28 protein-coding genes are annotated in these 48,400 nt (G+C 62.7%); 7 read left to right on the forward strand and 21 right to left on the reverse strand.

Translation table 11 applies throughout. The annotated features are described in order from the left end of the window. The first annotated feature begins 202 nt into the window (after window positions 1-202). Genes D6T64_RS05120 through nrdH form a run of 3 tightly spaced genes read left to right on the forward strand, consistent with a single transcriptional unit; the run spans window position 203 to window position 1,558 of the window. Window positions 203-871, forward strand: a complete 669-nt coding sequence (locus D6T64_RS05120; protein WP_158594811.1) for a ParA family protein — start codon at window positions 203-205, stop codon at window positions 869-871. Beyond that, a complete protein-coding gene (locus D6T64_RS22850; protein ID WP_199719069.1) occupies window positions 871-1,278 on the forward strand; it encodes a hypothetical protein in 408 nt (135 codons plus the stop codon). The genes D6T64_RS05120 and D6T64_RS22850 overlap by 1 nt, the downstream gene beginning before the upstream one ends. Window positions 1,279-1,288: 10 nt before the next feature. Beyond that, complete coding sequence (gene nrdH / locus D6T64_RS05130; RefSeq protein ID WP_119972641.1) at window positions 1,289-1,558, forward strand: glutaredoxin-like protein NrdH; 270 nt, start codon at window positions 1,289-1,291, stop codon at window positions 1,556-1,558. 406 nt (window positions 1,559-1,964) lie between these two features. Here nrdH and D6T64_RS22200 read toward each other — a convergent pair whose 3' ends face one another. The 15 genes from D6T64_RS22200 to D6T64_RS05205 form a co-directional block, all read right to left on the reverse strand. Beyond that, window positions 1,965-2,699, reverse strand: a complete 735-nt coding sequence (locus D6T64_RS22200; RefSeq protein WP_147364476.1) for a hypothetical protein — start codon at window positions 2,697-2,699, stop codon at window positions 1,965-1,967. Between the two features lie 1,283 nt (window positions 2,700-3,982). Beyond that, window positions 3,983-6,028: an ATP-dependent nuclease gene (locus D6T64_RS05140; RefSeq protein WP_119972649.1), complete on the reverse strand. Its 2,046-nt coding sequence runs from the start codon at window positions 6,026-6,028 to the stop codon at window positions 3,983-3,985. Between the two features lie 114 nt (window positions 6,029-6,142). After that, a complete protein-coding gene (locus tag D6T64_RS05145) occupies window positions 6,143-6,853 on the reverse strand; it encodes a 4'-phosphopantetheinyl transferase family protein (protein WP_158594813.1) in 711 nt (236 codons plus the stop codon). A 79-nt stretch (window positions 6,854-6,932) separates the two neighbouring features. After that, window positions 6,933-8,168, reverse strand: a complete 1,236-nt coding sequence (locus tag D6T64_RS05150; RefSeq protein ID WP_119972718.1) for a beta-ketoacyl-[acyl-carrier-protein] synthase family protein — start codon at window positions 8,166-8,168, stop codon at window positions 6,933-6,935. Window positions 8,169-8,188: 20 nt separating this feature from the next. Further along, the gene (locus tag D6T64_RS05155; protein ID WP_119972655.1) at window positions 8,189-8,425 is read right to left on the reverse strand and encodes an acyl carrier protein; all 237 of its coding nucleotides are present in this window, start codon (window positions 8,423-8,425) and stop codon (window positions 8,189-8,191) included. Window positions 8,426-8,539: 114 nt separating this feature from the next. After that, a complete protein-coding gene (locus tag D6T64_RS05160; protein WP_119972658.1) occupies window positions 8,540-9,337 on the reverse strand; it encodes an ABC transporter ATP-binding protein in 798 nt (265 codons plus the stop codon). 47 nt (window positions 9,338-9,384) lie between these two features. Continuing rightward, window positions 9,385-11,766 (reverse strand): ABC transporter permease, encoded by a 2,382-nt coding sequence (locus tag D6T64_RS05165; protein ID WP_119972661.1) that lies wholly within the window; start codon window positions 11,764-11,766, stop codon window positions 9,385-9,387. Window positions 11,767-11,781: 15 nt separating this feature from the next. Continuing rightward, window positions 11,782-12,270 (reverse strand): DUF6790 family protein, encoded by a 489-nt coding sequence (locus D6T64_RS05170; protein ID WP_119972664.1) that lies wholly within the window; start codon window positions 12,268-12,270, stop codon window positions 11,782-11,784. A gap of 3 nt (window positions 12,271-12,273) precedes the next feature. Then, window positions 12,274-13,683 carry an MFS transporter gene (locus tag D6T64_RS05175; protein ID WP_119972668.1) on the reverse strand — a complete coding sequence of 470 codons (1,410 nt, stop codon included), beginning with the start codon at window positions 13,681-13,683 and terminating at the stop codon, window positions 12,274-12,276. A 5-nt stretch (window positions 13,684-13,688) separates the two neighbouring features. Further along, window positions 13,689-14,468, reverse strand: a complete 780-nt coding sequence (locus D6T64_RS05180) for a thioesterase II family protein (protein WP_119972671.1) — start codon at window positions 14,466-14,468, stop codon at window positions 13,689-13,691. Continuing rightward, window positions 14,465-15,502 (reverse strand): hypothetical protein, encoded by a 1,038-nt coding sequence (locus D6T64_RS22855; protein WP_199719071.1) that lies wholly within the window; start codon window positions 15,500-15,502, stop codon window positions 14,465-14,467. The genes D6T64_RS05180 and D6T64_RS22855 overlap by 4 nt, the downstream gene beginning before the upstream one ends. A gap of 21 nt (window positions 15,503-15,523) precedes the next feature. Continuing rightward, on the reverse strand, window positions 15,524-16,753 hold the full coding sequence (locus tag D6T64_RS05190) for an aspartate aminotransferase family protein (RefSeq protein WP_233550837.1): 1,230 nt from the start codon (window positions 16,751-16,753) through the stop codon (window positions 15,524-15,526). 95 nt (window positions 16,754-16,848) lie between these two features. After that, on the reverse strand, window positions 16,849-17,178 hold the full coding sequence (locus D6T64_RS05195) for an acyl carrier protein (RefSeq protein ID WP_119972677.1): 330 nt from the start codon (window positions 17,176-17,178) through the stop codon (window positions 16,849-16,851). 12 nt (window positions 17,179-17,190) lie between these two features. After that, the gene (locus D6T64_RS05200; RefSeq protein ID WP_119972679.1) at window positions 17,191-19,128 is read right to left on the reverse strand and encodes a polyketide synthase; all 1,938 of its coding nucleotides are present in this window, start codon (window positions 19,126-19,128) and stop codon (window positions 17,191-17,193) included. Then, window positions 19,125-35,618, reverse strand: a complete 16,494-nt coding sequence (locus D6T64_RS05205) for a non-ribosomal peptide synthetase/type I polyketide synthase (RefSeq protein ID WP_119972682.1) — start codon at window positions 35,616-35,618, stop codon at window positions 19,125-19,127. Before D6T64_RS05205 ends, D6T64_RS05200 begins: the two co-directional genes overlap by 4 nt. 305 nt (window positions 35,619-35,923) lie before the next feature. Between D6T64_RS05205 and D6T64_RS05210 the strand changes: the two genes are divergently transcribed. Further along, the gene (locus D6T64_RS05210) at window positions 35,924-36,217 is read left to right on the forward strand and encodes a hypothetical protein (protein WP_147364478.1); all 294 of its coding nucleotides are present in this window, start codon (window positions 35,924-35,926) and stop codon (window positions 36,215-36,217) included. 391 nt (window positions 36,218-36,608) lie between these two features. On the opposite strand, the gene D6T64_RS05215 is transcribed toward D6T64_RS05210, so the two are convergent. Then, complete coding sequence (locus D6T64_RS05215; RefSeq protein ID WP_147364479.1) at window positions 36,609-38,525, reverse strand: hypothetical protein; 1,917 nt, start codon at window positions 38,523-38,525, stop codon at window positions 36,609-36,611. A 304-nt stretch (window positions 38,526-38,829) separates the two neighbouring features. Here D6T64_RS05215 and D6T64_RS05220 point away from each other — a divergent pair, with 304 nt between their 5' ends. After that, entirely contained in the window at window positions 38,830-39,135 is a 306-nt protein-coding gene (locus D6T64_RS05220; protein WP_147364480.1) for a hypothetical protein, read from the forward strand. Between the two features lie 67 nt (window positions 39,136-39,202). On the opposite strand, the gene D6T64_RS05225 is transcribed toward D6T64_RS05220, so the two are convergent. Together D6T64_RS05225 and D6T64_RS05230 are read right to left on the reverse strand one after the other, a co-directional pair. Further along, window positions 39,203-39,928, reverse strand: a complete 726-nt coding sequence (locus D6T64_RS05225; protein WP_147364481.1) for a hypothetical protein — start codon at window positions 39,926-39,928, stop codon at window positions 39,203-39,205. Between the two features lie 327 nt (window positions 39,929-40,255). Further along, entirely contained in the window at window positions 40,256-40,543 is a 288-nt protein-coding gene (locus D6T64_RS05230; protein ID WP_119972697.1) for an HU family DNA-binding protein, read from the reverse strand. Between the two features lie 342 nt (window positions 40,544-40,885). On the opposite strand from D6T64_RS05230, the gene D6T64_RS05235 reads away from it, so the two are divergent. Further along, on the forward strand, window positions 40,886-41,758 hold the full coding sequence (locus D6T64_RS05235) for a DNA/RNA non-specific endonuclease (protein WP_119972700.1): 873 nt from the start codon (window positions 40,886-40,888) through the stop codon (window positions 41,756-41,758). A gap of 113 nt (window positions 41,759-41,871) precedes the next feature. Here D6T64_RS05235 and D6T64_RS05240 read toward each other — a convergent pair whose 3' ends face one another. From D6T64_RS05240 to D6T64_RS05250, 3 genes are all read right to left on the reverse strand, one after another. After that, window positions 41,872-42,621 (reverse strand): ATP-binding protein, encoded by a 750-nt coding sequence (locus D6T64_RS05240; protein WP_119972703.1) that lies wholly within the window; start codon window positions 42,619-42,621, stop codon window positions 41,872-41,874. After that, window positions 42,618-44,168, reverse strand: coding sequence for an IS21 family transposase (gene istA / locus D6T64_RS05245; protein ID WP_119972706.1), 1,551 nt, complete (start codon window positions 44,166-44,168; stop codon window positions 42,618-42,620). The genes D6T64_RS05240 and istA overlap by 4 nt, the downstream gene beginning before the upstream one ends. 187 nt (window positions 44,169-44,355) lie before the next feature. Beyond that, window positions 44,356-44,916, reverse strand: a complete 561-nt coding sequence (locus D6T64_RS05250; RefSeq protein WP_119972710.1) for a recombinase family protein — start codon at window positions 44,914-44,916, stop codon at window positions 44,356-44,358. A 493-nt stretch (window positions 44,917-45,409) separates the two neighbouring features. Here D6T64_RS05250 and D6T64_RS05255 point away from each other — a divergent pair. Next, window positions 45,410-48,400 (forward strand): type ISP restriction/modification enzyme (locus D6T64_RS05255; protein ID WP_199719072.1); only part of this gene is annotated, 2,991 nt, incomplete at its 3' end.

Consider the following 48,400-nt stretch of genomic DNA (forward strand, 5'->3'; position numbering starts at 1 on the left):
TGGAACAACCCCCGCCAACCCAAAGCCGGAAAACTCCGCCCCCTGCGCCGACCCGGAAACTCTTAGCGTGTTATTTATTCCGTTTCGTGAGCTGACCCCCCATACCGCATAGGCTAAGTTTGTAGCTCCGAACTTGTAACTACGAATTAGGAGTTACGAACTCCGAATTACGAACTCGGCCCACAATCTGAAAGGTCATCACATGCGAATAGTCGCAGTAGCTCAGCAGAAGGGCGGGGACGGTAAGTCCACCGTGACAATCAACTTGGCAGCATCCTTGGCCGCATCCGGTTCACGTGTCCTAGTTGTGGACGTTGACCCGCAGCAGTCAAGCGCCTGGTGGTTCGACCACGGCCCCGAATTCGAGTTCGACCTAGCCGCCGATACAGAGGTGGGAAACCTGGCCCGGCTGCGTGAGCTGCCGTATGACGTGATCCTGGTGGATACGCCCGGTTCGCTGCACGACCTCCCTGTGCTGGATGCCGTTCTCGACGTGGCCGATTTCGTCATCCTCCCGTGCAAAGCCACGGCATTGTCGATTAAGCCCCTCACGCGAACGCTAAACGAACACGTCATAGCCCGTGGCGTGCCGTATCGGGTCCTGGCGAACCGCGTTAAGCCGCGGAGCATTGATGCAACGGGGGGTTTCAAAGACGCACGTGGCCTGTATGACCTGCTCGACGGCGCGGGATACCTGCACTTCCGCTCATTCCTGCGCGAGTACCAGGTATATGAAGACGCCACCGGAGAAGGCGTCTCGATCCTCCACTATGGCGGCCGCGACGCGACCAAGGCTCAAGCCGACCTCGCCGCGGTAACAACCGAATTGCTCACGGTTTGGGCGCACGAGACGACAGAGGCGGTTCACTAATGGCACGTAGGGATCTCGGTTCCATGCTGGGTGGCGACATTGCTGTAGCCGGCCCACCTGCTCCCCAGGTCGAAAAGCCCGCGCCGACCGCACCGACGGCAGACGTAGCGCCAACCGCGGCACGCGTGAGCGCCCCGGCTGCACAGCCCGAGGCAGAGCCCCAAGACGTTCGCAGCGTCCCGCGCTGGCTCACCTATGAGCGCAAAGAAACCCGCATCCGACCCGACCAGCTCGAATGGGTCGAAGCGCAGCGCAAGGAACTCAACCAACGCCGACAGGGCGCCGGTGAGCGACTGACAGACAACACCCTCATACGAGTAGCCCTCGACCTGCTCAAACAGCACCAGGGAGAGCTGCACGGCGTCACGGAGGACCAGCTGCGCAAATCACTCGGGCTCACCGACTAACGGCCCAACCATGATGACCGTCTACAGCAAGCCGAATTGCGTGCAGTGCACCGCTACCTATCGCGCGCTCGACGGGACGGGTATTGAGTACCAGGTCATAGACCTCACCAGCAGCGCGGCCGCGTTGGAGTATGTGATGGAAGAACTCGGGTATAGCCAAGCCCCGGTAGTTGTCGTGGACGAACACGACCACTGGTCAGGCTTCCGCCCCGACAAGATCGCCCAGCACGTGAGTGCTCAAGTGTGGAGTGTGCCCCAGATCACGAGAAGTGTCGCGTGAGCTGGGGGCGACGCGGGATGGAAAATCTCAGACTGGACTTTACTCGCGCAAGCGAGGTACTTTACTCGCGGTCCCGGCCTATCCAACCCTGAATAGCTCGAGCGGCACGTGTCACCGCCGGCCGGCGGTGCTGCGCTAAATGGCCCGGTAAACCGTGGCCCGGCCGACCGTGAGTAGTTCCGCGAATTCACTGATCGAGCGAGTACCGGACACGGCAATTCCACCAGGTACTTTTGCAGCGCGGGGGAGAGCTTGGGCTGAACCACCTGGCGGCCGAGTTTGCCGACGCTGTGTCGCAGAGGAACGGCGGATTCAAGTGGTCGTCGCAACGATTGGTTGAATTCGCCAAACGCTTGCGGAACGCTTCTGCGGCTGTGCCAATTCGGCGCTGTTCCGCTACGACTCGCTACTCCTTAGAACGCGTCCACGGACTCACGCTTACCAGCTGGACGTTGACGACGCTGGGGCCAGCGAGGAGAGTACCCGCAGCGTCCTGGTGGAGAATACTGTCGGACGAATCGACGCCGTTGAATTGTTGGACGCCGACTCGCCCAGAGTTTGTGGTGGAGAAGACGACCGGTTGTTCAGCGCCTGCATACAGGTAGGCGTTGAACCCGCCGGTTTCGGGCAGCGCCGGGAGCTCCGAAATGGGTGACACCGTGATAGACCAATCACCCGCACCTGGCCCGACCCTGATCGACGCCGCGGGATCACTCAGGGGATCCACGCCATAAGCCACGCTGGCGGAATCGCCCGGAAAATCGGCCCAGCCCTGAGACTGTCGGGTGCCGTCCTCGCCAATGATCTGAGCGCCGGAGCGCTCGTTGTCCCAGTGGTTAGGACCCCAAGAGATGGTGTAAAAACCAGACTTCGCGTCGTCAGGCAGGAGGACGTCACCGGCACCATTGCCGCTGGCGGTGAATGCCTTAAAGGCGCCAAAGGTTTCATCTGCCCAGGCCTGCGCAAATTCTCGCGAACTGGGTTCGTCTGTTTGGACAGGATCCGAAGAGGCTGAGGATTCGACAGGATCTGGAGAGGCTGAGGCTGATGAATCGGGTTCGATCGGCTGGTTCGCTTGGCACCCAGACAAAGCCACCATCGCTGCGGCTGCCAATGCAAGTGTGATCGGCATGCGTTTCATAGAATCCCCCTGGGGTACTTTCCTGCGCTCACCAACTTTGAGGTGGCGCCACCGGGGCTGCAAGATCGCAACCCCAGCGCTGAACCGAGCTTTTCACTGCACAAGTCCCAGGCAAAATTCGACAGCTGGCGTGGTGTGTGCACGGGGTGACGGCAGGTCTTGGCGAGGACTTGAGATTCTCAGCACCGCGCAAACCTACGCGACGATGCGCCAGCCATTGTGTCGTTGATGCCAAAATCATCCAGTTCATCCGCGCGGCCGTGTACAGCTCAAAGGAATTTAGGCGGTCCCGGACTCTGTTGAATTTCAGTCCTGTGATCGTTCCGTAAGCGGAACCCCTTGCGGGACGTTTCCTGTCGACTATGAGCGGGCAGTTGGTGGCCATCGCGGGCGTTTATATCGGCCGCCCACGCCCTGCCCGCTGACGGCCAAACGAAACGCACCCTTCAGCCGGCGGCTGCCCGCCGAATTCCGGGTCTGCGCCTGTCTCACTCGGTATCGGGTGCCGACTCGTCGGGGTTGCCGGTCCGCCGTCGGACCGATGCCAGCAATCGTCCCACATTTGCCCCAAGTGACCTGTGGCGGCAAGGAACAGCGCCAGATCCGGACGGGGGAGTTCAAAGGGATCCGCGTTCCCACAAGGATACAAACAGGGCGGGGAATCGGCCCGAGTAAACGTATCGGCCGGCGTCCAATTCGGGAACGAACTCCGACGAAGTGCCTGCCCACTGACGGCCATCGAATGTTGGCCGTATATGGGCTCGCCCGTGGCCGGGTATGAGCCGTTCTTCATGGCCGCTAACAATCGTTCACCACGCCGAGGTTCTCAGCCTCAAAGGCGCCAGCTATCGACTCAAAAGCCACCAGCCTGTCGCTGATACGGCATAGTAGAAACACAGATAGTGGTCCTGTTTTCAGACGGGGCGGTTTCAAGTGGCACTATTGGCCCTGTTTTGGCCCGACGTTAACACTTCGCCCGGAACGGACGAGACTCCCCCATCCGTTTGCCGATCTGATTGAGCGAGCCCGCGACACTCTCGACAGGGTCGTCCTCGAGCCCGATCTTGCTGAGCCAATCGCCGAATACGTGCTCACGGGTCAGGGCACCTGTGTTGCCGCAGAAAGCGCAGGCACGTCCGCCGGTCATTCCGAGGACTCCGAAGTATTCTGTGACACCAGACGCGAGCGGGACGACGAGCCGTGCCCGCGAGACGCCGCCGAACCGTGCGATCGCTCCAACCGCTGAGCACTGTCGGCAGCTCGCGGGCTCCCGAGATGAAGAATCATCCCTGACGAAAGTCCGCGATCGCTTGAATTGCGATACGGAGAGTATTGGGCAAGTCACCGAGATCGGCGTCTAAGACGGCCGTGCGATAGGTAAGGAGGTCTTTGCGTCGAAGAGCGCCACCGTTGGCCGTGAGCGCAGTCTGAAAGCTTCCCCACCCGGCAAGCTCATGTTCAATGTCGTCTTCCCAGACGATGTAGCCGTCAGCCACGACACTCGGAGCTTTGAACACATACGGCGTAGTGCCGTTCCTCGCGGGCGAGGCTCTGAGCCAGGACGTGACACCTTCGGTGGCCTTTTGATGGCTTGCGTGGGCACCGGCCTGCTTGATGGGATCGTTCGGGTATTTTCGGGCAGCCCCGAGTGCGTCACCGTCCGCGACGACATAGGCGGGAATCTCGAGCGCTGCGAACATAGCGTAGGGAATGCGGAGACCGCTTTTACCAGCCATATCGAGCACTGAGATTCCCCTCGAATCCAGTGACAGCCCCAGCTTTTCTGCGAGCGCCTCAATTACTGATTTGTCGGTATCTCCTTCGACGAGAACGACTGCGTCTCCAAAGAAACCTTCGGAGAACGACGTCGGAAGGCGCTTCTCAACGATCTTTGCGACTTGGTCCACGCTTCCGCTGATTGCCGTGGCGACCTCAAGGGCTGTGGTGTTTGCCACGGTCGACTTCCCAGCTACCAACGCAAGTCGACGGAGAGAGGCAAACTGCTCCGGCCGCACGAAGTAGGGGCTGTGGGTGGCGATCAGAACTTGAGCTTCCGGCTGGCTGCTGAGCTCAGTCAAGATTCGCGCGAACGTTCGCGCTCTGATGGGATGTTGATAGATTTCGGGTTCTTCGATGCAGATAATCAGAGCGGGCAGGCCTGCAAGTTCGTTGGTGAGCCGCGCAGCAGTTTCATCTTCGCTCTCACCATCGAGTGGTTTAAGTGTGCCTACTGCATGCGCCGCGTCAGGTACCAAGGACTGGAACATGGCGATCATGACCGCTCGCTGTACGCCGTGTCCCTGTCGAGATACGTCATTGACGATCCCGTCGACGACTACGTTTGTGGACACCGTGGCGTCGTTCTTCGGGTTCCATTCCGGGACAGTCGGTTTGAACTCGACTCGCGCATTCGGAATGAAACTGGAAAGCCGGGAATTGATCCGATCGGCCTGCAGCGCGGTCGCCGTTTCCACGCTTTCGCGGACAACTCGATTCAGCTCGCCGACCTCATCCGCGTAACGTACGAGCCAGTCCGCCCGGGCCACGGCTCCCGCCGTCGACATCAGAGTCCCGATTAATTCACTTAGGGCAGAGTCCTTCGATAGCCCGCCGACATCCTGGGCGATCGACGTAGATGCAGGAACCAGCACCAGTCGGACACAGTCACGGATGACGTTTGGGCCGTTGATGCCGAACATGTGGTTGGCATCTGCAGAATCGACCGCTATCAGCCGAGAGGTGTTTTCCGAGCGCCCTTCCCATGCCGCGAGCTGACCCACAACATCTTCCTTGGAAGGAGATTTGCCGAGATCCGGTAGCTCCGATAAATCGACACGAAGCTCGACATACTTCTTGCGAAAATCACCGACCAGTTTCATCGCCCGCAGCTCCGCGAATCCTGGTCCCTGAAGAGCGTTTCCGACTACCTTCGTCTTCGCCTCGCCCGGTATCCAAGATCGACTGAACACTGCGGCGTTTCCGCGGCCATATTCCCCGAGCCGCTCGCGATCGCGCAGGGTGAGTCCTCCGAAAGTCACCGTGACCTCAACGACTGTCCCCGCGTCGAGCGGGTTCCCCTCTTTGTGATCGCATACGTCCGAGAGATCGAGCTCGTGCCCACGGAAGAACCAGTCGAGTGCGTACAGGATCGATGACTTGCCCGAACCGTTGGCACCGACGAGGGCCGTATAGGAGTCAATTGATAGATCTATCTTCTTCAAACTCCGATAGTTCCGGACAGACACATGTGTGATCTTCATTCTTCCCCCAAAGCTAACGACTTGCCTGAGTATGACAGGGCGTGGACGCGAGCGCCCTCCAGCTGTCATCCGCTTCGAAAATCATCCCGACCGATGGAACGCATAGTGGTGACGATTTCGCAGATCGCCGCCGAGAGTATCCGATCGCATGCGAAGGTGACGGTCACCGAAGGCAGTCGAGGGTCAGAGGCCCGCAGCTTGAAGAGGCACAGGCAGGAGAACTCGCTCACGCCAAACGACAGAACTCATCATCTCGTTCACCGGCTTGATCGGCTCGATCAAACGCACCCGGCAGCACCCGAGGAACCCATCGTTCACTGCACCGTCAACGCTGACGCTAATCACCGCGTCGATCCCGTCTACCGCGAAAGACACGAGACCCGACTCCGTGAGGGCATCGATTGACTGCAGCGGCGCACGCAATCCGACACCCGATTGCTTCACCACTGCCTCCTTACGGCTCCACAACCAAGCCAGGTCGCCGAGACGCCTGAAGCGTTCGCGCAGCGCAAGTTCCGCGGGTGCCGCGATGCGTTCGAAGAGTGCGTCGTCGAAGGACACACGCGATTGCACATCAACACCAATCGGAACGGACGCGACGGCACAGACGCACGCCCGAGCGTCATGCGAGAGGTTGAACTCGAAGCCGGCGGCACCAACAAAACGTGGCTTGCCGTTCGCGGCGCGCTCGACGTGCGGCATCGGCCCTGCCCCGTGCCGCTCCTGCCAGAGCCACTGCAGCAGAGCGAACGTCAAGGCGCTCGCGTGCCGGTCGTGCTCGACGTAATACGCGTCGCAGCGCTCGCGCCGGTCTGCGGGCAGTCCGGCGCGCAGGCGCAGGAAGGTGGCGGCGTCGATGAGATCTGTGCGCGCAACCACAAGTTCGACGGGCATCACCATACTGAACCCCGACGAAGCAACGACCGTCGTCGCCGCACCGTGCGGCGCGTCTTCGAACGGACGGAACACCGCCTCAGGCCCCAGCTCTGTCGATGACGAGCGCCACGTTGTGGCCGCCGAATCCGAGCGAGAGCGATACCGCCCGGGTGATCGCCGCCTGTCGCACCGAACCACGGACGACGTCAACGCGCATCCCCTCGCTGAGTTCGATCGTGCCCGCGGTCGCCGGTACCGCACCGGCCGTGAGAGCGAGCGTGCAGGCAATCACTTCGGTCACACCAGCGGCACCGAGCAGGTGACCGGTCATCGATTTCGTCGAGGTCACGAGCGTCTCTTCGCCGAGCACTCGTTCGATGACTGCGGCCTCGATCCGGTCGTTCAAAATGGTTCCGGTTCCATGCGCGTTGACGTGCAGGGGCGCGTCACCAGTGGGCCCATTCGCGGCATCGGCTTCGGCGAGCGAATCGGTAATAGCTCGGGCGATCGCCTCACCGTTTTCGGCAGGCGCGGTGATATGCGAAGCATCACTGGTAATGCCGTAACCACTGACGATGCCGTAGATGCGGGCACCGCGAGCCCGAGCGTGCGACTCACGTTCGAGCACGATGGCCGCCCCACCCTCCCCCATGACGAAGCCGCTGCGCTCTCTGTCGAACGGAATGCTTGCGCGATCAGGATCGCTGGAGGTGCTCAGCGCCCTGAGGGACTGAAATCCGGACATCATCAGCCGCTGAGTGACGGCTTCAGCGCCGCCGCAGACCACCGCGTCTGCGTACCCGTGGCGGATGGCGCGCAGGCCGGCGCCGATACTCACAGCACTTGACGCGCAGGCGGCGTTGTGCGACACTGAGGCACCTCGAGCGCCGACGTCGATCGAGACGAGCCCGGCGATCATATTCGGGATCCACTTCGGTATGAGCATAGGCGACACCTTGCGTGGGCCACGATCCCGGAGCACGTCGTATTCACCAAGCGCCGTCTCGACGCCGCCGAGCCCGCTACACATGTTGACGCCGAGCCGGTAGGGATCGATCTCGCCGGCAAGGCCAGCCTGCGCGAAGGCCTCGCGAGCCGCAATCATGCCGAAGACGCTGTGCGGATCGAGGCGGCGGAGCTCTTGTGGCGCGAAGTGTTCCTCCACGGCGAGACCGCACACTGGGGCGTAGACCTTTACGGACATGCCTTCGGTGTCGAAGTGGTCGATCGGCACAATGCCGTGCCGTCCGGCGAAGAGGCTCGCCTCGAATTGGGCGAGTGTGGTGCCGATCGGGCTGACGACGCCCATACCGGTGATGACTACGCGTTCCATGGTGTGCAGAGAGGGGAACACTATGCAGACACGGCGTCGGCGGCGTCTTGCACCGCGTCGAAGAGGTCCTGGACGGTCCGGACTTCTCCGGTCACCTCAACGTCGCCGCCACCAGTCCGGTCCTCGAGCTTCATGAGGAACTCGAAGATGCCGACTGAATCGACGCCGATCTGCGCGAGACCGTCCGTCATGCTGATCTGGGCGGCCGGCTTCGAGGTGAATTCAGCTATTGCCTCGGTGAATTCCGCTGCATTCATGATGGACTCCTTGGTGTTCGGGTTGTGGTGGTGTTCGGGTTGTGGTGGATCGGCGTTTCGATTGCGGTTGACCGGGGCCGAGGCGTGCCGGGTCGCGTCGCGGCGGCACGACCCCTAGAAGTCGTGGTCGCGCAGCCAGGAGAGGAGCTCGTCCTCACGCCGGGAGGTGTCGGCCAGCTGCCAGGCGCCCAGGTCCCGCTCATCGACGAGGAGGCCGTCACGCAGGTAGACGACGCGGTCGGCGCGGGCAGCGCACGCGGGGTCATGGGTGACCATCATGATCGTGGTGCCGTCGCGATGCACGCCGGTGAGCGCGTCCATCACCTCGAGGGTCATGCTGCTGTTCAGAGCCCCGGTGGGCTCGTCGGCGAAGAGCACTGCGGGCTTGGTGGCTAGAGCCCGGCAGATCGACGCGCGTTGCAGCTGGCCGCCCGACACCTGGGTGATGCCGTGGTGGGCGACGTGCGAAATTCCGAATCGCTCGAGAAGCGCGTCGACGCGGGCTTCGACTTCGGCGCGGCCTTTGGGCTGTGCCTTGAGCGCGGGCAGCAGGATGTTGTCGCGCAGATTGAAGTTGGACAAGAAGTACGCCTGCTGGAAGATGAAGCCCATCTTCGTGAGCCGGGTGTGACTCATGTCGCGGTCGCTCAGTTCGGTGAGGTCGAGGTCGCCGAGGCGCACGGCGCCCGCGGTCGGCCGGTCCATACCGCTGATGCAGTACAGCAGCGTCGATTTTCCGGAGCCCGAGGCGCCCATGACGGCGAGGAATTCGCCCTGGCGGACGGTGAGATCGATGCCGTTGAGCACCCGGGTGGGCGGCTCTGTCGAGTAGTAGGACTTCTCGAGGGCGGTCGTGACCAGCGCGGTCCTGACGAGTACGGGAGCAGTCGAAGGGGCTTCGGAGAGCGTCATGGGTGATCCGTTCGGGGATTCGTGATTCGTGGGACGGGGTGTCTGGATCATGCGCGCAGCCACGCGCTCGTGTCGCCGCGACGCAGCCGCGACGCCACGGTGACGGCACTGATCGTGCCGACGACGATGAGCAGCAGCGGGTAGGCCACGTAGACGAGCAGCGGGTTCGGGATGAACGCCAGGCTCGAGATGCCGAGACCGGCGAGAGAGATCGCTGCGCCCACGAGAGCCTCGCCGAGGGTCGCGGCGACGGCGACGCCGAGTAGGGTGCCGATCACGACGGCGAGGATCGCCTTGAACCGCAGCTGCGCCGCGAGCTCCGAGCCGGAGAATCCAAGCGCGGAGAGGATGCCGGAGCGGCGCTTCTCGCGGGCGAGACGCAGGGTGAGGTTGAGGGTCGTGATGAGCGCGGCGACCCCGATCGCGAACACGACGGCGAGCACCGCCGCGTTGAAGAAAGCAATGGTGACGTAGCTGAGGGTCTGCGAGACGTACTCCCCCATCGGTACGACGGTCGCGGCCGAGAACCGGTCGCCGTAGTCGGAGGCGATCACGGTGGGGTCCTGCCCGGCGGTGGTGGTGGCGTAGTAGAGGTAGCCGGTGACGACGCCGGTCGCGCCGCCCGCCATCTTGGCGGTCTGGCCGCCGCTGGTGATATCCTGATAGACACCATTCACCGTCAGTGTCACCTCGCTGCCGTCACGGCGGACCGTGAACGCGTCGTCGACGTCGACACCGAATCGGTCGGCGTTGAGCACCGACAGCGCGATCTCACCGGCGGCGGGTGGCCCGCCTCGCAGGTACTGGATCGTGTCCCCCGAGTAGTCCCCGACCTCGACGCGCATCGACTCCCACCCCTCGTCCCCGCGCGTCTCCACGAGCTCGTTCGCAAACCTGCGCACCTGGACGAGACGGGAGTCGGCGGCGAGTGCCGCATCCGCGTCCTCCCGCACCTGCTCCAAATCGTCAGAGAATTGCAGGTCGATGCGCAGGTCGCTCTCGGGCGCACCCATGTAGGTGACGAACTTCGGGCTCTGGAACGTGGTGAGCAGGTTCGTCGGCAACGTGATCAGGACCACGGCGAGCAGGAAGACAAGCGGCAGCAGCACCCACTGGCCGGCCTCGGTTCGGAGGTCGACGAGCGAGATCCGGCGGCCCAGGTCGCCGCCGCCGTACGAGGCGAACGCTGAGCGGCGCACCCGGCGGGCGAGCCGCTTCGCGCGTCGGGCGGTCTGTCGCTCGTCGAGGGTCGAGCCGTGCACGAGGGCGCTGACGACCTCGACGCGATTTATGAGGCGCAGCACGTGGCGGCAGATTGCGATGACGATAAAGAACACCGTGGTGAGCGCGGCGATCGGGGCCAAAAAGGTCAGCGCTGTGACAGGGGCGGTGGCGTAGCTCGTCTGCATGCCGCTGGTGAGCGCTTGCGACGCGACGATCGCGAGCCCGCCGCCGATGATGCAGGCGATGAGCGTCATCGCGCTGTACTTCGATAGGTACAGACCGGAGATGGTCGAGTCCGGCAGGCCGATCGCTTTCATCGCGCCGATCTGATGAACCTCGTCCTGCAACGTGCCGCGGATGACGAAGCGGACGTTGAGGAGGGCGATGGAGATGAGCAGGAGGCTCACGAACATCAACGCGATAGCGACCAGGCCGTCGCTGATGGCGTTGATGATGCGGATCATGTCTCCGGTGACGGCCTGCCCGTTCTTCGGCAACGACTGATCCGACTCGTAGACGGCCTGGAAATCGTTCGCCTGTGCCGGGTCTGCGAGCCGGTACTCGACGATGATCTCGGGACTGCCGCCGCTTGTGAGCAGTCGCTCGAAATCGGCGTCGGAGACGAGGAACCGCGTCGCGGAGGACAGCGACGAGGCCATTTGCGAATCACGCACGAAGCCCGCTATGACGAACTCCTCGATGCCGACATCGGTGCGGATACGCAGTTCGTCACCGGTTTGCAGCCCGAAGCGCTGCTGGTAGGCGACCGGCACGAAGGTCTCGCCGTCGGCCGGCTGCGCGATGGCGCTGTCGGCGTCGAGGAGGAAGTCGAACTCGGTGTTCTGCGTGACGAAGAGGTTGTCGATGAGGCTCTCCGACAGGGTGCCGGACTCCGTCGTGCCCGGGCGGGCCCAGGCGATCGCGGCGCTGTCATAACCGACCATGTCCTCGATGAGCCAGGAGTCGATCTCCGGATGCTCGGTGGCGAAGGCATCCAGCGCCGCTTCGTCGTACGCACCCTTATGCATCTGCAAGAAGTGCGGCGGCTTGGCCTGATCGAACAAGGCGTTCACCGAGCCGAGCGTGCGCTCCATCACCATCGCACCACTCGCCATGAGGAAGGCACTGAGGGCGAGGACCACGAGCAGGGAGATGTTGACGCCGCGGTTCTTGCGCAGGTCGTTGAGCGTGTATTTGAAGTACATGTGCTGCGGTGCCTCCTACGACAAGACCCAGATACCGGGGATTTGGAGCGACATCCAGGTGAGTACCAAGTGGTACACGATGTCGAGGATGATGTTGAACAGTTCGACGCCGGCGACGTTCCGCGTCACCTTGCGCGCGCGCAGGATCTCCTGCGTGTGGGTCCACAATCCGCTGAGACCGTAGATGTAGAGGGTAACGAGGACCCCCACCCAGAAATTACCCTGGAACCAGATGGCCAGGACGCCCATGACGCCGAGGCCGAGCTGAGCGAAACCGTACTTCACTTGAAACGGTCCGCTCGGCCAGCCAAGCCTCGCGGCGGTGCGTTCTGGATAGAGGACATTGATGATGAATCCGAGCACAGCGATAAGGCCATGCGAGACGGCGAATTGATGCAGCAACAACACCCGCATCCATTCGACAAAGTCAGCCTGGAACCCGCCGATCGCGAGTTGGATAAGCGCAGTGACGATGCCTGCGCCGATGATTCCTACGATCCACATAGGTCAAGTCCGTTTCTGTGCGGAACGCGCGATGAGCGTGGCCTGCATCTCGCGCACACTCTTCATGAGAGGAAGCAGCAGCGCGATAACGGCGAGCAGCACGCCGACGATCATCAGCATGAGGCCGATGCCACGGGATTCGCCCGTGCCAATGAGGGCCCCGACGGTGTCGGCGAGGGCGCCGCCCTTGACGAGCAGGGGGTTGAAAACTAGGTCGGCGAGTGGACCTGAGACGCCGTAGGCGACGACGTAGCCGAATTGGGAGACAAGACCCATCAGTCCCCACACCCGCCCCTGGATCTCATTCGGGACCGATGCCCGCACGAGTACCTCGACGCTCGTGTTCAGCGGCGGCAAAGTCATGAAGAAGAGAAACGCGAAGACGCCGATAAGCGGCACCTCCGGCGTCGTCCCCATCAAAAACACGGTGACGCCGGCAGCGGCGAGCGCCAATGACAGGTAAGCACGGTGATTCGTACCCATGTTGAACACGCCGATGTGAAGGCTAGCTACCACCATGCCGATGGCAGCCAACGAACGAACGGCACCTAGTATCTTTTCATCCGACAGATCGAGCAGCATCGGCGTGAGCAGTGTCTGCAGGAAGCCCATGCAGAAGGTAATGAGGGTGATCAGCAGCATGAGCAGCAGCAAACCGCGGTTCTGAACAAAGTACGCGAAGCCGAAGCGCAGATCGGCCCAGAAGCCGCGTTCGGCGACAGGAGTGCGGCTCGGAATGGCGCGCCAGACGAGCAGCATGCTCACAATCGTGAACGCCATGGTGCTGATGTCGATCAGAACAACGAGTTGGACGCCGAACGAGGCTACGAGGATTCCCGCGATCGCCGGCGAGATCAAGTACTGCGAAGCGCTCGCCAGTTGTACGAGGCCACTCGCCCGGGCGTACTGTTTCGGGGTGAGGAGATCGGTGATTGTGGCGCGATATGCCGGGTCCATCACCGACGTAAACACCGAACTGAACGCCACGGCGACACAGATGAGCGCAACGTTATCCGTCCCAGTGTGGAAGAGACCGAGGAGCGCCACGAGGCCCACCGCCGAGGCGGTGTCGCCGAAGATCATCAGCAGGCGCCGGTCGAAGCGATCTGCCAGCACTCCGCCTAGTGGTGCGAGCAGGATGCCGGGCAGGAACGCCGCCACTGTGACAAGTGCGACCGAGGTACTGAGGCCCGTCTGCTGGTAGACGTGGACGCCGAGACCGAACGCGGTGAGCCCGTTGCCGACGCGAGCCACGAGTTGTGCTGCCCAGATCATGAGAAAAATCCGGAAGTTGTTTACCTCCGCGGCACTCTCCGACGGCTCGATTACCTCCCCGTGCTGCTCGAGCTGGTCTGTCGAGTCAAGGTCGGCGCGGGGTGCGCGTGTTTCGGAGTGGGAGTGTTCACGAGGCATTACTTCTACCTCCGCAGCGCATTGACCGGCGCCGGGGTGTGCGCGTCGCGCACATCGGCGAGGATCCGATCGAGCGGCTCGAGCGCGTGCCTCACGTACATGTGCCCCTCGCCGGCGAGTACGTGTGTGCGCAGCGGCAGCGCCAGGTGGCGCTGCCAAGCGTCGGCGGTGCCACTCGGGGTATATGGGTCGAGCTCACCAAGGATGAGGCGGGTGCGTACCTTTAGAGGTTCGACGGGTAGAGCACGGGCATCATCGAGCACGCTGCAGTCCGAACGGAAGGCGGGAAGGAACAGTCCGTGCAGCGATGGTTCCGCCGCGATCGACTCGGGGATCGCTTCGATATCGATCAGGCGCGCGAGCAACTCGGAGTCGTTTGAATGCGACCAGCGCTGGGCCGGCAGATTACTAGGCGCGGACACCGCCGAGAGCACGAGGTCAGCGGGCACGAGCTCGGGAGCGAGGCGACCCGAGCGGGCGAGCGCGCTGATCACGTGGTACGCAACGATGCCGCCCATGCTGTGGCCGAAGAAAATCGCGCCCGGCCGCAGCAGCCCCACGAACTCGTCGATGTAGCGGTCGACGAGTTCTGTGAGGCGATCTATCGGAGCCTCCCTGGACGGGCCATGTCCGGGAGGGTTAATGGTCCATACGTCCCAGCCGTCGCGAAGGCCGTGCACCAGTGGATTGAAGGAGGCGCCGAATCCGCCGAGGAAGGGAAAGAGGAGGAGCTGGCGGCCGGCAGCGTCGGGGCGCAGGTGCCAGAGAACGGTGTTACTGGTCATACAATCCCCTCGCGAACCGATTCGTCGGGTTCTGGCTCCGCTGACCTGGACACGGATGACACCGGTGAGACTCCCGTGAGCACGCCGGTTCGGGCGGCGTGCTCACGACTGCGGTCGCCCTTGCCTGCGATCGGGGCGCGCTTCGCGACCGTGTACTCGTGCTCCAGGTACTCCGGAAAGGAGAATGGGGCGTCGAGCTGACCACCCGACTGGCGCTTCAGGACGAACCGAAGCAGCATGACGAGTGCACTGAACAGGCCGAGCTGTACGAGCTGGGTGGGAGTGTTGAAATAGTAGAGGTCGAGCCAGCTGCCCGAAGCTGACACCCAGAATGGCAATAGGAAGAAGAGCACGTTCCCCTTGCCCTTGCTGATGAGCATGCTCATACCGATCGACAGCACACTGAGCTGGGCGACATAGATTGGCCACGCGGTCGCCAGCTCAAACGATGAGAACAAGTTGCCGGGGGCGACGAACACGCCGATACCGACGCCGGTCGCGATGCCCGACCAGATGTGGCTCTTGGTCACCCTGTGCATGAACGGCAGGAAGAAGCCGTACCAGCCGACCGTGATGGCGAGCATCCCGATCTCCATGATGAACATCGACAAGAACGTGAGCACCATGTCGACCGGCGCGAGCGGCTCAGGTGGCATTGGAATGCCGAAGAGCATTCCGACGTAGCGCACCGCGAAGATGTAGGCGACCATAATCGCCATGAGCGCCGCAAGCCACCGAAGGTCGGTGCGCCGGGGTACGAGAGTGCGGAAGAAGTTCGTGATGCCGCGCCAACCGTCGTAGAGAGCGAAGATGAGCAGAGCTGCGATCGCCGGGCTGTGCAGGATGATGATGACGACAGGGTTCGTCAGTTTGAGCTCACCGACGACGCTGACCGCGAGGTCGTAGTTGGCGAGGAAGAAGATGGCGAGTGCCCACACCGACCCGATGGAGAGCGCGAGAAAGAGGATCAGATACTTCGTGTATGGCGTGCCGCGATGATTCACCGCGGGAGTGGTCGTTGACGAATTTCTCATGGTCATCGTTTCTGTCGTCGTTCAGTAGATTTCATCGATCAGCTGCTTCGCCTCGGTGAGGGCCGCGCCCACACGGCTCTCGAAGAAGTCGAGATCACCGTCGGTGAGCTGCACGTTCGGATAAATGCGGGAGACACTCGAGATGAGGACGCCGTGTCGTTGCAGCGAGGTGGCGACGATGATGTCCTTACTCATCACCTCGAAGCCGTAGTCGCCGGGGGTACTGAGCGGTGTGTCGTTGCAATGGAAGGACGAGACGCCGGCCGGGCCCTGTACGACTAGCGGGAGTCCGACTCTCGTAGCCTCGCGCACGAGCGTGTCTTGCAGCTCGCTGATGCGGCGCTGCATCTGCAGCGTCGCCGACTCGTCGTCCCGCGAGAGAATATCGAAGGTCGCTTTCACTGCAGCTGTCCCGAGCGGATAACCGTTGTAGGTGCCGGCGTGGATAACCGTCTTGTCCTCAAGTAGGCGCATGATCTGGCGGGAACCGACCAGGGCCGATACGGGCACACCCCCACCGCCGATCGCCTTGCCGAAAGTGGCGAGATCGGGGGTGACGCCGAGACGCTTCTGGGCACCGCCGACGCCGAGGCGCATGCCGGTGATCATCTCGTCGAAGATGAGGACGACGCCGTGCTGCGTACTCAGCTCGCGCAACCGTTCGAGATAGCCCGGGGCGGCGTCAATCGAGCCTGCGTTCACCGCGACCGGCTCGGTGAGTACGCAGGCGAGGGTGTCGCCGTACTCCGCGAAGAACTCTTCCAGGCGTTCGAAATCGTTCCACGGGATCATGAACGATTGCTCGGCCATGATGTCGTTCGCACGGCCCGCAGTGCCTTTGTAATCGCCGCGGAAGTCGACTGGCGCAGGAATCCGCCGGTCAAGAACGCGACCGCCCATAACATTGTCGGCATTACCGTGGTAGTGGTTCTCGAACCGCAGGAATCGGTTTCGGCCGGTATAAGCGCGTGCCAGGCGCAGCGCAGTTTGCAATATCTCGGTGCCGGAGAGCCCAAAGCGGATCATCTCGGCGCTGGGGATGTGAGCGTTCATGCTCTCAAGAGCGTCGGCGTCAAAATCGCAGTGACTCACGCACAATACCCGCCGCATCGCCTCATTGAGAGCGTCGAGGTACTCCTCGTTCGCGTGTCCGAGGATCATCGCGCCGAAGCGGGCGTAGAGGTCGAGGTACTCCTTGCCGTCCATATCGACGAGGCGGCTTCCTTTGCCGTTCACGAAGTGCAGTGGCACCTCCTCCCATGGTATGTTGAAGTTATAGTGCACTCCGCCCGGCAGGATCTTCTTGACCCGGTCGTGGTAGGCGAGATTCGCCGATTGCGGGATTGTCATTTCAGAGGGCCTCTCCGATGGTTGTCGGTCTGGTCAGGTCCTTCGATGAGCCGAGGTACGGCTGCGAATGCGTAGGAAGTTTCGAGATCCTCGGCTTCCTCCGCCAGGTGCTCGGCGATGTCGTCGATGGTTTTGAACTCGAAGATCACGACGGGATTGATGTCCATCTCGATGCGCTTGCGGAGCCGATTGACCACTTTCAACGCCTGCACCGATGAAATGCCCAGGCGCATGAAGCTGGCCTGGTCGTCGATCTGGTCAGCCGGCATCGCGAGCTCGCTTGCAATCTCCTCGGCGAGAATCTGCTTGATCTCGTTCTTGTCCATTGCGATTTCCTTTCACGAATCGAGCCAGTAGGGCTCGCGTTCGAACGGGTAGGGAGGAAGTTCGTGGATCGTCCCGATTGAGTCGGGGAATACCCGCGTCCACGCGACGCGGGCGCCGTGCAGGTGCAGCTCGGCGGCGATCTCAAGGTCGGTGCGCGCGAGGTCGAGCTGCAGCGCGCGGGGCTCGTGGTCTAGGGACTCCACGCCCGCTTGCGCGGTGCGCGGAACGATGGCGAGCTCGCCAGGCTCAGTCTCCGCATCCGTCACCCGGACGCGACACGCGAGCAACGATCGGATGCGGTCCTCGAGCGCCGCCGACTCGGGCTCCCCCGGGGTCGGCAGTCGGAGGAGTGCGCGTTTCACCGGTCGTTCGACAAAGGCGATGCGCACCTCGGAGGGCGTGCTGCCGTCGGGTGCGAACGTCGCCACAGCACGCCAGGGGTGCGGGGAGCGGAAGCGGGCAAGGGTCATGGCGACGTTATACGGATCCGCGCCATCGACGATGGCGGCCTGGGCGTCGGCGAGGAGCCGATCAAGTGCTCGCGTGGTCTTCGCCGACACACAGAGCACGGGGGCTTCGAGCACGGTACCGGTACGGCACTCTTCACCTTCCTCGATGACGAAGTGCACATTGGTGCCCCCGAGACCAAGTGACGTGATTGCGCCCAGGCGCGGTTCGCCGTCACGGCGCCGCCAGGGGGTGCGCTCGGTAATGACCTCGAACGGGGTACTGTCGAGTTCGAGAAGCGGGTTGGCGATTTCGAAGTGCGGGTTCGGCACCATAGTGCCGTGCTGCATGCTGAGGAGCAGCTTAGCGAGACCAGCGCCGCCGGCGGCGCTGAGCAGGTGACCAATGTTCGACTTCACCGAGCCGATACCAACCTTCGTGTCGCCGAAATCAGCCTTGCGATACACCTGACCGAGAGCGTTGAGCTCGATCGGGTCACCGATGCGGGTGCCGGTGCCATGGGTCTCGATATAGCCGATAAGCGTGTGGTCGATGACGGGGCGAGCATCGGTGCCGACTGTCGACGGCTGCGTATAGCAATCGCGGATTACAGCGGCTTGCCCACGCGGATTCGGAGCCATGATATTCAGCGACGAGCCGTCGTTGTTGATCTCATAACCGCGGATTCTTCCGAGGATACGACGGTTTTTCTGGCGGGCGAGGTCAGCGCGCTCAAGAACGACGACAACGGCACCCTCGCCTATCAACGTGCCGTCGGCACGCTCGTCGAATACGCGCGTGAAAGGGTGCTTCGTGGTGATGCCACCGCAGTTGCAGAGCGCGTTCGTGAACGCCGAACTCAACAAATTCACTCCCGCAACGACAGCGCCATCGCAGCGCTGGTGACGGATCGAGTCGGCGGCGAGCGCCATCGCGGTGAGGAAGGACGAGCAAGCAGTGTCGACAGCCATCACCGGGCCGGTCAGGTCGTACTGGTGGGAGATGCGCGCCGCGAGCGCTCCGTTCATCGAGTTCATGATCGTGCGAGGGTGCACCGAGTGCTCGCCGCTGGTTGCGAGTCGCTGGCACACGAGCGGATAGTAGGCGTTCGTCGACATGGCCGAGAACACTGAGTACCGGCGCGCCTTGGTCTCGTTCACGTCGAGCATGCCCGCGTTGCCGAGTGCGTCGTGCGCGACCTCCATAGTGATGCGGTGCTGCGGATCCATGGTGACCGCCTCAGCGGCGTCGATACCGAAGAACTCGGCGTCGAACAACTCGATGCCGTCCACCTCGCCGATGGTGTCGCGCCACTCCGGGGCAAACGCGAGTTCACGCCGACGGTCGCTGACAGGGGCGGTACAGTCGACGCCCTGGGACAGGACACTCCAGAACTCATCGGGCGTATTCGCACCGGGCAGGCGCAGCGCCAAGCCGGTGATGACGATGTCCCAATCAAGCGCCGCCGCGGACTCGGCGTCGGCCTCCGTCGGTGTCGTCATTGGGCACTCACCGCCTCGTCGTGACTCCCGCCGCCGTGGATCTCGAGGTACACGTCGTCGTCGTCGTACCAGGCGTTCACCTGTGCGAACGCGATCGAGGCAGAAGAGGGGCCTGAGCCGGCGGCCTCGGGCAGGTCTTCCGGCGCGATAAACCCCTGGAAATTCAGGAGCACGAGTCGGAGCGGGCTGCCATTGTCGCCGTAGGCGGTCCGGAGCTCGCCAATAAGGCCTGTGTCTGCCCCATCAGCGCCCTCATCGGCGGTCCAGTTCGCGAGCGAGTGGATGTAGTGCACGCCCCGGTCGAGGGCGCTTGTGAGCCGGTTCGATACCGCTACGTAGTCAACACCACCACCGAGCAATACCGGCACGGCGTCGAGGAACTCACCCACGCAGCCGCCGTAGTCATCGCCACGCCAGCGTCGACAGTTGTTCACAAATCCGACTGCGACAGGGCCGGTACCGTCACCGGCGGCCAGCTCGGTGTGCACGGCGGCAAGCGCGGTCTCGAGCGGGTTTGCTCCGGCGTAAGGGATGCGGCGACGGAAACCGGCGGTCTCGGGTGCGGTCCGCAGCCGCTCTATTACATCGCGGTTCAAGTCCAGCCAGCCTCGGTAGTCGAACTCGTCGAGCTCGGTGCGCCAATCACGGGTTGGTTCGATTTGCTCGAGGAAGCCGCTGAACTGTGGGGCCTCCGGCAGGGTCTCGCCGCGCAGGAGCTGACGCACTTCGTCGCGGAGGATGGCCGAGCTGGAGCCGTCGAAGATGCTGTGGTGGAAGGCCCACACGAGCCGGAAGCTGTCGGCGCCATCGCGCAGCACGGCGCACCGCCACATCAGGCCCTCTCCGAAAGTCTCGCCCTGCATCGCATACGCAAGCCTGTCGGTGCACTGTTCGATCTGGGCTTTGTCGACGCGACGCAGATCCTGCGCTACGAGCAACGTGGCGATGCTCTGAACGGCATCAGCGGCCAGCACTTCGAGACGGTCGCCATGCATTCTCGCTCGAAACACCTCGTGGCGCCCGACGACGACCGCGATGACGTCGAGCAGAGTGTCGAGGTCGACGCCCGTCACTCGCTGCAGGAATCCGCCGGTGTCCGTATTGCTTGCTTGATGCAGGCGCGCTACCGAGCCTGCGTGGAACGAGTAGGCAGGCTCACCGAGTGCGAGCGCGCGGGCTGCGCCGTCACTGTCGGCACGGGCTCGTTCGACGATGAGGTCGAGTTGCGCAGCGGGCACCACTCTCCGGGGCAGCTCGGGTGCGAGCGAGCCTGAGACGGCGGTCTGCGGCTGGGGTGAGATCGCCGCGGAGAGCGCAAGGGCGTTCGGGTAGCGATATAGGTCGCTCACCTGCAGTTCCAGGCCAGCTGCCCGCAGTTGTTGGACAGCGGCAATCGCCTGAATCGACTGTGCGCCGGCACGGAAGAAGTCGTCAGCGGCTCCGAGAGAGGTGCCGGGGAGGACATCACGCAGGACACCGAGGATTTGCTCCGGAGTGGCAACTCCGATGAGCGGTGTGGGCCCAGCCGTCACCTCAGCCTTGACGCGGGCTGAGAGGCCTGCGCGGTCGATCTTGCCGTGGCGGGTGAGCGGCAGCTCGGGCAGGCGCACGAGAGCCTGAGGCACGAGATGGCGAGGCAGCCGGGCCAACAGAGCAGACCGTAGTCCGGAATCAGCCGGGGCCGACCCACCGCAGTAGAAGGCGGTGAGCCGGCTATTGCTGCCTTCGAGCGAATGCACTACGACCGCCTCAGTGACTCCCGCGACAGCCTTCAGCGCGATCTCAATCTCCGATAGCTCGATGCGGTGGCCGGCGTGCTTAATCTGCCGGTCGATTCGCCGTAGGTACACGATGTTGTCCTGATCGTCGAGCAAGACCAGGTCACCGGTCCGGTAGAGCCGCTCGCCTGTGCAGCACTCCGAGGCGACGGTCGCGGCTGCGACGAATCTTTCCAGAGTCAGGTCTGGGCGATGGTGGTATCCCAGCGACACACTCGGTCCGGCCACGCAGAGCTCGCCCGGCACCCCGCGGGGCACGTCGGTGCCATCCGCATGCAGGATGAACAGCTCTCGGTTGCCGGCGGGACGACCGATCGGTATCCGCTCGAAGCGAGGTTCCTCGTCGATTCGGAAGAACGTCGTGGTGCAGGACGCCTCGGTCGGGCCATAGAGGTTGTAGAGCTTGCCAGGCCCGAGCACGTCAAAGGCCCGCTGGGCGGCCCAGGGATGCATCGCCTCCCCACCGACGTAAACGGCGCTCATACCGGCGATCGCCTGCGGGTCCTCGGTCATCAAGAGATGGAACACTGCAGTGATGAGGACGCCCGCGTCGATGTGCTCGGCACGGATGAACTCCCCCATCAAGCGCATGTCCATGTTCATGTTCTGGCTGCCCATGACGACGGTGGCGCCAGCGAGCAGGGCGCTGTACACATCCAGCAGTGACGGGTCGAAGGTATTGCCAGTGAGGTGGCTGATCCTCATCCCGGGCCGGTAGTCTGTGTATCCGTTGTCGGCGCAGGTGCTCAGCATCCCGCGGTGGGTGACGATCGTTCCCTTCGGCGCTCCGGTGGTGCCGGATGTGTAGATGATGATAAGCGGGCTGTCGGGGCCGAGTCCCCTCGGCGACTCGTACATACCCTCGAGTCCGGCAGGAGCGGTAACGGTGACCCCGTCAGGCCACTCGTGAATGGCCGGGTCGTCCACGAGCACGAGTACCGCTTCGCTATCACTGAGCGTTTGTAGCATGCGCTCCGCCGGAGCGGCAGCATCTAACGGGACCTCGATGGCGCCGCACCTCATGAGCGCCAGCCTGGCGAACAGCTGCCACGGGCCGCGTTCGAGCAGCACCATCACGACGGCGCCGCGATTGACACCGGCAGCTTGCATGCCACCAGCGAGCATTCTGGTGAGACGTTCGACCTCCGCGTAGCTCCACTCCTGCCCGCGCCAGCGCAGGGCGGGCAAATCGGCGTGCTCAACGAACGACTCCTGCATTCGGTCCACGAGCGTCGCGTCGATAGCCGGGCCCAGTGTGGTCAGCACAGCGCGGCGGCGTTCCCGCTCATCGGTCGCCTCGAGCCGCAGGCTCACCATCGGATCGTCCGGGTGGCCCACCATGGCGAGCAACAGCTCGTCGATCTGGCTCGCCAAGCGCGATATCGTGGTGTCGTCGAACATCTCCGTGCGGTACTCGAGGTCGATCGAGAAGTCGCCGGAGCGCTCTGCGACGCTCAGCGACAGGGCGTATCGGCTCTTCAGTTCGCCAGGGGCCAGCGGTTCGAGGCGGGCGCCGTCAAGCTCCAACTCCTCCGTGCCGACGCTCACGAAATTCAGGAGTACATCGAATAGCGGATTTTTCTCACCGCCTGCGGGCAGCTCGAGCGCTGCGAGCACTGATTCGAAGGGAGCGTGCTGGTGGGTAAGGGCGGCAAGTGAGGTGTCACGGGCCGCAGCGACCGCCTCTCGAGGAGTCTGGGTCGAGTCGCTGGCGAGCCGCAAGGGAACCGTGTTGACGAAGATTCCGACGGTGGAACTCGTGGCCGGGGTGCGACCCGACATCGCGGCACCGATGACGAACTCGGACTGGCCGCTCCACAAACCGAGGACCCGGGCAAATGCCGCGACGAACACGGCGTACGGGGTGGCGCTGCTCGCGCGGGCCAGCTCGACGACGGCTGACTTTGCGACGCGGCATTCAAGGTGGTGCCGTGCGCCGGCGAAGGTAGCGTTGTCGGGAACGGTGCGGTCACCCGGCAGCTGCAGCGATGGCAAATCGTCGGCTAGCTGCGCAGTGAAGTACGCGACGTCGTCGGCGAAATCACCGGCGTGCTCGCGTTCGAGCACATCGGCCGCGTAGATGGTGTACGGCGCACCGAGAGCGGGCAGCGGGCGACCACTAAACGCAAGGGCGAGCTCTTCGGCGAGCACAGCGAGCGAGTGCTGGTCTCCGGCAATGTGATGCAAATCGAGTCGGAGATAGTGCAGCTGCGTGTCCACGCGCAACACCTCGGCGCGCAGCAGCGGGGCATTGCCGAGATCGAACGACTCGGGCTCACCGGCAAGGCGCGTCTCTGCGTCCTCCCGAGTCACGTCGGTCACCGTGACGACATCGGGCACACTGTCGTGGAGGCGCTGCACAAGCTCGCCGCGGTTGAGTTCGAAGCTCGTGCGCAACTGCTCGTGGCGCTCGACGAGAACGCCCAGCGCCATCCGGAATCGCTCGACGTCGAAGTCGCCGATCACGCGGTAGCTGAGAGCCAGGTTGTAGGCGGAGGTGTTCTGCTGCAGCAGGCAGGCCGCGTAAATGCGGCGCTGGGCCGGGGAAGCGGGAGTGCTGCGGCTGCCGTCACGGTGTGTCGGGGTACCGATGGCCCGGAACACAGGGTTGGACCCAGCGGCGCGGACGTACGTGCGGTCGGTCTTGCCGAGAGCCGCTGCCAATAGACCGGCGAAGCTCGTGTCGGCGAAAACCTCGCCGACGTTCAATAGGACTCCGGAGACCGCCTCGAGTCGCGAGCAGAAGTGTACTGCGGAAAGCGAGTCCCCTCCGCTCAGCAGGAAATCGGCATTGGCTTCGGGCGTGTCGCCGAGGACCTCAGCCCAAACCGCCCGCAGACAATCAACGATGTCGAGTTCGCCATTCGACGCTGCACTCTTGTGGGCCTCCGGCGATATTAATGCCGAATCCAACTGCGCGGCTTCGTATGGCGCGGATGCGAAGAGATCGTCGAGACGGATGTCAGCCAGGATGGCTCGCTGCTCGAAGGCATAGCCGGGCAGCGAAACGCGTCGTCCCGAAGCGGTGAATCGGGCTCGAGGCACGTCCGCGCCACGCACCCACGCCGAAGCGAGCAGCAAGCGAACGGCGCCGGCGTCGATTGCCCGATTGATGGGCGTCGTGGCGGTACCTCCGGTAGACGGAGCATCCGCGTCGGCGACGTCACCACGCGCGTCGAAGAAGTCGCCCGAACGCAGAACGGCCAGTGAATTCATCGGGCTCAGCTCGCCACGCAGCCGCGCGGCGGCAACACGCAGCAGCCGGTCCTGACCGGCAGGTGCGCGCATGCCAGCCATTCCCACGAGGCGCAGAAGGACGACACGGACTGTCAGCTGCGCGATCCGGTCTAGCGCGGCACCCGCGTCGCCGAGCCCAGGCTGCAACGCGGCGCCGCTCAGCGCAGCCTCCAACGCGGCGCGCAGCTGTTCGTCGAACGGCTGGAGTTCTGCCGCGAGGGCGGCTCGTATTTCGATATCGAGGTCCTCGGCCGCGCCATCCGCTGCCGCAAAGAGATGTGGCGCGACGCTGAGCCTGGTCGTGTCGGCGGCGTCGACAACTAGCGGGAGGTCGTCGGCATCCAACCAGACGAGCGGCACGCCCTCGTCAGCGACGGCTATGGCACGTACGTCGAACTCGGCGCGGCCGCGGGCGAGGGTGTGCGACACGTCGGAGAGCCGACATCCTTGCGGCAGGGATTCGACGAAGTCGTCGAGAGTGGCACGCATGCGATCGAGGGAAGAGCTAGTTCGAGCCGACAGGGGCAAGACGCTGGGTCCTGGCTGCCTGGAGTCGTCAGCCCAAGCAGTCTCATCGGCAGTGACGGCAACTGGCCCGGCCTCAAGGATCACGTGCACGTTGGTGCCGCCGATACCGAAGGAGCTGACTGCGGCGGCGAGCACACCACCCGCCGGCACGACACGCTCGGTGGGCACGGAGAATGCCGCGTCCTTATCGAACTGCTCGCTGAGAGCGGTGAAGTTCGCCATTGGTGGTACGGCGCCGGCGCTCAGCACGCCGACGGCGCTGATGAACCCGGCGACCCCGGCGGCAGCGTCGAGATGACCAATGTTTGCCTTCGCGGCGCCGAGGGCGGGGCGTGTCGCACCTCGACCGTAGACCGCTAAGAGTGCGGCTACCTCGACCGGATCGCCGAGCTTCGTGCCGGTTCCGTGGGTCTCGACGTAGCCGATGTCAGCAGGGTCAATACCGGCATCGGCGACAGCTGCGCGAATCACCTGCGTCTGTCCGCCAACACTCGGTGCCGTGTACCCGACCTTGTTCCGGCCGTCATTATTCATCGCCGTGCCGGCGATAACAGCACGGATTGGGTCGCCATCGGTCAGCGCCTGACGCAGCGGTTTGAGCAACACGACCCCGCACCCCTGGCCGGGAACTGTGCCGTTCGCATCCTCAGAGAACGGTCGGCACACACCGTCCTCGCTGAAAATCATCCCCTCGTGCCACTGATAGCCCTCGTTGCGCGGGAAGTTCAGCGCCACACCCCCGGCTAGGGCCATATCAGCCTCGCCGCGGCGCAGGCACTGCACGGCCTCATGGATCGCGACGAGCGAGGTCGAGCAGGCGGTCTGCACTGTGACGGCGGGGCCGGTGAGGTTGAGCTTGTAGGCAACACGGGTGGCGAGGAAGTCTTTTTCGTTCATCGTCAGAGCCTCGAAAACCCCGACGGCATCGTGGTGCCTACCAAGAAGCCCCGCCATCCAGGCGAAGTTTGTGCCGCTGCCGGCGAACAACCCGATGCGTCCGTCGCAATCGGCGGGAGAGTAGCCGCCGTCCTCAAGCGCGCGCCAGGCAATCTCGTGCAGAAGCCGCGCCTGCGGATCCATGGACTCTGCGTCGCGGGCTGAGTAGCCGAAAAAGTCGGCATCGAAAGTGCCGGCCGCGACATGACCGCGGGCGTTCACGTAGTGGCGGTGATCGATTGTCTTCGGGTCGATACCGGCGGCGAGCATCTCATCGCGAGTGAATCGGGTGATGCTCACGACACCGTCGAAACGGTTCTGTAGAAACTCGTCGACGCTGCCAGCGCCGGGAAAGACACCGGCCATTCCGATGACGGCGATGCGGTGGTCGTGACTGTTCGGGTTGGTACGACCGTCGGCGGAGGACCTTGTGGCGGGCGCTGGATCGGCCCATTCCGCCGTCCAGTCACCGAGGCCGTCGAGATCAACGAGGCTGATCGTCTCGGCGCCGACAGCGGCATCCGCGGCACCCGAACCTATGACCGGCTGCGCCGCACCTGCACGGGCGAGCTCAGCGGCAAGCCCAGCCGGCGTCGGGAACTCGAACAGCTTCACAAGCGGGATGTCGAGGTTGAGCGCCGCGGAGAGGCGATTGTTGACGAGCATCAGCTTGTACGAGTTGCCGCCGACCTCGAAGAAGTTGTCGTCGGGCTGAGCGGGACGTTCGAGCACATCTTGCCAGGCGTCGAGAATGACCCGCAGCGCGACCTCAAGCGTTGGCGCAGACGTCGCCCGGACGGTGTCCGCAGGCACTTCCGCACGAGCCTGCCGCGCTGCAGGGCCCGCACCGAGTTCGGCGAGAATCGCGTGCAGTGCTTTGCGGTCGACCTTCGTGTTCGCCAGCGTCGGCAATTCGCGCATCCGCTCGATGCGGGTCGGCACCATAGAAGCGGGAAGCGACTGGGAGAGCGTAAGGGCGAGCCCGGTCGGCAGATCGGCATCGCTCGAGGTGACGCAGCACAGCACCAGTTCATCGCGCACGATGTCGGCCACGGCATACTGGACGCCGTCGACTCGCATGGCGACCTTCTCGATTTCGCCAAGCTCGATGCGGTTGCCGTGGTGCTTCACCTGGTGGTCGAGGCGTCCGCGCAGCACGATCTGCCCGTCGGCGCAGCGCAGCCCCGAGTCACCAGTTCGGTAGGCGCGCACGCCCGGCAACTCGTGCAGTTCGATGAACGAATGTGCCTGTTGTTCAGGGCTATTCGTGTAGCCGGCGGCCAGGCCCTCGCCGATGATGACGAGTTCGCCTACGACGCCGGCCGGTTGGATCACGCCGTCCTCACTGACGATGAACACCTCGGCTCCGTCGATGGGCGTCCCGATGGTGACGTCGTCGCCCTGAACGAACTCTTTGACGGTTGCAGTCACAGTCGTCTCGGATGGGCCGTACATATTGAAAATGCGAGCGCTTGTCGAAGCCTGCAGCAGCTCGAGCAGGGTCTCGGCGAAGTGCTCGCCACCGCAGACCACTGTGCGCAGCTGGGGCAGCGCTCCACGGAAGCGGGAGTTGCCGCAGAGCGCCGCCATCTTGGAAACCGGAGCCTGGATATGGCTGACGCCGTGTTCGATGATGCGTCGGGCAATGGCGGCGGCATCCTTGACGTCCCTGGCCGGGCACATGTGCACCGTTGCGCCCGCCGCGAGCGGAAGAAGGCTTTCGAATACGACAATGTCAAAGGTCGGGTCTGCGAGGGCGATGATGGTGTCACCGGGGGCGAATACGCTGCGCCGGTCGTGGTCGCGCTGCAAGTTGGCGATACCGCCGTGTCGCACGGCAATGCCCTTCGGCGTGCCGGTCGAGCCTGAGGTGTAGACAACGTACGCGAGGTCGTCGGCACAGATGTCGGGCGCGGTGAACGTGGCGAGCTGTTCTGAACGGCACTCGGCGAGGTCAAACAGGGTCGCGATGCTGCGCGCCGACTCGAGGCCCCTCCGCGCGTATCCGAATCGGGGCGCCATATCGTCGAGGATGCGCTCGTGCCGTTCCCGGGGGTGAGTCGAATCGAGAGCGACGTAGACGCCGCCCGCTCTCAGGATGGCGAGCTGCGCTACCAGGAACGTCGCATCCCGTTCGGCGAACAGGGCCACGCGTTCACCGAGCTGTAGTCCTGCCGCGACGAGCCTGGCGGCCTGCGCGTTCGCCAGGGCGTTGAACTCCGCGTAGGTAATCCGCTGCCCGTCGACGTCGATCACAGCGATGTCATCCGGCGCGAGGCGCGCACGCCGTGCAATCTGCTCGTGGATCGCGGTGAACGTTCCGGATCCGATTCGGGGACGCACACGCACGTCGACCATGGGGAGCATACGGAGCACCGCCGTAGCTTCCATATCGCCGATCACGTGGGAGATGAGGACCTCGAAATGCTGCGCAAGTCGCTCGATTGTGGTGCGGTCGAAGAGGTCCGCTGCGTAATCGAGGTCGATGGCAAGCCCGTCAGGCGACTCAAGGCAGGTGACGACGAGGTCCATGCCGACTCCCAAGGGGGCGAGTTCGATTGGCCTTGAGACGATGCCGTCGATGGCAAAGTCGTAGTGATCGACGTTGTGATAGTCGATCGACACGTCGACGAGTGGATGGCGGCCCAGCACTCGATCGGTGTTGAGCGCTTCAACAATCTGCTCGAACGGGACATCCTGGTGTGTGAGCGCAGTGAGCACGGCGTCGCGGCAGCTGGCGAGGTAACTGGCGATGCTCGCATCGGGGACTGGACGAAGGCGTACCGGCATCATGTTCACGAACATGCCGACCATCTCGGTGGTCCCCGCGAGGGCGCGGCCAGCGACGGGCACGCCGACGAGGAGGTCGTCGCCGTTCGAGGAACGGGCGAGCACGGCGCCCCAGACGGCGAGAACGACCATGAACGGCGTAGCGTGATGCCGCTCAGCGCACTCAGCGAGCGCAGCTACTCGATCGACGCCGAGTCGCAGAGCTACGCGCTCCACCTGCGGCGCGCGTGCATGCCGGGGACGATCCAGAGCTAGCGTCTCGCCCGTGGGAGCGTCAGCGAGTGGCATCAACATGCTTGCTTCGGCCTCGCGCACGGCGCGGTCGGTCGTTTCGAGAGCGAGGTGGGCGCAGTAGTCGCGGTACTGCACTGGCAGAGGCGGCAACTCGCCCTCGTACAGGAGGCTGAAGTCTCGGGTGAGGATCTCGATCGACACCGCGTCAGCGATGATGTGGTGGATGTCGAAGAGCAGCACACTGCCGCCGTGGTCGTCGGCGACGAGCTCCATCCTAAAGAGCGGGCCGCGTCCGAGATCGAAGGGACGCACGAAGCGGGCCACGAGCTCATCGATGCGGGCCGATGCAGATCCGCCGATAGTCGAGAACCGCAGTGGTAGCTCGAAGCTCCGGGCGTCCAAGATGCGCTGACGGATCTCGTCCCCCCGGCGCACGAGCTCCGTACGGAGCGGCTCGTGGCGTTGCACGAGCCGCGCGAGTGCGACCCGGATGCGTCCGTGGTCGAGGGCACCCTCGAGCTGGGTCGCGGAGGGCATGTTGTAGATGAGCGCGCCTGGATTGAGGTGGGCTGCGAGGTACATCCGCACCTGGGCCGGGCTGATTGGGTGGTCAGCCGCGTCGGCTGCTCGTTCGAGCACGTTGGTGGATACTGCGGTGACGGCGGGGTTCTGAGCCGTCTCGGCAATTGCCCCGGCGAGCGAGAACTTCGCCGCTAGCGTCTTCGGGGTTGGTGCGGCAAACACGTCGGCGACGGTGATGGGGCCGCGCAGCAATGCCGCAAGTTGACTGACGAGCACGGTGGCCTTGAGTGAGTCGCCGCCGAGCGTGAAGAAATCGTCGTCGGGGTCGACGTCGGTATATCCGAGCACCGCGCGGAACGCGGCGCGAACGACCTCGAGGGTGTCAGCCGACTCGGCTGCCGTGGCCGCGATGAGGGGCGACGCAGGTGATGCCAAAACCAGCGGCGCCAGGCTGGGAAGATCGGCGGTGCGTGGCGCGGGTACCGCAGGGTGGTCGGCAGAGAGGGTGCGGACCGGCTGCTTGTCCATCACGGTACCGGGCAGTCTGATCCGGCGGCCCGTCGTGTGTTCCGTCCAATCGAGCTCGAGCCCGGAACTCCACAAGATGCCTAGAGCCGAGAGTAAGTGCGCATCGTCCGTGACCTCCTCGACGGGATGGCGTAATGCGTTGACGAAGATGTGCCGCTCGGTCTTCGTCGGTTCCTGCGAAGCGAAGCTCGTGAGGGAACGTCCGGGGCCGAGCTCGACGCCGTAGAGAGGGGCATTCAGAAGCCACTCGTCCGAGAGAAGAGTGCGCATACTCTCGGTAAAGCGCACGCGCCCGGTTATGTGGTCATGCCAGTAGCGGGGATCGGTCATCTCACCGGGTTCGATGAGGCGACCTGAGCGATTCGAGATGATGGGGATACTTGGGTCCTGAGCGCTGACCTCTGCGACCGCGCTCTCAAACGCGAGCCCGGCCTCAGCCATCAGCGGTGTGTGGAATGCCTGCCGCGTGTGCAACCGGCTGCCGTGGATTGCGGCTGCTTCAAGGCGGTCGATGACTGCAATGAGCGATGATTCGGCCATGCCGATCACGGAGCGCTGGACGGAGTTGTCGAGTGAAATCCACACCTGGTCAAGGCCGTCAATCACTTCTCGGATGCGCTCGGCGGACGCCGCGACGGCCAACATGATGCCCGGCTTCTGACGTTGCATGAGCACGCCCCGTTCGCGGACGAGGCGGACTGCGTCGTCGATGCGCCACACTCCCGCCAGCGCTGCCGCTGTCAGTTCGCCGATGCTGTGTCCGACGAGCACGTCTGGCCGCACCCCAAACGAATCGAGCACCTTGGCCGTCGCGAATTGGGTGCTGAACAGAGCAAATTGCGACCACTCGGTGCGGTCGATCCGGTGGTCCTCGTCGGTGCCGGCAATGATTTCGCGGTACTCGGCGGCGTCGTCAGCGCTGAGCATGTCGATGAGCTCGTCGGTCCAGTGCCGGAAGACGCGGCCGACCTCGTTTCGACTGCGGTACAGGCCACGACCCATATCGTGGTGCTGATTGCCCTGGCCAGAAAAGAGAAACGCTGTGCGGCCACCCTGCAGCGCCTTTGTGCGGCCAGCCTTAGTCTTGGCTGACCATGGACCGGCGTCGCGGGACCCGTCGGCCTTGACGACAACAGCGGTGCGGTGGGCGTGGACGGCGCGGCCATCACGGAGCGTACGGGCTACGTCGGCGATAGCAATACCGCCATCCGCGGCCACGTGCTGGAGTACCCGCTCGGCCGTGGCTATGACGCTGGCAGGACTCGACGCCGAGAACTGCAGCAGTTCATAAGTTGAGTCCGTGGCGGTGACGTCGCGGGAGTGGTCCGCACGGCTGCCGTCCGAGCCGGGCTCTGCGGGCGCGGTTTCGACAATCATGTGAACGTTTGTCCCGCCGACACCGAACGAATTGACGCCGGCCCGGAGCGGTCCGGCGGGTAGCGAGCGCCCCTGCGATGAGACGGCGAAAGGGGTAGTCGCGAAGTCGATGTTCGGGTTCGGCCTCGAGAAGTTGCGGGTGCCGGGCAGATAGCGGTTTTGGAGGCTCAATGCGACCTTCGCGAGGCCGACGGCGCCTGCAGCGGTGTCAGTGTGTCCGACATTCCCCTTGACAGAACCGAGTGCGATCGACTGTGGCGCCGCGTCGGCGAACACGCGCGAGAGTGAGGCGACTTCGATGGGGTCACCGAGCAGGGTGCCAGTCCCGTGAGCTTCGACAAACGACACGGTCGCGGGCTCAATGCCCGAGTTACGGTAGGCGGCGCATATGGTGTCGAACTGGCCGTCCTCGCTCGGCGCAGTGTAGGAGAGCTTGCGTCGGCCGTCGTTGCCTGTGGCCGAGCCCTTGATGACGGCATAGACGGGGTCACCGTCGCGCTGCGCGGCCGCGAGCGGCTTCAGCAGCAGCAGGGCTGCGCCGTTCGAGAACACGGTGCCATTCGCCTCGGCGTCGAAGGGACGGCAGTGGCCATCGGGCGAGAGCATCATGCCGTCGACAAAGTGGTAACCGCCCTCGTTGGGCAGCTCGAGCGTGACACCGCCTGCGACGGCGAGATCACACTCGCCGAGCCGCAGCGACTGGGTAGCGAGGTGCACCGTGAGCAGCGAGGTCGAGCAGCCCGCGAGCGCCGAGTAAGCGGGACCGGTGAGGTCGAAGCGGTAGGAGAGACGAGTGCTGAGAAAGTGGTTCGTCGCTAGCGTGAAATTCTGGTACGCGCTACCGAAGCCGTCGTTCTCGACCAGAGCCCGCCGGTACCACTCGAAGTCGTCGCTGCCGCCCGCGAAGACGCCCACCCGGCCAGGGAGACCGGTCGGGTCGTAGCCGGCGTCCTCGCACGCCTGCCAGAAGCATTCGTACAGCAGTCGCAGCTGCGGCGAGGTGACGTCGATCTCAGCCGGCGGCACACGGAAAAGCGCCGAGTCGAAGCCGTCTACACCGTCGAGCCTGCCGTACGCCTTCACGTAGAGGGGATCCTGGAGCTCATGCTCGGGAACGCCGAGAATGCGCAGTTCATCCTCGTCGTAAAAGGTGATCGTCTCATCGCCGGCGCGGAGGTGTTGCCAGAACTCGTGCACATCGGCGGAACCGGGTACTTGGACACCAATCCCGATGATCGCGATTTCAGCGGTACGCAGGTCGGAAGGGCTCTCCCCGATCGATAGTGCCGACTTGGCGGCGGGCGCTTGCGGCTCGGAGCGCGCCTCGGCGGAGGCCTCGGCGATGAGCTTCGCCTGCTCGCTGATGCTGGTGGCCCGCAGCAGATCGGTGATGGCGAATTCGTGACCAAGCTCATCACCGATCACGAACTGAAGACGCATCAGGTTCAGCGAGTTACCGCCGACATCGAAGAACGAGGCGTTGAGGTCTGCGGTCATGCTCTCGTCAATGGCGAGCACGTCCTGCCAGATTGCACGCAGGTGTACGACGATGGAGGCGTCTGCGCCGTCGATCGCGACAGATCCGCCCACAGCACTCGAATTCGTCTGCGCGGTTGTCTGCGCGTTGGGTGCCATTGCAGCGACATGCGGAGCGACGGAGACAGTGGCGGCCGTAGCCGACGCGGATAGCACGCCCTCTTCGGCGAGTAAGAGGAGCGAGCGACGGTCGAGTTTGCCTGCAGTGGACGTCGGAAGGGCGTGCAGCTGGGTGAACAGCGACGGGATCCGGTTCGGGAGCAGTGATGTCGTGAGCGCCTGGCGCAGCTCGGAGGAACTGATCGGCCGGTTCGCGGTGAAGAAGGCGACGAGTCGGGCGATGCCTGAAGAGCTGTCGTTGACGACGGCGGCTTCAATTACGCCTTCTAAGGCGTGCAGCGCGTGCTCGATCTCGCCGAGTTCGATACGCACGCCACCGATCTTCACCTGCCGGTCGATGCGGCGCAGGAATGCGAAACGGCCGTCCTCGCGCAGGTAGCCGAGGTCGCCGGTCCGGTACATTCGGCGCATGCGCTCGTGGTCGTTGGCCTCGTCGAAGAACGGATTCGCAATGAAATGACGGTCATTGAGCTCGTCGCGGTTAAGGTATCCGTCGGCGACACCGGCTCCAGCGATGCACAGCTCACCGGGCAGGCCAGTGCCCAGGAGTGCATCATCCGCGCCGAGCACGTAGATGCGGTAGTCATTGAGCGCACGCCCGATCGGGACGATCGAATCGAGGTCGGCCCGGTGCACAGTGCCGTGCGTCGCCCACATGGACGCCTCGGTGGGGCCGTAGACATTCTCGAGGGTGCAGGGCAGATCCAGTGCGAAGAATCGCCGCGTAATGTCGGGCGTGAGTGCCTCGCCTCCGCTGAAGATGTAGCGCAGCGAGTTGAGGTCGGACGTTCTTCCACCGCGCAGAACGGTATGCAGCAGCAACCGAAGCATTGTGGGCGAGACGTTGATGTGGGTTATGCCGAACTCACGAATCGCCACGGCGAGAGCGAGCGGGTCGGCTTCTGCACCGATCGGCAGGATCGCGAGTGTGCCCTCACCAAACAGCCAGCCATAGATTTCGGTGCCGAAGATGTCGAAGGTGAAGGCCGTCTTCAGTAGGAAGAAATCGTCGTCGTTCAAAGGAAACCGGCGTTCAAGGTCGAGCGAGGTGTTCTGAACGTTCCAGTGCCGAATCATTACGCCCTTCGGCTGCCCGGTGGAGCCGGAGGTGTACTCGATGTACAGCAGGGCGTCGGTGTCGAAGTCGACGTCGACGGGCTCCTCGCTGATCTCGACGCGCTCGTCGGTGCGGAGGGCGGTGAACTCGTCTCGGCAGTCCACATCGAGGCGCTGCACGCCTTCTGGAAGCGCAATGTTCGAATGGCTCGTCGTGATCACCACCTCGATGCCCGCATCGTTGAGAATCTGCTGCACGCGCTGCGCGGGCTCGTTCTCGGCGAGGGGCACGTAGTGGCAGCCAGCGAGCAACACGCCGTACACACTCGAGAGTAACTCAGCGCTGCGTGGGAGTTGGATAGCGATGGGCCGGTTCACTCCCCCGGTCATGTCGAGCAGACACCGTTGGACCCGCACCGCGGCGTCGTGCGCCCAAGCGTTCGAATAATCCCGGTCGGCGTCGCGCCAGGCGGTGCGCCCGGGTGCTGAACTCGTCTTGTCAAGAAAGAGACGACCGAGGTTGGCCGGCTCCCAGTCGAAGTAATGAGTGTCGGCGAGTTGGGCGTGCAGTTGAGCCAGCTCGGAGTCCGACACGATGGCAAGGTCACCGAGAGAGGCGTCGATTGCGGTCGGCAGCTGCTCGAGAAGGGCTAGGAACCGATCGCCGAAGCGACGCACTTCGCTCTCGGTGAGGGCGCCGGCCTTGTATTGGAAAACCAGTACAGCACAACCGTCGAGGTGCTCCACGAGCACGGTGAACCGACCAGGGAACGGTACTCGATCCGGACGCCGGAGGCGCTGAATGCCCTCGGGCAAAGCAGGGTAAGTGTCCTGGATGAACGTGATGTCGAAGACGCCGGCGAGTGCGGGATACTCGCTGAGCAGCTCGGCCACTGGGTATCCGATGTTGCGCCAAGCGCCCAGGACCTCGGCACTCGCGGACTCAAGCATGGCACGCACCGTCATGGCGCGGTCGGCATCGAGGTGCACCGGAACGGTCGTGAGGAAGCAACCGATCGAGTCGGCCTCTTCTATGCCCGGACGGTCGGTGAACGGCATTGCGACCGACACACTGTCAGCGTTCGCGTAGTGCGCGAGCAACAGGCCGAAGGCGGAGAGATAAACGGTATGCTCCGAAACCTCGGCGGACATGGCCAGCTCGCGGAGACGACCGTGCAGTGCAGCATCGACCGGAATACGCAGTTCGTGGCCCAGCGCCTCGCTGTCTGCGATGTCGGTTTCGGGCAGAATCCAGTGCGCGAGGTTTGGGGTGTCCTGTCGCGCCAACGCATCGCGCCAGTAGGCGTCTCGGCGGTCGTGCTGTTTCGGGGAGAGGGGGCGGCTTCGGCGCTGCTGATAGGCGGAGAATCCGCCATCCGCCGTAACAAGGGGGGTTTCGAGTTGGCAGTCAGTGCCGAAAGCGAGATCGACGAGACGTGCGGCGAAGGTGCTCAGGGACTGGCCATCAGCCACGAGATGGTGGCAGACAATGATCAGCCGATCAGCGTCGGCGAGGCGGCAGTGCGCGATGCGAATCAGTGGACCGGTTTTGAAATCAAAGGGCGCCTCGACGAGTGCGCTCGCGATATCGTCAGCGGCGGCCTCATCGTGATGCAGATCGTGCACGACGATGGGCGGCTCAAGGTGACCGGCGACCTTGTAGTAGACGCCGTTGCGCTCCACCGAAACGGTCGCGCGCAGCGCTGGCTGCTCGTCTAAAATACGAGCTACCGCGGCTCTCAGGCGTGATTCCGGAATGGCGTTCACCTGAAGATCGACCGAGACGGTGTATCCCGGATAATCCCGACGCAGGCATTCGAAGTAGATGCCTTGCTGCGTGGCGGTCATCGGCAACAGATTCGGGTTGTCGACTGCCTTTGATATCCGAGAGAAGGGCTGCGCCACCTCCTTTGGCCTCACGACCTCATCACGAACGCACACATGCGTACACCCCCCCAGGTAATTTAGTCACTTGACTAATTGGATTCTAACTGTTGCCGCTGGCGCCGGGGAACCCCCCCAGAACGGGCAACCCCGCGGGGCGGATGATGTCGAGGCGGCTTTGATCCACTCAGCGGCGCGCCGCTCGGGCCCACTGGTCGATCGTGGGCCAGCCTCCGGTTCGCGGTCGCACAAGCCGCAACACTCTCACTATGACAATTTCGCTGACGACACTCTCCGCGGAGACTCCCTTCATTGGAACGGATGCCAAGGTCGCGGACGCTTGGAGGCTCGTGCTCGGCGATCGCCGTACGAACAATGCCCGCAGGTACCCGGCCGAATTCCTCGTCGCGAAAGCGTTGGGCATCGAGGGTACCGGCCGAATCGAGTGGACGGATCACGACGTTCTCTGCGTGACGACGAAGCTCGAGGTGAAGTCCACCGGCACCGTCCAAGCTTTTCGGCCGGCTCGGCCGGGAGATCCGCACCGGTATTCTCAGACATGATGGGCAAGCTTCTGAACGACCGTGGAGCCTACGCCTCGGCAGCCTCTTTCAACGCGGACATCTAAGTGTTCGCCACCGAGACCGAGGACGATGAAGCCCTCTACGACCCTCCACTCCTGCGGCAATGGCGGCTCACGGTCCTACGGTGGCCGAGATAAAGAAGCTCGGTCGGAAGAGCGTCCGATTATCCGTTTTGAGACGGGACGACCGCCCCGAATGTCAATGGCACGAACTGGCCGACGTGATCGCTTTGGCTTCTGCGGGCAACGTGACCTCACACCAGTAAATCGACCCCTGGACCAGCTACATCTTCATGACCGGGACTGGCGAGTCCTTCAACGGTTTCCATTGGCTGCCACAGCGAGTGGGATGCGCTGTGCACGAATGGGTCTCATTCTCTGGATTCAATAGATTCCCCTAGTACGATCCCGCCGTCAGGCTCGATCGTCGCAACGTGCCAGATAGATGCACGAGACCCGGCGCCCGCCCGGGGTAGCAGCGTCATCGTGCCTCTCAGCGTGGTGATCGTGACGACCGGTGCCGCATTTGACACATTCGGCACATCGGAGGAAAACAAGTGAACCTCGATACTGATTGCCTTTCCCGTGGGATGGAACAACGCGACCTCCGGGCCACCATAGAAGCGGTCGCCTCCCAATTCGGCATGCGCGGACGTCAAATTCCCGTGGTAAACAAGATCGCCTGTTTCAGCCTCAATCAAATGGAGATCCAAGTCATGAACAGCGGTCATCCAGCGAAGGGCCACCGTCCCCCCGAGCAATTCTCTCTGGCCCTGTAATTCTGCTGCGGGGCCCGCGCGCCGCGCCCAAATTGTGTGGACTCCCTCGCTAGGGCCCGGTACGTAGACCTCCGCTTGTGGTCCTGGTTGCTGTTCAAATGGCGTGGGCAGTAGCGCAACGAGCCTGTCAGCGAACGTCTTCGTTGCTGACCGGCTTCCTGGACGGACCTGCGGATGAAGTGACACGCGCTTCCGGTCGGCGGGCGCGACCTTGTTTAGGGTCCTCTGACCGAGCGGGCCGTGGGCGACGATGAAAACTTCTGCGTCGCTCAAATTGTGTGCGTAGTCGTGAGCCGTGTCACCATGATTCTTGCTGTTGAGATACTGCTTTGCTTCGATGACACCAATAACCTTGTTCGGCGCTGCGCCGTTGATGAGCACATAATCCGGCTGGATATGGTTTACTCGTCCCTTTCCTTTAAGACCCGTCGCCTGAAACCTTTTCTCCGTCCACAACTCCACTGCGCCGTTCGCTGTGTCGATTCGCGCGAGCAACGTAGCTCGGAATGGAAAGGCCAACACGCCGTCGGTCACGTCAAAACTCAAACGACCAGGCACGAGCGCAGCGTCAATTGCCGCAGCAACCCACGCTGAGTACAGGTCGGGCCGTTTGCCCCAGTACGGCAACCTCAGAACGTCAGCGAGCTCTTCAATCCGTTGCTCCGCAGTGATCGTCGACGCGACCCAGAACCGTTCCAGCCAGCGCAGCTGCGCTTGCACTAGCTTCGCCGACTCATCAGCGGATAGTTCAGCAAATAGATCCGGGACGAGGCTCATGATTCCGATTTCTGTGAGCCACCAAAGGTCACCAGCCAGAATCCTCAGGTCGGGACTATCGTCGGTCTGATCGTGACTGGGGCGCATAGTGCCCACTGTTGGCCCAAGCTCGGAAAACTTGTCGAGCGCTGCAACTATGACTTGTCGAAGGCGCGTAACGAGGTGCACGAGCGATGGATTCTCGATCAGAGGCGCCGGGATTTCTGAAGCGAATGGCCATTCACTCGCGGCCGCGACCGATTCAAGGCCAAGGAGATTCACGGCGGCGTCATGTGCATGGTGGTGCAACTTGTCGGCACGTTCAGCAAGTGGGCTTTTCCACGCATACTCGTGATCGAACTGGAACGCGTCGATCCTGCGCAGGACAGTTTGAGTGCGCTGGACTCTTTCGCGGAACGGCGCGAGCTGATCGTCGATCGCATCGCCCGTCTCAAACTCGTATGAGATGTGCAGATTGTCTTTGTGCGTGCGAGTGGCGTCGATTCTTTCATAAAGCGCGAGCAGGTCGCTCAACATCCCACTGAACGAGGTAAGCACCGGCATCATCGTCCGGATGAGGTCGCGCGCGTCCCACTTCGCAATGTCCATTGCCCGGGGAAGGGCAGCGATGTCAAGGGACGAATCTCCAATCTCACGACGGACGAGGTCGGCGATATCGCTGTCATAGTCCTTTGGGCGGAGCAGGTTCGAATCCACCCATTCTGTCCATAGCTCCGCGGCAGTTGTGATCATGTTGCTCAATGTATCGGGGCTGGGGAATGGATGGTTCCCGTTCCAACTATTCCGGCTCGGGAAATGCCTCAGAGGGTAGTCCACCCACACCGATTATCACACGGTGTCCCACGCGGAGGCGAGATGCTCCCACTGTCAGACTTCGTCCACTCCATTTTTCAAAGACTGAGCGCTGTAACAGCTTCAAAACGAAATCGCGGGCCGCCACAATGGCGGACGGACGCCTCGCCGGGCTGGAAGAAGAGGGGTGGTGGATACCGGGGATGTAGTGCCCCAAAAAGTCGCTCGACGCTTGGCCGAGGAGGTGAAGAAGCTCGATCTTCCCCGAGCCGACAAGCGGCTACCGCCGTTCGTGAATATGCTGCGCGATGTCGACAAGGAGAACTTCTTGGAGATTGGGCATCACATCCTCTCCCAGCAGGTTCACGTCACGCACTCGTCCGTGACGTCCTTTGTTTCACCCGGCAAGGACAATTTCCAGACCAAATATGACCAGGACTACGGCTGCCAATGCCAGGCGGCCTACGTCGTGGCCGCATCCTGCATGTTCGTTCGCTGGGTGGTTGCCCGCCCAACGAACGACACCGCACTTTGCGCCCGATGGCCATGACATACCCCGGAGTCGGCCTTGGCCCGACCCCAGTCGAGTCCGCCGATAGTCTTCGACTACAGAGGTTCTATGACAGGGAGAACAGGTACGCCGGTGCGGCGATCTGGGTGACGGTGCTTGAGTCGGGGACAGCATTGGCAATGGCACCGTAAGTCATTTCTAATCCGGCACCGTCAATGATCCCCGAGAACGACGTGGGGAGGTCTACCGCAACGGAGCGTATTCCGAATGCGTCGTCGGTGTGGACGCGGTTCGCGGGCTGACCTTCAGCGGCGAGGTCAAAATCATCCCCGACACGTGTCAGGCCCACCGCAGTGATGGCGACATCGGCGTCCGTGGTTGCCGCCGTGGCCTGCACGCTAAACGCGGGCTGATAAAGGCGCGCTTCGCCGGTGAGCAACGCCTCGGCTGGGTACCGATTGACGACGATATCGAATCCGCCCCAGGAAGTCCCGTCAACTTCGGGATAGTGGTTTGTTCGGTCTTGGTGGCGAGTCTCGGTTGGTTCACCGAGGATTCCAGCGGCGGCGGCAACGGCGGCGTCGCCGTCCTCGGAATACGTCAGCGAGACGAGTACGTTTCCACTCACATCGACAATGTCCGTATTCTCGGCGCCAATGATGATGTCCGTCGGTGCGGATGCCGACGACGATGGGTCAATCGGGTCGGGTTCCGCGGGCAATGCGGTCGCACAAGCTGAGAGCATCAAGCCCAAGACGGCCATGGAAATTACTGCAGATGTCTTACGAATGAGAGCCCCCAGAGAAAATGCTGACGTGAACAAACCGTCCACCCCAGAATTCAACGGTATCGCTCCGAGCGACTGAACGCAGATATCAGCATCTTTTCACCCGATCACGCCCGACCGTACACCGCTCTTACTATCAGCGATAAGCCTCGTCAATATCAGCGCAGTCATACCTCTTGCCACATGAATCACACGGGAACACGCCAGCCTCGTAAACGGGGTCAGCTGCGGGAAGAAACTTTGCGGCACAGACCCCTGACCCTCGATCACCATGCTGATTTTTAGCCCACTCAGCAGCACAGTGTCAACGCTTCGGCGTCTCCCTCGGCCAGCGCCACAGTCAGCGCTTCGGTCAGTGCCGCAAGCGGAAGCTTACTTACCGGCAGCCTTCAGCCTGCTCCCGGCAGTAAGCCGGACACGGTGACCTGCAGCAATAGCGACCTCGTCACCCGTCCGCGGATTACGACCGATACGCGCCGCAGTTGCAGTGCGCTCAGCCCCGAGCCATCCCGGGATAGTGACCTTGGTATCATTCTTGACGGCCTCAGCAAGCGTCTCAAAAAACGTATTCAAAATGCCATCAACTACAGCCTGACTCTGTCCCGAATCAGCTGCAACCTTCGCAACGAGCTCAGTCTTGTTCAACGAATTATCAGTCATTGAGTGTCCTCCTCGGACCATTGCCGGTAAAAACCAGGCCTTCACATAAAACGGGCGATACTTCCAGAAACTGAGTCTGGTCGCCGGTGGAACCGATTTGAATCTAACAGAGTGTGGCATTCAGCTTCATGGCACGGTTTCTTCCACGCAACAGAGCAGCATTCATGATTGATCCGTTGACACCGGAACGTCCCACAACAAGAACACCAATCCGCTCAAGGTCGCAGCGCGGCGTGTTAGAGGACGGTTTCACATGATGAAAGCAATACGGGATTCTCTCATCACTACCGCCATCAAAATCTGACGGCCTTACCTGTCGGTTATCGCTGCTTGACTATCACTATGAACGCCGCACTATTTCATCCTTCTGGATACAACACCGACTTCCTTGACGTTCCTCTACCACTGCCGGCGCCGGCTGCGGGAACCCTGATGCGTGAACTGGCTTACACACATTTCACCGTGCTCTTAGACCCTGCGCGGCGCCTCGCGATCTCGACCGGCGTCAACATCGACGGGGACCAGCTCGTTACCGTTGACCGAGGCGACAACTGGCACCTCGACTCGCGTATCCCGGTCTACGAACAGGCCGGGGAGGCCCTTTATGCCAGAAACGATCTCGACCGCGGACACCTCGTCCGGCGTCAAGACCCGGTCTGGGGCAACAAAACAATAGCCCAGCAAGCGAATTACGATACCTTCGCTTACACCAACGCCGCCCCTCAAGCCGCAGCCTTCAACCAATCGAAACAACTTTGGCTCGGCCTCGAGGACCACGTCCTCACCTATGCCCGCAGCAACGGTAACCGCATCAGTGTCTTCACTGCCCCCGTGCTCTCCGCCCAGGATCCGATATACCGCGGTGTGAAGATCCCACACTCGTTCTGGAAAATCGCGGCATGGACCACGACCACGGACGACTCCACCGCTCTTTACGCTGCCGGATTCGTCCTCGACCAAAGCCCACAATTAGAAGACCTCGACCTTGACCTTGACATGGTCCGCGCTCAAGCTCGCACCGATGGCACTCCTCCGCCGCTTGGACCGTACCGCACCTACCAAGTACCCATCGTCGACATCGTCGACCTCACCGGGCTTGACCTGACTGCCCTGTCCCAGGCAGACGTCTACGCCCCGGCCCCAGCTATCAGGGAAGGCACCGACCGCCGAGCGCGCTGGGTCGAACTGGGCGACACCACGAGCATCCAGCTATAACTGAGTATTAGAGCCTGTGAGCCCCACCCGATCGTGCGGTTGAGCCCCACTGATCGTGCGGAAGAGCACCAGTGGTGGTGTGGCTCAGCCCCACTGGTGCTCCCCGTCACGGATTACGCGGTCACGAGGGCGGCTTGTTCCCTCATGTTGTAGGTACCGGTGTCGACCCAGGTGGTGTTGTGGATGATGCGGTCCATGATGGCGTCGGCGTGAACGCCGGCGCCGAGGCGTTGGTGCCAGTCCTTCTGTTGATACTGGGTGCAGAACACCGTTGAGGCCTCGCCGTAACGGCGCTCCATCAGCTCTAGCAGCATCGTCCGCATCGATTCCGTCGGCTTATCCAGCAGCCACTCATCGATGACCAGCAGCGTGAACGCAGCATACTTCCGCAGGAATTTGCCGGCACCGCCGGTGGCATCCTGGGCGGCGACCCAAGCTTCCTCAAGGTCGGGCATTCGGACGTAGTGGGCGCGGATGCGATGCTCGCAAGCGCGTTTGGCGAGAGCGCATCCCAGATACGACTTCCCCGACCCGGTGAAGCCTTGGAAGACGACGTTCTGTTGCCGGGTGACGAACGAGCAGGTCCCGAGCTGGGTCAGCACCTGCCGGTTGAGGCCGCGCTCGTCGAGGAGGTCGATGCGCCGCAAATCCGCGTTCGGGTAACGCAGTCCCGCCCGCCGGATCAGCCCGTCAACCTTGGAATGCATGAACGTCGAGTAGGCGTCGTCAACGACGAGCCGGACCCGTTCCTCGAAAGTCAGGCTGATGGAGAGGATCTCGTCCTGGAGGTCGATGGCTTGCAGCAGCTCGCCGGCGTTCATCTCGCGGAGCTTGCGTTTGGTCTCCCCATCCAGAGCGCTCAACGGTTCCCTCCGGCGTAGTAAGCGCTGCCACGAACATAACCGCCATGGTCCGGTTCCGGTTCCGGAACTTGTCCGGTTTTGTCTTGCCCGGTGTCGAGGATCGGCCGCAAATGCGCATAGCGCGGGGAGCGGACCGGGCCCCGCAGCGCGAGTGCGCAGGCGGCCTCGACCCGGGCTGAGGGGAACCGGCGCGAGAGTTTCAGTACGGCCAGCGCGGCGTCGAAGCCGGCCTCGTCGATGAAGACGGTCTCGAAGATCTTGGCCGTCACGGTGACGGTTGCCGGCCCGATCCGTGCGGCCCATTCCTCGATCCGGGGTCGGTCCCAGGCCTGGAAGCGGCGCCCCTCGGGCAAGTCCGCATCGTTGGTCCGATACTGGTTCGTCGTACTGGCCGGCAGCAGCAAATGACTGGCCAGACGCTCATCGCGCCGATAAACCTCCAGCATCGTCTCGGTGATGCGAAGGTCCACCAGCGCACCGATGTGGCTGAAGGGGACGGAGTAGAAATTCTTGGCCCAGACTACGTGGGCGTTGGCGTTGACCTTTCGTTTATAGGACCACGTGCTGATCTCAAACGGCGCCACCGGCAGTGCCTGTAACAACGGCTTCTCCTCGGTGGTGAACACGCTGAGGCGGGACCCGACTCGTTTCTGGAAGGGCTCCCGGTTGTAGGCATCCATCTGTTCCCGAATTCGCAGGCGCAGCTGCGCCAGCGAGGTGAACGTCTCCTTCCTCAAACCGGCGATGATCCAGGTCGCGACGTGGGCGACCGTGTTCTCAGTGCTGCTCTTGTCGCGCGGGTGCCGCACTCTGCCGGGGAGCACCGCGGCCGAGTAGTGCGCCGCCATCTCCCGGTAAGCATCATTCAACACGACCTCCCCTTCCTTCGGGTGGGAGATCACACCGGTCTTTAGGTTGTCGGGCACCAGCCGTGGGACGCTGCCGCCGAAGAACGTAAACATTGCCGTGTGCGCGCGTAGCCACGCCTCCTGCCGCATATCCAGGGTCGCTTCCACGAACGCGTAGCGGCTAAACGGCAGGCAGGCGACGAACAGATATACTTTCGACCTCTCGCCCGTCGTCGGGTCGAGTAGCTGCATTGTGGGCCCGGACCAGTCGACCTCGATACTGCGGCCTGCCTTGTGGCCGACCCGGGACGTCGCCCCCGAGACAGCGGCATGTTCGGCATAGAGTCGGCAGAAGCGGTCGTAGCTCATCGTCGCCTGCACCATAGATGAGGCGTCGACATACTCCTGGTGCAACAGCTTCAGCGTCACGCCGACCCGCGCGAGCTCGGTGTGGACCCGGCCCCAGTCCGGCTGCGCGAAGACGGACTCGTGGACGCCGCGGCCGGGGAACAACGTCGAATACACCGCGGCCTCCGACAACTCGGCGACGTCATCCCAGCCGAGCCCGAGCCGCTCCGCGGCATCGAGCACCGCTCGAATGCTGTGGCGGGACATCCCTTGGGCGGACTCTATCGCCCGTCGCGACAAGCCCTGATTACGAAGCTGCAGGATCTGCTTCGCTTTGATCTTCCGCACCATTACCGGTACTCCTTCCACCAGGTGGCGCTCACATGGTGGAAGGAGCTTTTCAGGTGGGGCTCAACCACGCCGGTAGTGGGGCTGAACGATGCAAGTCACGTGTCTGAACAGTGGGGCTCAACCGCACCATAGATGGTGCCCATCGAAGCCAATATTCAATAACCACACCGAAGCCTCTACAGCCAGCTCAGTCCCCGGCGCGGAGGTAGACGTAAACGGTTTCCCGGCTGATCCCAAACTCACGAGCAAGCACAGACTTCGGCACACCCGCGGCAGCCTTCTCACGCAGCTCAGCCGCACGGGCCATGTCGAGTGACGGGGTACGACCGCGGTAGACGCCACGCTTCTTCGCCAGGGTAATTCCCTCGCGCTGGCGTTCACGGATCAAAGACCGCTCAAACTCAGCAAACGCCCCCATAACGTTCAAAAGCAGATTCGCCATCGCGTTGTCATCGCCCGTGAACGTGAGCTGCTCTTTCACGAACTCAACCCGGACCTTCTTCGCCGTGAGCCGGCGCACGATCAAGCGAAGGTCATCGAGGTTGCGGGCCAACCGGTCCATGGAGTGCACGAGAACGGTATCGCCGTCCCGAACGAACTTGATCATCTCCTCCAGCTGGGGCCGGTTCTGATCCTTCCCTGACGCCTTATCCTCAAACACCCGGTCGACGTCGACGCCAGCAAGCTGACGGATGGTGTTCTGATCGAGAGTGCTGACTCGCACATATCCAACTCGCTGACCCGTCACGGGGCTCTCCTACCTGTTTTGTCAGATTGAAGTCATAGACCCCGTCAGAAGGGGTGTCTACCAATCAGAATCTGATCCTATCCTGACAATTTTTGATCAAGACGCCTGACGCCTAGTTGGGGTACACCCCAACTTGGCGCCGGATTCGCTGACACATTGGCGTTCGGCATAGACAAATCTTTCACTTCGCCAGGCGAATCGTCTCAATTGAGGGACTTAATGTCGTGCGTGCCAGCGCGGAGAGGCCTCAACCGCGGTGCACACCGAGATACTTAGGGATATGAACCCTCTTTCGACGAACGCCCGCTCGTTGCTAAACGCATGGGATGCCGCGACCAGCGCTTTCGGAGCATCATGCCTTGCGAAGCTCTCTGGCCCCGGAGACAGAGAGGCTGCCATTCGTGCACCGCTAGAGGGTTTGATTCAGCAAGCTGGGGTCCTGACAGGGCACCCTGCTGTCCTACATGACGAGGTCCGAGACGTTGAGCGCCGGGTGCGCCCTGACTACGGCGTTTCTGTCGGAAAGGTGATGCGCGGCTATATCGAAGTCAAAGCCCCGGGAAGGAAGATCGATCCTGACCAAATGACGGGCCATGACCTCGAGCAGTGGGAGAGACAGCGAGATCTGCCGAATCTGATTTACACAAACGGCACAAGGTGGCGTTTGTACCGCGACGGCGAATTCATCGACGAGGCGCTTCTGACCGAACTCGAACTAACCGAAATCGGTGCGGGGCTCCGGTCAAACCCGAAATTCGAGGGTATTCTCCGCGCCTTTCTCGCATGGAAGCCTGACCCCATCGTGTCGGTCAATGCCCTAGTGCGCGCGATCGCGCCGCTCACGCGCCTGCTACGCGGCGAGGTCCTTGACCAACTCGTCGGGGAACGGAAGGCCGTAAGCGCGGGGGCAAAAGAAGAAGATCAGCCCTTCATTGGACTTGCCCGGGATTGGCGGCGCTTGTTGTTCCCACAGGCAGACGACAAGAAGTTTGCGGATGGGTATGCACAGGCCGTCACCTTCGCTCTACTGCTCGCCCGAACCTCTGGGATTGAATTCGAGGGTCGCAGCCTCCACGACGTCGGCAAAGACCTCGGCGTGCAGCATTCACTTATGGGAAGGGCGTTGCAGCTGCTCATCGATGACGTAGCGGCCGACTTTAAAGTCGCCCTCGATCTGCTTGTCACAGTGATCGGATCCGTTCGTTGGGAACGAATCCGGAAGACTCGTCGCGATGTATACCTCTATTTGTACGAGTCATTTCTCCAGGAATACGACGATGAGCTGCGACAAGCCTCAGGCACCTATTACACACCTCGCGAACTCGTTACTGAGATGGTTCGGCTCACGCAAGACGTACTCGTACAGAACGTTGGCATAGAGGAAGGTTTCTCTTCCCCCGGTGTGTTCACGATTGACCCGGCGATGGGCACCGGAACCTTTCTCCACTCCGTAGTCGAGACCGTGCGTAAACACGTTGAGGACGAGCAAGGTCCGGGCGCGGTTCCCGGGGCCATGACTGAACTCGCAGGCCGCCTCGCCGGCTTTGAGATTCAAATGGGTCCATACGCAGTTGCTGAGCTCAGGGTGGCAGAGCTTTTTGCCGACGCAGGGGCGACGCTACCTAAGGATGGTCTGAAGCTATACGTAACAGACACCCTCGATGATCCCACCGCGGACGAAACGCAGATCGCCTCCGGACTTCACACCATTGCGAACTCACGGAAGAGGGCGAACGCGATCAAGCGGAACCAAAAGGTGAACGTCATCATTGGGAATCCCCCCTACCGTGAGCTAGCTGCTGGGCAAGGCGGCTGGGTAGAGCAAGGCACCCCGTCTCAACACGGCCCCTCAACGGCCATACTTGGCGACTTCTTAGATGGCGTGCCCGGTCGCCTGGCGGCGAAGGTCAAGAATCTCTACGTCTACTTCTGGCGATGGGCCACTTGGAAAGTGTGGGAGTCTACGCCAGCCGACGAAAGCGGTGTTGTCTGTTTCGTTACAACCTCTGGCTACGTCACGGGAACGGCATTCACCGGAATGAGGCGACATATCCGACAGCATGCCAGTGAGGGTTGGATCATCGATCTCACCCCGGAAGGACACACACCCGATGTAGCCACCCGAATGTTTCCTGGGGTGCGCCAGCCACTTGCAATCGGAATCTTCGTGCGCCGCCCAGGGACGTCAAGAGAAGTTCCCGCTGATTTGCACTACATCTCAGTACGCGGCCGCCGTGCCGACAAATTCACTGAGTTACAGGGACTTACTCTCGACGCCGCCGAGTGGCGTCCAGTCAGAAAAGGTTGGACAGATCCTTTCACCGCAGCCGCCACTTCGGCGTGGGACGAATGGCCAGCGGTGGACCAGCTCATGCCGTGGTACTCGCCAGGAGTATTTCCGACTCGAACCTGGGTCTACTCCCCATCTGCGTCCTGCCTAGAAGAACGCTGGACTCAACTAGTTGGCGAACCTGAGTTAGAACGCCGCCGAGTCCTCATGAAGGACACGACGGGAGCGATCAATGTGCAGTTCAAGGACATCCCAGGTCACCCGCACGCAGCTCGTCTCAATTCCATCGCATCATTACCTGTGGATAACGCGATGGAGAAGGTCGTAACTATCGGCTTCCGTGCATTCGACCGGCAGAAGCTCATAGCCGACCCTCGCCTCATACATCGTGCCCGAGACGGCCTCTGGGCAGCCGCCGCTGTTCCCAACCAGGTATACGTGGTCGAACAGCACAGTGTGTCGATATCAGACGGACCAGCACTGCTCTTCTCGGCGCATATGCCCGACTTCCACCACTTCAATAACCGTGGAGGCCGGACCCTGCCTTTCCTCAATCCTGATGGAACCCCGAACTTTGCCCCCGGCCTATCGACAGCGCTCACGGGAAAACTCAACGCCCGAGTCGAGGCCGAAGACATCCTCGCCTATTTGGCAGCAGTGACAGCCCATCCCGCATTTACTCAGACTTTTGCCGTCGAGCTGGAAACCCCCGGTATCCGAATCCCGATCACGGCCGACGAGGTTATCTGGACCAAAGCAGTGTCTATTGGTCGGCAAGTCCTCTGGGCCCAGACATTTGCCCAAGCTTTCGTGGACCATCCGAATGGTAGGCCCGCGCACAAGCTCGCATACGAAAGAGGGGATTCACGGCGAGTGAGCTGTCTGGCGCCTGTATCGGAACTGCCGGATGGAATGGTTTACGACGAAGAAGAGCAGGAAATTGTTCTCGGAAATGGTCGATTTGGGCCAGTCCCGCGCGCGGTGGTCGAATACGAGGTAGGAGGACGGAACGTGCTGCGATCCTGGGTCGCCTACCGGACAAAGGAACCCGCTGGCAAACGTACTTCCCCGCTGGATGACGTAAATCCAGGCTCATGGTGTTGTCCGTCGCGTTATTTGACGGTGGCGGCGTCATCGTCGGTGACGATGTCCGGGTCTGGAAAAGCCCCGCCGGATGATTCCGGCGGGGCTTTC

Origin of the sequence: Cryobacterium melibiosiphilum, from assembly GCF_003602235.1 — a bacterium.
Classification (GTDB): Bacteria; Actinomycetota; Actinomycetes; order Actinomycetales; family Microbacteriaceae; genus Cryobacterium; species Cryobacterium melibiosiphilum.

Bases quoted from the DNA above. Each gene is read 5' to 3' on its own strand.
- D6T64_RS05120 (WP_158594811.1), top strand. From the start codon at position 203: ATGCGAATAGTCGCAGTAGCTCAGCAGAAGGGCGGGGACGGTAAGTCC.
- D6T64_RS22850 (WP_199719069.1), top strand. From the start codon at position 871: ATGGCACGTAGGGATCTCGGTTCCATGCTGGGTGGCGACATTGCTGTA.
- nrdH (WP_119972641.1), top strand. From the start codon at position 1,289: ATGATGACCGTCTACAGCAAGCCGAATTGCGTGCAGTGCACCGCTACC.
- D6T64_RS22200 (WP_147364476.1), bottom strand. From the start codon at position 2,699: ATGAAACGCATGCCGATCACACTTGCATTGGCAGCCGCAGCGATGGTG.
- D6T64_RS05140 (WP_119972649.1), bottom strand. From the start codon at position 6,028: ATGACAGCTGGAGGGCGCTCGCGTCCACGCCCTGTCATACTCAGGCAA.
- D6T64_RS05145 (WP_158594813.1), bottom strand. From the start codon at position 6,853: ATGCCCGTCGAACTTGTGGTTGCGCGCACAGATCTCATCGACGCCGCC.
- D6T64_RS05150 (WP_119972718.1), bottom strand. From the start codon at position 8,168: ATGGAACGCGTAGTCATCACCGGTATGGGCGTCGTCAGCCCGATCGGC.
- D6T64_RS05155 (WP_119972655.1), bottom strand. From the start codon at position 8,425: ATGAATGCAGCGGAATTCACCGAGGCAATAGCTGAATTCACCTCGAAG.
- D6T64_RS05160 (WP_119972658.1), bottom strand. From the start codon at position 9,337: ATGACGCTCTCCGAAGCCCCTTCGACTGCTCCCGTACTCGTCAGGACC.
- D6T64_RS05165 (WP_119972661.1), bottom strand. From the start codon at position 11,766: ATGTACTTCAAATACACGCTCAACGACCTGCGCAAGAACCGCGGCGTC.
- D6T64_RS05170 (WP_119972664.1), bottom strand. From the start codon at position 12,270: ATGTGGATCGTAGGAATCATCGGCGCAGGCATCGTCACTGCGCTTATC.
- D6T64_RS05175 (WP_119972668.1), bottom strand. From the start codon at position 13,683: ATGCCTCGTGAACACTCCCACTCCGAAACACGCGCACCCCGCGCCGAC.
- D6T64_RS05180 (WP_119972671.1), bottom strand. From the start codon at position 14,468: ATGACCAGTAACACCGTTCTCTGGCACCTGCGCCCCGACGCTGCCGGC.
- D6T64_RS22855 (WP_199719071.1), bottom strand. From the start codon at position 15,502: ATGAGAAATTCGTCAACGACCACTCCCGCGGTGAATCATCGCGGCACG.
- D6T64_RS05195 (WP_119972677.1), bottom strand. From the start codon at position 17,178: ATGGACAAGAACGAGATCAAGCAGATTCTCGCCGAGGAGATTGCAAGC.
- D6T64_RS05200 (WP_119972679.1), bottom strand. From the start codon at position 19,128: ATGACGACACCGACGGAGGCCGACGCCGAGTCCGCGGCGGCGCTTGAT.
- D6T64_RS05205 (WP_119972682.1), bottom strand. From the start codon at position 35,618: ATGACCGCCACGCAGCAAGGCATCTACTTCGAATGCCTGCGTCGGGAT.
- D6T64_RS05210 (WP_147364478.1), top strand. From the start codon at position 35,924: ATGACAATTTCGCTGACGACACTCTCCGCGGAGACTCCCTTCATTGGA.
- D6T64_RS05215 (WP_147364479.1), bottom strand. From the start codon at position 38,525: ATGATCACAACTGCCGCGGAGCTATGGACAGAATGGGTGGATTCGAAC.
- D6T64_RS05230 (WP_119972697.1), bottom strand. From the start codon at position 40,543: ATGACTGATAATTCGTTGAACAAGACTGAGCTCGTTGCGAAGGTTGCA.
- D6T64_RS05235 (WP_119972700.1), top strand. From the start codon at position 40,886: ATGAACGCCGCACTATTTCATCCTTCTGGATACAACACCGACTTCCTT.
- istA (WP_119972706.1), bottom strand. From the start codon at position 44,168: ATGGTGCGGAAGATCAAAGCGAAGCAGATCCTGCAGCTTCGTAATCAG.